The 54764-nt window shown below is 60.7% G+C and carries 58 protein-coding genes, 4 tRNA genes and 1 riboswitch (2 of these 63 cut by a window edge); of the genes, 27 read left to right on the forward strand and 35 right to left on the reverse strand.

The genetic code is table 11. The features are described 5' to 3' along the window. Both HB675_RS04570 and HB675_RS04575 read left to right on the forward strand, forming a co-directional pair. Positions 1–154, forward strand: partial view of a flagellar protein FlgN gene (locus HB675_RS04570; protein ID WP_213876111.1) — the final stretch only. Its footprint begins 314 nt before the window's first position; the window shows 154 of its 468 coding nt (coding positions 315–468); its start codon lies off the left edge, out of view; its stop codon occupies positions 152–154. A gap of 70 nt (positions 155–224) precedes the next feature. Then, positions 225–968 carry a flagellar brake protein gene (locus HB675_RS04575; RefSeq protein WP_213876113.1) on the forward strand — a complete coding sequence of 248 codons (744 nt, stop codon included), beginning with the start codon at positions 225–227 and terminating at the stop codon, positions 966–968. Between the two features lie 93 nt (positions 969–1061). Here HB675_RS04575 and HB675_RS04580 read toward each other — a convergent pair whose 3' ends face one another. The 4 genes from HB675_RS04580 to tam all read right to left on the reverse strand — a co-directional run bounded on the left by HB675_RS04580 (position 1062) and on the right by tam (position 5925). Then, positions 1062–2357, reverse strand: a complete 1296-nt coding sequence (locus HB675_RS04580) for an MFS transporter (protein WP_213876115.1) — start codon at positions 2355–2357, stop codon at positions 1062–1064. A 78-nt stretch (positions 2358–2435) separates the two neighbouring features. Next, positions 2436–3779, reverse strand: coding sequence for a glutamine synthetase family protein (locus HB675_RS04585; RefSeq protein ID WP_213876117.1), 1344 nt, complete (start codon positions 3777–3779; stop codon positions 2436–2438). A gap of 83 nt (positions 3780–3862) precedes the next feature. Continuing rightward, positions 3863–5074 carry a multidrug effflux MFS transporter gene (locus HB675_RS04590; RefSeq protein ID WP_213876119.1) on the reverse strand — a complete coding sequence of 404 codons (1212 nt, stop codon included), beginning with the start codon at positions 5072–5074 and terminating at the stop codon, positions 3863–3865. 86 nt (positions 5075–5160) lie between these two features. Continuing rightward, positions 5161–5925 (reverse strand): trans-aconitate 2-methyltransferase, encoded by a 765-nt coding sequence (tam, locus tag HB675_RS04595; protein WP_213876121.1) that lies wholly within the window; start codon positions 5923–5925, stop codon positions 5161–5163. A gap of 129 nt (positions 5926–6054) precedes the next feature. On the opposite strand from tam, the gene HB675_RS04600 reads away from it, so the two are divergent. Then, the gene (locus HB675_RS04600) at positions 6055–6549 is read left to right on the forward strand and encodes a cell division protein (RefSeq protein ID WP_213876123.1); all 495 of its coding nucleotides are present in this window, start codon (positions 6055–6057) and stop codon (positions 6547–6549) included. A gap of 9 nt (positions 6550–6558) precedes the next feature. Here the strand turns inward: HB675_RS04600 and HB675_RS04605 are convergent, their stop codons facing one another. Together HB675_RS04605 and HB675_RS04610 are read right to left on the reverse strand one after the other, a co-directional pair. Next, positions 6559–7833, reverse strand: a complete 1275-nt coding sequence (locus HB675_RS04605) for an MFS transporter (protein WP_213876125.1) — start codon at positions 7831–7833, stop codon at positions 6559–6561. A gap of 37 nt (positions 7834–7870) precedes the next feature. Further along, a complete protein-coding gene (locus HB675_RS04610; protein ID WP_213876127.1) occupies positions 7871–9010 on the reverse strand; it encodes a mandelate racemase/muconate lactonizing enzyme family protein in 1140 nt (379 codons plus the stop codon). 531 nt (positions 9011–9541) lie between these two features. Here HB675_RS04610 and HB675_RS04615 point away from each other — a divergent pair. Continuing rightward, a complete protein-coding gene (locus HB675_RS04615; protein WP_213876129.1) occupies positions 9542–10753 on the forward strand; it encodes a tyrosine-type recombinase/integrase in 1212 nt (403 codons plus the stop codon). 11 nt (positions 10754–10764) lie between these two features. Here HB675_RS04615 and HB675_RS04620 read toward each other — a convergent pair whose 3' ends face one another. Then, positions 10765–11238, reverse strand: a complete 474-nt coding sequence (locus tag HB675_RS04620) for a hypothetical protein (RefSeq protein WP_213876131.1) — start codon at positions 11236–11238, stop codon at positions 10765–10767. A gap of 180 nt (positions 11239–11418) precedes the next feature. Between HB675_RS04620 and HB675_RS04625 the strand changes: the two genes are divergently transcribed. Together HB675_RS04625 and HB675_RS04630 are read left to right on the forward strand one after the other, a co-directional pair. Continuing rightward, positions 11419–11619: a helix-turn-helix domain-containing protein gene (locus HB675_RS04625; RefSeq protein ID WP_213876133.1), complete on the forward strand. Its 201-nt coding sequence runs from the start codon at positions 11419–11421 to the stop codon at positions 11617–11619. Positions 11620–11864: 245 nt separating this feature from the next. Beyond that, the gene (locus HB675_RS04630; RefSeq protein WP_213876135.1) at positions 11865–12101 is read left to right on the forward strand and encodes a helix-turn-helix domain-containing protein; all 237 of its coding nucleotides are present in this window, start codon (positions 11865–11867) and stop codon (positions 12099–12101) included. 1140 nt (positions 12102–13241) lie between these two features. Here the strand turns inward: HB675_RS04630 and HB675_RS04635 are convergent. From HB675_RS04635 to HB675_RS04655, 5 genes are read right to left on the reverse strand one after another with little or no spacing between them, the layout of a single operon-like run. Beyond that, positions 13242–13628 carry a hypothetical protein gene (locus HB675_RS04635; protein ID WP_213876137.1) on the reverse strand — a complete coding sequence of 129 codons (387 nt, stop codon included), beginning with the start codon at positions 13626–13628 and terminating at the stop codon, positions 13242–13244. Beyond that, positions 13625–13933, reverse strand: a complete 309-nt coding sequence (locus tag HB675_RS04640; RefSeq protein ID WP_213876139.1) for a hypothetical protein — start codon at positions 13931–13933, stop codon at positions 13625–13627. The genes HB675_RS04635 and HB675_RS04640 overlap by 4 nt, the downstream gene beginning before the upstream one ends. Next, positions 13930–14169: a hypothetical protein gene (locus HB675_RS04645; protein ID WP_213876141.1), complete on the reverse strand. Its 240-nt coding sequence runs from the start codon at positions 14167–14169 to the stop codon at positions 13930–13932. The genes HB675_RS04640 and HB675_RS04645 overlap by 4 nt, the downstream gene beginning before the upstream one ends. Continuing rightward, positions 14166–14438: a hypothetical protein gene (locus HB675_RS04650; protein WP_213876143.1), complete on the reverse strand. Its 273-nt coding sequence runs from the start codon at positions 14436–14438 to the stop codon at positions 14166–14168. The genes HB675_RS04645 and HB675_RS04650 overlap by 4 nt, the downstream gene beginning before the upstream one ends. After that, positions 14435–14659, reverse strand: coding sequence for a hypothetical protein (locus HB675_RS04655; protein WP_213876145.1), 225 nt, complete (start codon positions 14657–14659; stop codon positions 14435–14437). Before HB675_RS04655 ends, HB675_RS04650 begins: the two co-directional genes overlap by 4 nt. A gap of 542 nt (positions 14660–15201) precedes the next feature. Between HB675_RS04655 and HB675_RS04660 the strand changes: the two genes are divergently transcribed. From HB675_RS04660 to HB675_RS04705, 10 genes are all read left to right on the forward strand, one after another. Beyond that, positions 15202–15516 (forward strand): type II toxin-antitoxin system RelB/DinJ family antitoxin, encoded by a 315-nt coding sequence (locus tag HB675_RS04660; RefSeq protein ID WP_213876147.1) that lies wholly within the window; start codon positions 15202–15204, stop codon positions 15514–15516. Then, positions 15458–15784: a type II toxin-antitoxin system YafQ family toxin gene (locus tag HB675_RS04665; RefSeq protein WP_213876149.1), complete on the forward strand. Its 327-nt coding sequence runs from the start codon at positions 15458–15460 to the stop codon at positions 15782–15784. The genes HB675_RS04660 and HB675_RS04665 overlap by 59 nt, the downstream gene beginning before the upstream one ends. 370 nt (positions 15785–16154) lie before the next feature. Then, on the forward strand, positions 16155–16373 hold the full coding sequence (locus tag HB675_RS04670; RefSeq protein WP_213876151.1) for a hypothetical protein: 219 nt from the start codon (positions 16155–16157) through the stop codon (positions 16371–16373). Between the two features lie 300 nt (positions 16374–16673). Continuing rightward, positions 16674–16850: a hypothetical protein gene (locus HB675_RS04675; protein ID WP_213876153.1), complete on the forward strand. Its 177-nt coding sequence runs from the start codon at positions 16674–16676 to the stop codon at positions 16848–16850. Next, a complete protein-coding gene (locus HB675_RS04680; protein WP_213876155.1) occupies positions 16847–17263 on the forward strand; it encodes a DUF5681 domain-containing protein in 417 nt (138 codons plus the stop codon). Before HB675_RS04675 ends, HB675_RS04680 begins: the two co-directional genes overlap by 4 nt. Continuing rightward, positions 17260–17697 carry a hypothetical protein gene (locus HB675_RS04685; protein ID WP_213876157.1) on the forward strand — a complete coding sequence of 146 codons (438 nt, stop codon included), beginning with the start codon at positions 17260–17262 and terminating at the stop codon, positions 17695–17697. Before HB675_RS04680 ends, HB675_RS04685 begins: the two co-directional genes overlap by 4 nt. After that, positions 17694–17909, forward strand: coding sequence for a hypothetical protein (locus tag HB675_RS04690; protein ID WP_213876158.1), 216 nt, complete (start codon positions 17694–17696; stop codon positions 17907–17909). Before HB675_RS04685 ends, HB675_RS04690 begins: the two co-directional genes overlap by 4 nt. Further along, entirely contained in the window at positions 17902–18702 is an 801-nt protein-coding gene (locus HB675_RS04695; protein WP_213876160.1) for a hypothetical protein, read from the forward strand. Before HB675_RS04690 ends, HB675_RS04695 begins: the two co-directional genes overlap by 8 nt. A 6-nt stretch (positions 18703–18708) precedes the next feature. After that, positions 18709–20967, forward strand: coding sequence for a hypothetical protein (locus HB675_RS04700; RefSeq protein ID WP_213876162.1), 2259 nt, complete (start codon positions 18709–18711; stop codon positions 20965–20967). Between the two features lie 169 nt (positions 20968–21136). Further along, entirely contained in the window at positions 21137–21754 is a 618-nt protein-coding gene (locus tag HB675_RS04705; RefSeq protein ID WP_213876164.1) for a recombinase family protein, read from the forward strand. Here the strand turns inward: HB675_RS04705 and HB675_RS04710 are convergent. Continuing rightward, positions 21751–22686 carry a hypothetical protein gene (locus tag HB675_RS04710; RefSeq protein ID WP_213876165.1) on the reverse strand — a complete coding sequence of 312 codons (936 nt, stop codon included), beginning with the start codon at positions 22684–22686 and terminating at the stop codon, positions 21751–21753. The genes HB675_RS04705 and HB675_RS04710 overlap by 4 nt on opposite strands. A 137-nt stretch (positions 22687–22823) precedes the next feature. After that, positions 22824–22900: transfer RNA gene (locus HB675_RS04715), tRNA-Arg, on the reverse strand. Positions 22901–23255: 355 nt separating this feature from the next. Between HB675_RS04715 and HB675_RS04720 the strand changes: the two genes are divergently transcribed. Further along, positions 23256–23492 (forward strand): hypothetical protein, encoded by a 237-nt coding sequence (locus HB675_RS04720; protein WP_213876166.1) that lies wholly within the window; start codon positions 23256–23258, stop codon positions 23490–23492. A 10-nt stretch (positions 23493–23502) separates the two neighbouring features. Then, complete coding sequence (locus HB675_RS04725; RefSeq protein ID WP_213876167.1) at positions 23503–23688, forward strand: PA3371 family protein; 186 nt, start codon at positions 23503–23505, stop codon at positions 23686–23688. Here HB675_RS04725 and phnN read toward each other — a convergent pair. Beyond that, positions 23685–24251, reverse strand: coding sequence for a phosphonate metabolism protein/1,5-bisphosphokinase (PRPP-forming) PhnN (phnN, locus tag HB675_RS04730; RefSeq protein ID WP_213876168.1), 567 nt, complete (start codon positions 24249–24251; stop codon positions 23685–23687). The genes HB675_RS04725 and phnN overlap by 4 nt on opposite strands. A 383-nt stretch (positions 24252–24634) precedes the next feature. Between phnN and HB675_RS04735 the strand changes: the two genes are divergently transcribed. Then, a complete protein-coding gene (locus tag HB675_RS04735; protein ID WP_213876169.1) occupies positions 24635–24961 on the forward strand; it encodes an Arc family DNA-binding protein in 327 nt (108 codons plus the stop codon). A 113-nt stretch (positions 24962–25074) separates the two neighbouring features. On the opposite strand, the gene mgtE is transcribed toward HB675_RS04735, so the two are convergent. Continuing rightward, the gene (mgtE, locus tag HB675_RS04740; RefSeq protein ID WP_213876170.1) at positions 25075–26517 is read right to left on the reverse strand and encodes a magnesium transporter; all 1443 of its coding nucleotides are present in this window, start codon (positions 26515–26517) and stop codon (positions 25075–25077) included. 315 nt (positions 26518–26832) lie between these two features. Here mgtE and HB675_RS04745 point away from each other — a divergent pair, with 315 nt between their 5' ends. Further along, positions 26833–27189 (forward strand): hypothetical protein, encoded by a 357-nt coding sequence (locus HB675_RS04745; RefSeq protein WP_213876171.1) that lies wholly within the window; start codon positions 26833–26835, stop codon positions 27187–27189. Positions 27190–27239: 50 nt separating this feature from the next. On the opposite strand, the gene HB675_RS04750 is transcribed toward HB675_RS04745, so the two are convergent. From HB675_RS04750 to ltaE, 7 genes are all read right to left on the reverse strand, one after another. Then, a tRNA-Arg gene (locus tag HB675_RS04750) sits at positions 27240–27316 on the reverse strand. Positions 27317–27390: 74 nt separating this feature from the next. Then, a tRNA-Arg gene (locus tag HB675_RS04755) sits at positions 27391–27467 on the reverse strand. A 106-nt stretch (positions 27468–27573) separates the two neighbouring features. Beyond that, positions 27574–27664, reverse strand: a tRNA-Ser gene (locus HB675_RS04760). Positions 27665–27726: 62 nt separating this feature from the next. Next, positions 27727–27915, reverse strand: coding sequence for a carbon storage regulator CsrA (csrA, locus tag HB675_RS04765; RefSeq protein ID WP_213876172.1), 189 nt, complete (start codon positions 27913–27915; stop codon positions 27727–27729). Positions 27916–28025: 110 nt separating this feature from the next. Next, positions 28026–29258, reverse strand: a complete 1233-nt coding sequence (locus HB675_RS04770; protein ID WP_213876174.1) for an aspartate kinase — start codon at positions 29256–29258, stop codon at positions 28026–28028. Positions 29259–29345: 87 nt separating this feature from the next. After that, positions 29346–31970 carry an alanine--tRNA ligase gene (gene alaS, locus HB675_RS04775; protein WP_213876176.1) on the reverse strand — a complete coding sequence of 875 codons (2625 nt, stop codon included), beginning with the start codon at positions 31968–31970 and terminating at the stop codon, positions 29346–29348. A gap of 96 nt (positions 31971–32066) precedes the next feature. Next, positions 32067–33104 carry a low-specificity L-threonine aldolase gene (gene ltaE / locus HB675_RS04780; RefSeq protein ID WP_213876178.1) on the reverse strand — a complete coding sequence of 346 codons (1038 nt, stop codon included), beginning with the start codon at positions 33102–33104 and terminating at the stop codon, positions 32067–32069. Between the two features lie 143 nt (positions 33105–33247). Further along, positions 33248–33407, forward strand: a riboswitch (FMN riboswitch). A 100-nt stretch (positions 33408–33507) separates the two neighbouring features. Here ltaE and HB675_RS04785 point away from each other — a divergent pair. Next, positions 33508–34014, forward strand: a complete 507-nt coding sequence (locus tag HB675_RS04785) for a 6,7-dimethyl-8-ribityllumazine synthase (RefSeq protein WP_213876180.1) — start codon at positions 33508–33510, stop codon at positions 34012–34014. Positions 34015–34080: 66 nt separating this feature from the next. Here HB675_RS04785 and mtnA read toward each other — a convergent pair whose 3' ends face one another. Further along, complete coding sequence (mtnA, locus tag HB675_RS04790) at positions 34081–35157, reverse strand: S-methyl-5-thioribose-1-phosphate isomerase (RefSeq protein ID WP_213876182.1); 1077 nt, start codon at positions 35155–35157, stop codon at positions 34081–34083. Between the two features lie 118 nt (positions 35158–35275). Between mtnA and HB675_RS04795 the strand changes: the two genes are divergently transcribed. The 4 genes from HB675_RS04795 to HB675_RS04810 are packed head-to-tail and all read left to right on the forward strand — an operon-like array spanning position 35276 to position 38809. Then, positions 35276–36610: a TRZ/ATZ family hydrolase gene (locus tag HB675_RS04795; RefSeq protein ID WP_213876184.1), complete on the forward strand. Its 1335-nt coding sequence runs from the start codon at positions 35276–35278 to the stop codon at positions 36608–36610. A 30-nt stretch (positions 36611–36640) separates the two neighbouring features. Continuing rightward, complete coding sequence (ubiG, locus tag HB675_RS04800) at positions 36641–37339, forward strand: bifunctional 2-polyprenyl-6-hydroxyphenol methylase/3-demethylubiquinol 3-O-methyltransferase UbiG (protein WP_213876186.1); 699 nt, start codon at positions 36641–36643, stop codon at positions 37337–37339. A gap of 2 nt (positions 37340–37341) precedes the next feature. Beyond that, entirely contained in the window at positions 37342–38013 is a 672-nt protein-coding gene (mupP, locus tag HB675_RS04805) for an N-acetylmuramic acid 6-phosphate phosphatase MupP (RefSeq protein WP_213876188.1), read from the forward strand. A gap of 58 nt (positions 38014–38071) precedes the next feature. Then, positions 38072–38809, forward strand: coding sequence for a YciK family oxidoreductase (locus tag HB675_RS04810; protein ID WP_213876190.1), 738 nt, complete (start codon positions 38072–38074; stop codon positions 38807–38809). An 8-nt stretch (positions 38810–38817) separates the two neighbouring features. On the opposite strand, the gene HB675_RS04815 is transcribed toward HB675_RS04810, so the two are convergent. The 6 genes from HB675_RS04815 to HB675_RS04840 form a co-directional block, all read right to left on the reverse strand. Next, complete coding sequence (locus HB675_RS04815; protein WP_213876192.1) at positions 38818–39576, reverse strand: iron-containing redox enzyme family protein; 759 nt, start codon at positions 39574–39576, stop codon at positions 38818–38820. Positions 39577–39649: 73 nt separating this feature from the next. Then, a complete protein-coding gene (locus tag HB675_RS04820; RefSeq protein ID WP_213876194.1) occupies positions 39650–42112 on the reverse strand; it encodes an EAL domain-containing protein in 2463 nt (820 codons plus the stop codon). Positions 42113–42447: 335 nt separating this feature from the next. Then, positions 42448–43086, reverse strand: coding sequence for a DsbA family protein (locus tag HB675_RS04825; protein ID WP_213876196.1), 639 nt, complete (start codon positions 43084–43086; stop codon positions 42448–42450). A 1-nt stretch (position 43087) separates the two neighbouring features. Next, positions 43088–44026: a rhodanese-related sulfurtransferase gene (locus HB675_RS04830; RefSeq protein WP_213876198.1), complete on the reverse strand. Its 939-nt coding sequence runs from the start codon at positions 44024–44026 to the stop codon at positions 43088–43090. A gap of 131 nt (positions 44027–44157) precedes the next feature. Then, entirely contained in the window at positions 44158–44460 is a 303-nt protein-coding gene (locus HB675_RS04835) for a BolA family protein (protein WP_213876199.1), read from the reverse strand. 5 nt (positions 44461–44465) lie between these two features. Next, positions 44466–44999 carry a DUF2059 domain-containing protein gene (locus tag HB675_RS04840; RefSeq protein ID WP_213876201.1) on the reverse strand — a complete coding sequence of 178 codons (534 nt, stop codon included), beginning with the start codon at positions 44997–44999 and terminating at the stop codon, positions 44466–44468. A 168-nt stretch (positions 45000–45167) separates the two neighbouring features. Here HB675_RS04840 and HB675_RS04845 point away from each other — a divergent pair, with 168 nt between their 5' ends. Both HB675_RS04845 and HB675_RS04850 read left to right on the forward strand, forming a co-directional pair. After that, positions 45168–46562: a class II fumarate hydratase gene (locus HB675_RS04845; RefSeq protein WP_213876203.1), complete on the forward strand. Its 1395-nt coding sequence runs from the start codon at positions 45168–45170 to the stop codon at positions 46560–46562. Between the two features lie 158 nt (positions 46563–46720). Further along, complete coding sequence (locus tag HB675_RS04850) at positions 46721–46921, forward strand: DUF6316 family protein (RefSeq protein ID WP_213876205.1); 201 nt, start codon at positions 46721–46723, stop codon at positions 46919–46921. A 44-nt stretch (positions 46922–46965) separates the two neighbouring features. On the opposite strand, the gene HB675_RS04855 is transcribed toward HB675_RS04850, so the two are convergent. From HB675_RS04855 to pepN, 5 genes are all read right to left on the reverse strand, one after another. Beyond that, positions 46966–49356: an MMPL family transporter gene (locus tag HB675_RS04855; RefSeq protein WP_213876207.1), complete on the reverse strand. Its 2391-nt coding sequence runs from the start codon at positions 49354–49356 to the stop codon at positions 46966–46968. Next, positions 49353–50351 carry a YCF48-related protein gene (locus tag HB675_RS04860; RefSeq protein WP_213876209.1) on the reverse strand — a complete coding sequence of 333 codons (999 nt, stop codon included), beginning with the start codon at positions 50349–50351 and terminating at the stop codon, positions 49353–49355. Before HB675_RS04860 ends, HB675_RS04855 begins: the two co-directional genes overlap by 4 nt. Before the next feature lie 54 nt (positions 50352–50405). Further along, positions 50406–51791, reverse strand: a complete 1386-nt coding sequence (locus HB675_RS04865; RefSeq protein WP_213876211.1) for a DUF1329 domain-containing protein — start codon at positions 51789–51791, stop codon at positions 50406–50408. 9 nt (positions 51792–51800) lie between these two features. Continuing rightward, on the reverse strand, positions 51801–53774 hold the full coding sequence (locus HB675_RS04870) for a DUF1302 domain-containing protein (protein WP_213876213.1): 1974 nt from the start codon (positions 53772–53774) through the stop codon (positions 51801–51803). 321 nt (positions 53775–54095) lie between these two features. After that, positions 54096–54764, reverse strand: partial view of an aminopeptidase N gene (gene pepN, locus HB675_RS04875; RefSeq protein ID WP_213876215.1) — the final stretch only. 1989 nt of this gene lie beyond the right edge of the window; the window shows 669 of its 2658 coding nt (coding positions 1990–2658); its start codon lies beyond the right edge, outside the window; the stop codon is at positions 54096–54098.

Below are 54764 nucleotides of genomic sequence, written 5' to 3' on the forward strand. Positions count from 1 at the left end.
CGTCAACGCCGGCAATGGCAAGGCCATTCAGTTGCAGCAGATGGCCACCGCGAACCAGGTGCGCATTCTCACTGGCGGTGAGGCACCCTCGCTGTACAACAGCCGCGGATCGACCTCGCGCATGGCCAAACAGCGTCCGTTGAGCCAGGCTTGACGGGCTGCAGTCAGCCGTAGAACATGCTGGCAAATAGCTACACTTCTTTCAGGTCTGGAGATAGATCAGCGTGTTCAATGCCTCTGCGGAAGATGCACCTCAGCCTCCCAAAGTGCTCACCACTCCCCTGGAAGTGGCCGCCAACCTGCGCCTGTTGCTGGAGGGACATGACCCACTGATCATTACCTTTCACGAACGCAGCCAACGCTTTCAGAGCTTTTTGATCAGTGTTGATCGCGAAGCCAACGCCTTGGTCCTGGACGAGATGATCCCCCGTGACGGCGAGCGCTTCATGAGTGCTGGCGAGCCCTTCCGGGTCGAGGGGTTCCATGACGGGGTGCGCGTTGCCTGGGAGTCAACCGACGACTGGCGCATCGTCGACCGCGACGGCGAGCGCAGCTATCACGGCCCCTTGCCCAGCGAGGTGATCTATCACCAGCGCCGCAACGCCTTTCGCGCCGCCCTCAAGCTGTCCCAGCTGATTGACGTGGAAGTGGCGGGCGACAAGATCAAGTACCCGGTGCGCGGCAAGCTGCTGGACATCTCAGCCACCGGTTGCAAGCTGCGTTTTGATGGTAACGTCGCCGAACGCCTGCAACTGGGCCAAATCTACGAGCGTTTCAGTGCCGCCCTGCCCTACGGCACCATGGTCGCGCCGGTGGAGTTGCGCCATCTGCACTTCGAAGAGCGCATCGACACCACGTTCGCCGGTGTGCGCTTTCATAACGTCAGCGGCCTGGTGCAGCGTCAGGTCGAGCGTTTTGTGTATCAATTGCAGCGTGAAGCGCGGCAGTTCGATAAAGACGATTTCTGATCGCTCTACATCCCTGCTTGCGGCAGGAACGCATGAAGCTCGCGATGAATGCCACGCCGACCCTTTGGCTGGCGTCATCGGCTTCGCGCTCTCCTACGGTTTGACCTCTTGCGGCTCCTCGAACGCCGGTTCGCCCGTGTGCATCTGGTCGTGCACCACCTGCTCGTCCACCCGAGGGTCCAGCGCCGCGGCCAAGGGCGAGTTGGCTGCCGGCATGGCGATGTGATGCAGCGGTGCATCCTCGACCTGGTGCAAGTTAGTGACTGCTTTGGGCCGGATACGCCAGACCAGCACCGCCGCCCAGAACACCACGAAGGCATAGAGCATCTGGCTACCGAACAGCTTCATCAACACGCCGGCCGCCAGCGGGCCGATACAGGCACCCACGCCATAGGTCACCAGTAGCATCGCGGTCAACGACACCCGACGCTCGCTTTCGACGTGGTCGTTGGAAAACGCTACCGCCAGCGGGTACAGACAGAACTGCAGCATCGACACCAGAAAGCCCGCCGCGAACAGCAGCTGCAACGGCACCTGGGGCAGGATCGCCAAGGGCAACGCCATCACCCCCAGGCCGATGGCCGAGCAGCGGATCAACAGCGCCCGGTCATAGCGGTCCGACAGCCAGCCCAGCGGCCACTGCACCACCAGCCCGGCAAAGATGCAGGAGCCCATGAACAGGCCGATCATTTCGGTGCTGAGCCCCTGTTGCGCGGCATACAGTGGCGCCAGGCCATAGAACGATCCGAGCATCAGACCGGAACCGAGCACCGTGCTCAGCGATTGCGGCACGCGCTTGATGAAAAACCTCGGCTCCATAGGCGCCGGGCGCATGGGTGCCGGGTGAATCCGTCGGGTCAGCGCCACCGGTACCAGACACAAGGCGAAACAGAGCGCTACCAGCATCAGCAATTCCGGCCCCAGGCCTGGGTGCAGCACCAGAATCAGCTGCCCCAGCACCAGCCCCAGGTAGGAGGCGATCATGTACCCGCTGAACACCTTGCCACGCTGGCTGGCCTCGGCCTGCTCATTGAGCCAGCTCTCGATCACCATGTATTGGCACATCATGCCGAGACCGACGATCATCCGCAGAATGATCCAGGCCGGGAGGTAGTTGACCAGCCCATGGCCCAGCACCGCAGCGCCGACGATACCGGCGCAGGTGGCGTAGGCACGGATGTGCCCGACCCGGGCAATCAGGCGGTGACCAATCTTGCCGCCCAGGGCCAGGCCGAAATAGTTGGCCGCCATCAACGCGCCGACCCACAGACTGTCCACGTGCTCGGCATCCAGGCGCAGGGCCAGGTAGGTGCTCAGCAGGCCCGAGCCGATCAACATCATCAGCGACGCGAAATACAACGCTCGAAAATTTTTCCAGATCTGGCGCATCGGCGTTCCGAGCGGCTCCTTGTGGGATGGCTTGCTGAGTAAGTGCTATGTCTTGAGGGGTGAACCGAGCGACCATCGCTACGCTTGAGCGGCCAGAACGCGCCGTTCCCACGGGGTGATTTCATCCAGGAAGCTGGCCAATTCCAGCGACTTGGAAGCAATGTAGCCTTCGACGAATTCGGCCCCGAACAGTTCCTTGGCTAAATCACTGCGCTTGAGACGTTCAAGGGCCGCGTGCAAGGTACAGGGTAGCGACAATTTTTCTTCTACCTGGAAATCGCCGCTGACCGGTGGCGTCGGTTGCAGTTCGTGCTCCAGGCCATATAGACCCGCCGCCAGGCTGGCGGCAATGGCCAGGTAAGGGTTGGCATCGGCGCCGGGCAGGCGGTTTTCCACTCGCCGGGCCACGGGGGCACTGGCCGGGATGCGCAGGCCAACGCCACGATTGTCCTCGGACCAGCAGACGTTATTGGGGGACGCAATGGGATCGCTCAAGCGCTGGTAGGAATTGACGTTAGGCGCAAACAGCGCGGTGAACTGCGGCAGCGCCGCTTGCTGACCGCCGATGAAATGGCGAAAGGCCGCCGTTGCTTGCCCGGCCTCGTCGCTGAAGAGGGTGCGACCGCTGCCCTGCTCCACCACGCTTTGGTGCAGGTGCATGGAGCTGCCCGGGGTCCCGGCCAGCGGCTTGGCCATGCAGACCACGTTCAGGCCGTGCTTGAGACCGACCTCCTTGAGCAGGTGCTTGAACAGGAAAGTCTGGTCGGCGATCAGCAGGGGGTCGCCGTGCAGCAGGTTGATCTCGAACTGGCTCACGCCCATTTCATGCATGAAGGTATCGCGGGGCAGGCCCAGCGCGGCCATGCACTGATAGACCTCACGCCAGAACGGGCGCAAGCCGTTGTTGGAACTGACGCTGAAGGCCGAATGGCCGTCTTCGCGGCGCCCGTCCAGGCCCACCGGCGGCAGGAAGACCTGTGCGGGATCGCTGTGGTGGGCGAAGACAAAGAACTCCAGTTCCGTGGCCACCACCGGCGCCAACCCCCGTTCGGCATACCGCGCCAACACCGCCTTGAGTTGGCTGCGGGTCGACAGCGCCGAACGGCGCCCGTCCAGCTCGTCGGCGTCGCAAATGACCAGGGCGCGAGGCTCTTCGCTCCAAGGCAAGCGGTGAAGCTGGCCGGGAACGGCGACCAAGGTCAAATCGCCATCCTCGCCACCGTAGAAACGGGCCGGCGGGTAACCGCCCATGATGCATTGCAACAACACACCCCGGGCCAGTTGCAAGCGACGGCCTTCGAGAAAGCCCGCGACGGTCATGACCTTGCCCCGCGGTACCCCGTTGAGGTCCGGGGTCACGCATTCGATTTCATCCACGCCTGCCAGAAAGTCGGCGAGGGCAACGGGGCTGGCGGTCGTCATGACTCGGTCCTTGATGATCCAACCGCTGGGCGGCGAAGCGAACAAAATACGCAACCGCCGCCCACAAGATCAAGCCCGACGGCTCAGGTCGCGTCGGCCACCGAGACGGCCTCGGCCGGCCGGTCGTAGCGCAGCGCCATGAGGAAACTGGCGCTGCCGATCAAGGTCGCCCCGCACAACACCGCACTGGCCCCTAGCGCCGGGTCGGCGAAACGGCCCACCAGTAAGGTGCACAGGGCCCCGGCGGCCATCTGCGCAAATCCGTACAGGCCCGCCGCCGAGCCCACCAGCCCGGCGTCCACGCCCAGGGCGCGTGTCAGCGCTGCCGGGCTGCACAGGCCGGCGCCCAGGGTAAAGGTAAACATCAGGCCCAACATGCCCGGGAGGTTCAAATGGCCCGACAGCACCAGCGCCAGCAAGGCCGTGGCGCTGACGGTGCTGATGAGGCAACCGCACAGCAGCAGACGATCCATCTTGACCGTGCGCACCAGACGCCGGGTCAGGGCGTTACCCACCGACATGCCGACGATCAACAGGCCCAAGTACAGCCCCACCTCATGGGCCGGGCGATGCAATTCGCCAGCAATAATGAAGGGCGCGGCGGCAATGAACGCATAAATGGACGTGGTGGCCAGCCCTCCTCCGGCCGCGAAGCCGAGAAAGGTAGGCGAGCGCAGCAAGGTGGCGTAGTCGCGCTTGAGTGCCAGGAGGCTGATCTTGCCGCTGGGGTGGCTGGTCTCGGGCAGCAGGCGCCAGCTGCACAGCAGGGTGGTCACGCCCAGCGCCGTCAGCACCAGGAAGATCGCTCGCCAGCCGAAGCTGGCCGCCACCAGTGAGCCGAACAATGGCGCCAGACCGGGGCCGACCATCATCATCAGATTGAGTAGCGCCAGGTCGCGCACGGCGTCGTCGGCCTGGCTGGTGTCGCGGACCATGGCCCGACCCAGCGCCAGGCCGGCACAACCGCCCAGGGCCTGGAACAGCCGGGCGATGATCAAGGTATGGACGTCGGGGGCCAGCAGCGCAGCGAGGCCGCCCAAGGTATACAGCGACAGGCCGAACAGCAGCATCGGGCGCCGGCCCAGGCCATCGGACAGCGGCCCGTAGAGCAACTGGCCGAATGCCAGGCCAAGAATGTAGACGGTGATGGTCAGCTGCATCGCCGCCCGGCTGACGCCCAGCGAAGCCGCTGCGTCGGGGAGCGCGGGGACGAACATGTGCATAGCCAGGGTACCGCTGATGGTGACCATCACCAGCAGCCAGACCGGCGCCTTTATTGTTGTGGGAGCGGGCATCGATACTCCTGAAGCGCAGGAATCTTGTTAGGCAGGCAATTATAAGCACAACAAGTATCTGGGCGGGAGCTCCGATGCCCCGGAAATTATCGGGTCGCCAGCAGAAATAATCGGGGAAATGGCAACAACACCGTTCCATCTTCCAACGCCGGGTAAGCCACCTCCATCGCCTCCCGGTAGGCCGCCAGAAACCCCGCCTGCTCGTCCGCGTCCAGCACGGCCAGGTACGGGCCCAGCGCCGAGCCCTTGAACCACTCCACCACCGCCCGGGCGCCGCCGCTCAACGGGTGGAAATAGGTGGTACGCCAAACATCAAGCTGACTGCAATGGCCTTTGAGCAAGGCGTAATAGTGCTCGGCGCTGTGCCGTGGCGGGTGACGAACGGCCGATGTCTTCATCGCCCACGGACCCTGAGCGGCGATTTCCCGAGCCTTGCGGTGGGCCGGTTCTTCGAGGTTGTCCGGGGTCTGCACCGCCAGGGTGCCGGCGGGGGCGAGAAAGCTCACCAGGCGCGGGTACAACGAGTCATGGTCGGGCACCCATTGCAGCGACGCATTGGCCAGAATCACGTCATAGTGCTCGGCGGGCAACCAGCGGCCGATGTCGGCGAGGTCGAAGTGCACGCCGGGCAGGCGCTTGCGGGCGGCGACGAGCATGTCATCGGAACTGTCGAGCCCGCTGATCAACGCATCGGGATAACGGCTGGCAAGCACCTCGGTGGAGTTGCCGGGGCCGCAGCCCAGGTCCACCGCCGTGGCAATTCGCTCTTGGCCAAGCGCCGCAACCAGATCGCGGACCGGTCGGGTGCGCTCTTTTTCGAAGGTGGAGTATTGCGTGGCAGACCAGTTCATGGGGCGTCTCCGTGGATCGGCAATGCGGGGGGTCGATAAGACGCTCATGCGTAGATTTTCTCAACCCCTGCAGAAACCCTCGACCTGATCACGTATCCTGCGGCGAGGACACTCGATCAAGGACACGGTATGTTACGCACCGCCCTCAAGCCGCTGTTCAGCAGCCCCGACCGCACTCGTCAGACGTTGATCGCCTGGCTCTACGTCGCGGCAATCGGGCATCTGGCCGGCGGCCTTGCCTTGAGTTGGCTCGGGCCACGCGGCAGCCTCGACAGCTACCTGCATCTGGTCGAACACGCCTTCTGGAGCACCCCTGCCCCGCCCGCCGCCCAGACCCAGCAGCGCTTCTGGTTCGGCCTGTTCGGTGCGACCCTGCAGGGCTACGCCATCGGCCTGCTGGCCTTGACCCACTTGGGCCAACGGCTCAAGCGCGCGGAGGTCTGGGCCTGGATGCTGCTGGGCATCCTCGTCTGGGGCAGCCAGGACCTGTGGCTGTCGGCAGAGGCAGGGGTCTGGATCAACGTAGCGCTGGATGGGCTCGCGCTATGGCTGCTGATGCCGCCGATGCTCTGGCTGCTGCGTCATGACCACCAGCAGGTACGCCCCTCGCACCCGGCGCCGTGAGCCCCGCGCTCAGACCGTACTCGGCACATGCCGCGCCTGCTGGCCACGCACGGCGACAATCACCACCACCATGCCCAGGGCGCAGACCGCTGCCGTGACCATGAACGCCACGTTGTAGCCACCGCCGAACTGCACCAGCAAGCCGGTCAGGGACGGCGCAATAATCCCGGCCAGGTTGGCCAACAGGTGCACGAAGCCGCCGGTACCGCCAACGCGATTGCGCGGCACGATGTCCTGGATCAGCGACCAGCAGATTTGCGGGGTGACGAACAGGAACACGCTGGACACGGTGATGCAGGTCACGGCCAGGCCCAGGGTCGAGACGCGGGTGGTCAACAGCACGCAGGCCGCTGCAATACCGAGGCCGACCACCAGCATGAGCTTGCGAGCGGCGATCACACTGCCGAGTTTCTTGCCCAGCGCATCCGTGGCGATGCCGCCGCCAAGAAAACCGACCGCCGCCCCCAGCCACGGGATCACGCCGACGATGCTCATGCTTTTCACGTCCAGGTGCTGGAAATCCATGAGGTAGCTGGGCAGCCAGGTCAGGAAAAAATACAGCACGTAGTTGAAACAGAAGAACGCCGTAGCCACCGCCAGCACCGGGGCGGAGAAAATGCAGCTGGCCAGGCTGCGGTGTTCCTGCACGCCCTCGATCACTGGCTCTTCGCGGCTGCGTTGGATCATGTCGCGCTCGGCAGCGCCGACCTTGGGGTGCTGCGCCGGGGTGTCCTTGAAGATCAGCAGCCAAGCCGCCAGCCAGGTAAGGCCCAGCAGGGCGATGACCACAAAGGAAATCCGCCAGCCGAAATTCAGCGCTACCAGACCCACGATCGGCCCCGCCAACGCAGCACCCAAAGGCTGCCCGCAGTTGGTCAGGCCCAGGGCGCGGCCGGCTTCTTCGCGGGGGAACCAGTTGGTAATGGCCTTGTTGGTGGTGGTGCCCATGGGGCCTTCGCCCATGCCGAACAGCACGCGGAACACCAGCAATTGCACGTAGCCGGTAATCACGGCGGTCAGGCCGCAGAAGATCGACCAGCCGCCCGCCGCCCAGGCGAATACGCGTTTGGGACCGAAGCGATCGGCCGCCCAGCCGCCGACGAAGCACAGCGCGCAGTAGCCGATGAAAAAGCTGCTGAAGATGAATCCCATCTGCGCGTCATCTATGTGTAACTCGCCCTTGAGCATGGGCGCCACCACGGACAGCGCGGCACGGTCCAGATAGTTGAGCATGCCGGCGAAGAACAACAGCGCGGCGATCCGCCAACGGTATTTGCCTATCATTTTTTTATGGCCTTTATTGTTGTATGGGCAGCGAGGGTCAAGCGATCAGGGCGCGTTCCATGCAGTAGCGCTCGATGACGGTTTCGTCGGGGCGAAAACCCAGGCCGGGGACGTCGTCAAGCAGCAGTTGCGGTTTGAAATCCAGCGCAGGAAACAGCAGCTGCTCGAATTCGATAAAGGGTACTTCCACGGCCACATCGGCCGGCAACAGCGTGCACAAATGCGCCACTGCCAACAGGCCGGGGCCGAAGTAGAAACAGTGCGGGACCACTTTGACGTCATAACGGCGAGCCAGACGGAACACCTCGAGCATGGCGCCGATGCCGCCGACCTTGGCCACACTGGGTTGAGCGACGTCGATGGCGTTTTGCTCGAACAGCGCGCGCAGGCCGTTGACCCCGGCGGCGTTTTCCCCGGCGGACAGCGGCACACCGTGGCGGCGCACGGCCGCCAGCCCGTGGGCATCGTCCGGCGGCCAGACCGGCTCTTCGAGCCAGGTCAATTGCAGTTTACTCAGACGATCAGCCATGCGAGCGGCTTCATCCACGGTCCAGGGGCAGTTGACGTCGACCATCAGTTGGCCTTCGGCAATCGGCAAGGCTTCACGGGCGGCGGCGATGGCCTCGAAACGTGTCTCGTGCAGTTTGATCTTGCGAAAGCCCTGCACCCTCGCCCGGCTCACCTGACGATAGACTTCTTCAGGATCGCCGCCGTAGCTGACCAGGCTGGCATACAGTTCCAGTGGCCGCGCGGTGCCGCCCAGAAACTGATAGAGGGGTTGGCCGGCAACCTGCGCGGCCAGGTCCCACAGGGCAATATCGATGCCCGACAAGGCATAGACCACCGGCCCGGTGCTGCCGAAGCCGTGCAAGGCGCGGCGGGCCACTTCCAGCGTGTGCAGATGGTCGGCCAAGGCCGTGCCAATAAAGAGTGGCGCCACCATGGCGGTCAGAGCCGTGAGGGTGGCCGGGTTGCTGCCATGACCAAACGCCTCGCCCCAACCGACCCGGCCCGTGTCGGTGGTAACCTTGAGCATCAGGCTTTCCATGCGCCGGTGACGCGGGGAAGCGGCGTTGAAGGCGTCGTCGTCCTGGACCTGGCCGACGTTCTTGCGCTCGGCCGTACCGGCGGTGAAGGGAATGCCGATGCGGATGACTTCGATACTGCGAATCTTCACAGGCGTGTCTCTTGAGTGGTCTTGTCGATTGTTATGCCACGAAACATTTCGACATACGTTATCGTACAACGATCCAAGGAGCCAGACACATTGCATTCACCTGCACATCGTTTGAAGGGTCAGGCATCCGCCCGTCGCGCCGCGTTGTCGTCATGCTGTGGTTGCCGGCACCCGCAACGGTAGTCGTGGGTTCAGCTTACAAATGTTGGGGGGACCTGCATGTACAGAGAGGATAAAGACGGTAACCGAAGGTCAAGACGGGGCCGTTGCACGGCGAAGAGGATGTTTCAGAAAGTTGTTCTACCTGGATTCAGTCCGCGGGCTGCAGCGCATGTGGTCGCGCCCGTGTCGAAAAAAAAAATGGTGTCCCAGGCGGGGTTCGAACCTGCAACCTTCCCCTTAGGAGGGCGTTTTTCGCTTCAGCGCATACGGCCACAACCCCATTAATATTGGGGCATTCAGTCCGGTAGCGTCCGCTGAAACAGATCGGTATAGTTCTTTTTGCACCCACCCTGCACCCATGGGAACAAAGTGAAAGAGAAGCTAACCGCCAAGCTACTGGCCGGCCTACAGGTCACTGGCCGGGAATACGAGATTCACGACACCAGCATTACTGGGCTTTTTGTGAGGGTGACCGCGGCCGGGTCTAAAGCCTATGTGGTGACCTGGGCGCGGGGCAAGAAAAAGACTCTAGGCAGAGTCGGAATCATCACGCTCGATAAAGCTCGCCAACTGGCCGCCCAGTACCTTGCGGACGCCCTCTTGCTCGGGGAGCCATTGGCGGTGACTCAGGGTAGGCGTGGTGCTGCCCTGCCCTCCCTGCGTGAATTCATCGATGACACCTACCTGCCGTGGTTCAAAGCGCATCACCGCGGCTACGAGAAGACCAAGCACACGCTGGATAACAATTTCGACGCGCTCATGACTCAGCGAATCGATGCAATCACCACTCGCGACCTTGAACAAATCCGCACGACCTGGCTGCAGGCCGGCAACAAGCCATCGACGGTCAATCGCAAGATGGGCAGCATCAGCGGAGTTTTCAGCCGGGCCAAGGAATGGGAGGTCATCACAGAGCACCCCATGGGCAAGCTCAAGGCGCTCAAGGTCGATTCAAAGGGAAAGGTTCGCTACCTGGCTGACGACGAGTCAAAGCGCCTCAGGGAGGCACTGGATGCACGTCAAGCGGAAGCCCGGGGAGAGCGTGACAGCGCGAACGCTTGGCGCGCTGCCCGGCTGAAAGCCCAGCTCAGCGATCTACGCGCAGTCGAGTTCACCGACCACCTCAAACCTATGGTGCTTCTGTCACTCAACACAGGGATGCGGCGTGGCGAGCTTTTTGACCTGAAGTGGCCGGCGGTCAACGTCTCGAACAAGACGATCACCATAGTCGGCGACCTTTCGAAGACCCTGGAAACTCGTCACATCCCGATGAACAAGGAGGCCTTAGCCACTCTGGAGGCATGGAAGCGGCAATCCACCGGCACCGGGTACGTGTTCCCGGGCCAAGACGGTGACCGCCTAGACGATGTGAAAACGGCCTGGCTGAACCTGCTGGAGCGCGCCCAAATAGAGGGTTTCAGGTGGCACGATATGCGTCACGACTTCGCGTCACGCTTGGTGATGGCTGGTGTGCCGCTTAACACCGTGCGCGAACTGCTGGGCCACTCCGATATCAAGATGACGTTGAGGTATGCACACCTGGCGCCAGGTACGAAAGCGGCCGCAGTGGAACTCATCTAATTTGCGGATCCTCAGAACGGAATGTCGTCAAACGAAACCACAGATGGAGAGTTTTTGTGCTCTTCAACGTGCTCCCTGAGCGCGGTCCAGTGGTCCCGTAGCACCCCTTCCATAAAGTGCTCGCGATAAGAAGTCGCCCCGCCGGTCATCCAAAAAAACGGGCTCAGTAGGATAGTGTCCCAGATCCTCCGCTCGTCATAAGTAAGCATTGAGGGGAGCACGAAACATAGGTTCACAAAGCGCGTGCATTCGTCGGTGGACCATATTGAGTCGATAGCCTCGGATACCTTTAGGTCATTTGGAGGCTGGCCTATGGCTTGCTGGGCCAAAGCATTCGAAATCGCCCATTCAATGACTGCGGTAAGAGATCGCTTTTGCAGCCTCCCCATGATATCGAGCGCAAACTTTATTTTCGGGTCGATTCGTATCCCTACGCTGACCGTAGTACTGGTCTCGCCTGCGCGTTTGCTCGTCTTAGTCGCCATCAGATTTTCCACATCAGAAGGTAGGCTCAACCTACCTGGAGGTCATAGCTTGCGTCACACGCATTACTACGTCAATCCGATTAAGTGCGGGTACGTATAGCAATTGCTTGCACTGTAAGAAAATCAAGGTATAGACTAGCAACCACTGGCACACACCCAAACCCGCCAGAAGGAGACGCTATGTCGCAACTTGCAGCAACACCTCAGCTTTCCGTGAGCGTTGAAGAGGCAGCACGCTTGGTGGGGCACTCCCGCTCAGGTATCTACGAAGTTATTGCCTCAGGTGACCTGAAAGCCTTCAAGCTCGGCAAACGCCGCCTGATTCTGATGACCGAACTCCGCGCCTGGATCGAGCGTGCGGCCAAGGCCGGTGCCCGTTGAGCGTTCGCATCTTTGATAGCGCCGGCCTGATCCTGGGCACGATGGAATTACCCGCCAGCACTCGCCTGGTGGATCTTGAGGCAATGCGCCGGCTTGGCGCTCATCGCGTAGAGGTAATCAATGAAAAGTCGAAAGCGCGCCCGTGAGGCGCTGTGCGCAGCTTTGCGCGAAGGGAATGCAATGGCGGTGCGGGAACACCGCCAAAGCAAAAACACACTGGGTAGCACCAACGTGAGGTCGAAACTATGACACGGCACACTTCCACCGAGCAAGACCGCAAGATGATTGAGGCGCTGCGCCAAGGTCCGATCTCCACCATCGAGGCTGCGCAGAACCTGGATATTGTTCAGCCTCCAAACACCATCCGGCGCTTGCGGAATCGCGGATGGGTTATCCGCACCTATTGGACCTGGCAATCCACCGAGCCAGGCCGGCCACCCCACCGGATCGCCAAGTACGTCCTCCTACAAGAAGCGACCTAACCTGCCTCAATGCAAGGTGCGGAACCTCTGCGCCTTGCTCCTGCCTGTGAGCCCTTGAATGGCGTCCTCTAGAACAGTCCAGACCAAGAAATCCAAAACACCGCCGTTCGCGATGCTGTTTCTTGCTATGGGCCAATCTGCCAACTATAGGGCCATGGGGCCTTGGTCTAGGTGCGTCCTGAACGAGCTAATGATGCAATACCGCGGTAACAATAATGGAGACCTGTCCGCAACAAGGACAATGGCCAAAGAGTGGGGTATCGCTTCGGATAACACCCTGAGAAAGGCCCTCGCCGAACTTGAGGCGGGAGGCTGGATTATACAGACCCGTAGCAGCATATTCTCACGCCATGGAGCACGGTGCGCACTCTACGCACTGAGCTGGTTTGCCATTGACGAATGCCCAGGCAAAAGCCTCGAAGTACGTCCTACCCGCACTCCTCCCCGCACAATTCGAAGCCTCACCAGTTCGATTTCTTCCGACGCATAAAATGCGCACGTACCGGCGCAATAAATGCGCACGTAGGACATATCAATTATATCACTCTGTCCGGTTGTGTTTTCGCTGGCTTCCTACGTGCGCAGAAAGTGCGCCGTAATCGCCAGTCTACGTGCGCAGAAAGTGCGCACCCTTTTAGATATCTGCCATCCATACCGGCCAATCTAGAGCACGCCCATTGTGTTTGGCGTGCTGCCTGCGATTCGAACAAACCGGCTGTGCCGCCTCGCTTGAGGGTGTGTGCGAGTGAATGGCAAGGTATCACCAGGGAACGCACGCGCTTAGGGCCGAGCCGGAGCGGTCGGTCTTTCTCGCGGGCCTTGGCAGCGTCCCTCTGCGCGGGGAATCCTGGCCACCGTGTTGAAAACTACACACTGTGGCGTTCCCACCACTCCCGAGAAACTCGGTACAGCTCGCGATATATCCAGACCTGGATGCATCTCGACTCAGCCGAGATCTCGGCTCAGCCCAGAATGGACCGCCGAAACTACCGGGATTTCGGTAGTTGTCTCGCTGAGACTATTTGGTCTCACTCAGGGGTGGGCTGACGTAGTGCGGAATAGGGGGATGTTTGTTCGTCCTCACGCTGAGGATGGGCGCCACCCCGTTGCAGGGCGGCGCATACTACGGAAGTGTCGTATTTACTCTTCCACGAACGGTGCGGCACCGGCGGCGATGGCGCGCATCCCCAAGATTGCGAGGCCTGCGATGCCCTGCGAAAACCCGTGCTCGGCACCATAGCCAGGCTGCCAGTTCGGGGAGGCAAGAGCGCACCAGATCGCGTCGAAGCACTCCTGCTCATCTGCTGCCTGCAATGCCATTAGCTCGGCGATCATTGCCGCACCTATGCGCTTCTCGACGTTCCACTGGTTAATCTGCAGAGGGACACGCGGCGGCAGCCAATTGACGATTCGCGGATGCTTCGGATATTCAGGATCGGGTACGCGGCCCGTGAAACTTAAGTCGTCCCGATCCATCGTTGGCATCTTGGCCTTGCGTGGCCGGGATTTTCGCGCGGCCTGGCTCATTGTTCAGCCCTCGCGAGATGTGTCGCCCGCATCGCACACAGGCGTTTCATTTTGGCATAGCAGACTTCCTGTTCTTCTGGCAGATCGTCCAACTCGTTATCCATGCATTCTGCCCACTGCCAAGCCTTCTCAGACCACCCCTCAATCACGGCGATGCCGAGTTGAGCAGTCGCGTTCACAAAGCTCTCCTCGGGCACTCGCTCCTGCAGGAACACAAACAGGGCTTGGAGTTCGTTGAAGGCCTCTTGGATGGTGCAGAGGTCAGTCAGGCCGGTCGCGGCGATTTCATACGCTGAGCGAGTCATTGGGCACCCCCACTCAACCAGAATTTGCGAAAGACGTGATATCCCGCATCATTCAGCCCAGGATTGAAGCGGCCGGCCAGCATCGCGCCTGCTTGGGCCTCGATTACGGCAGTGAATGCCGCAATCTCGTCGTCGCTGGAGTACCGCAGCGCGGTTTTGAGCAGCTGGACGGCGTAATCCTTGCGCCGCTCGGGGGTGCTGCCCTGCGCAGCCGTGGGGAGGGTATGCAGGATCATTGCACACCCCCTGCGGTCATGTGGCGGAACCGCGAGCAGAAATTTCCGCTGAACACGTTGACCTGCTCCAGCCGGTTGCGCAGCTCAGCCGCGGCCGCGCCTTCCGCGCCCAGGGTCGGGATGATCACATCGAGCAGCAGGCGTTCCAGCTTGTCGAACTCGGCCCGGGCGTGGTTCATGTCGGCCACATCGCGAATGCTGAGGGTCGCCTGTGTGGGGATCAGCACTTCATGACCCAGGTCGGTAATGGCGTAAGTGAAGGCGCTCATTGTGCACCCCCTTCGATGACGTGGTGGCCGTCCTGCAGCAGAGCCGCCCAATTGATGGCGCAGTTGTGCGCCATGATGGCCAAAAGCATCGAGAGGGCCGCCGGCGTGCCTGGCAACGCGATGATGCCGAGCGCGTAGGCCAGCAGCTCGAGCACGGCCGCAGTTTCGGCGGTGATGTCTTGTGTTTCGGTGTCGATAATGGCATTTTGGTACAGTTGCATGACGTGTTCCTCAAAGTTGCGTCGTGTGGCAGCCTTCCCGGTGGTTGCACACCGGGTTGGCACCTTCAAAACGGCGGGATTCCCCACCGTTGAAGTCCAAAAATCGGACCTCTACTGCTCAGATGGTCCAGATCTGGACCATGGCTCACTTCTGAGCCTTCTCCTTGACCTCTAGCCCAGCCAGTACAAGCGCCCGCAGTGCTGCGGTCCTGTTTACTTCTATCCCTGTCTCCCTGGAGACCTTCTCTGCGTATGCGTCGATTCGTGCTATCAGTTCGGGCGGTAGCCGCATCGTTACTGTTGGTGTGTTTGCCATGAGAGCCTCATTCCGTATTGATGGGCCCAATGTAAGACATTGTCTTACACATAGCAATAGGGCGATGCAAAATAATTTGACCTCCCGCGTTTCCCTGCTGATTTGGGATGAATGGCAGTGATCCGGGATGATCAAAAATGATGAACGGACCTTGAATAAGTGTACCAAGTACGTCAATATGGCGTGGCGACAATGTAGCTACAAAATTTGTTTGGAGAGTGATACCATGGCAGCAGTACTTAAAACGACCGACGTGCGGTGCCGCATTGAGGAAGATTTGAAGGAGCGCGCTTCAGCAGTGCTTAATGCTTGCGGCTTGAGTGTTAGCGATGCGATGCGTCTCTTTCTACGCCAGGTTGTAGAGGTTCAGGGCTTGCCCTTTCAGGTCAGGGTGCCTTCGGCTAAAACGGCCCGTGCTCTTGCTCAATCTCGTGAAATTCGCGCTCGGTTCGATTCGATAGACGAATTGTTCGAGAGTCTAGATGGCGAAGACCAGCACCCAAAAAAAGCCGCCCAATCTAAAGCGCGCACCCCTGCCTAAACGGACAGATCACACGCCTGAATTCAAAAAGTCTTGGGCGAGGTACAACCAGGCTGGCCGGCATGATATGACCGAAATGCGCAAGGTCATGGCCATACTTTGGATGGGCGATCCATTGCCACCTGAGTACAAGGACCATGAGCTCCAAGGTGACTGGATAGGTCATAGGGAATGTCATGTAGGTGGCGATTTCCTGCTGATATACCAGGTCACAGACAGAGATGTGATCTTTGTGGACCTGGGAACGCACGCTGAGCTATTCCGATGAACAAGGCCCGCCTACTGGCGGGTTTTTTGTGCTCCAGCGTTACGACTAGGTCGTAAAACCCAACCCTAACCGGCTGGGGTTTCTTCGGGCTTGGGAGGCCACGCGGGCTAAGGCAGATACCGGCAGATCTTCCGGCATCCCCCATACCAGAGTGGGGCGTCATTCAGGAAGTGAAGTGTTCACCCCCATTGGGGGAGCAGCCCCCAGTTCCGGGGGGAGTGGATTGGCTGAATTTTTAGCCGACCTGAGATGCGCTCAGATGTGAGCACATCTGCTCGCTTCGCGATTTGAAATCCAGAAGGTCACCAATGCCCTCAAAACCGAGGGGATCGCCCTGCTACGATCTGTGCTCAACTTTTGGAGATCCACGATGAGCCATACCCTGATAGCCAACTTGCTGAACCGACTGAACGAAAACCAGCTTGCCCTGGGCGCGGCCGTGGAGGAATTGACGGTCTGGGTCGAGCAGCGCGGATCTGCTGAGGTGGCCGGCAACGTCCGTGGCGCCCTGGAGACGCTGGACGAGAACTTTGCGGCCATCAGGCAGGGTATCGCCGAGCTGACAACGTCCGGGGCATTAGGAGCCTGACAGCAGGAAGGATCAGGCTGGGCTCAAAGGCAGCTTTCCGCGCCACGAAAACGACACCTGCCATTTCGTGGCGCGCCTGCTTAGGGAAAGCGCCTCAAGGCCTACCTCGGCAAGGCGTACCAATATGGGTAGCAATGACTTATTGATACGAAATAACCAGTTTATCCCTCCCTACTCCCGTCTGGTTCAGTCCCGTTTCGTGTATCACCTAAGGTGCACCTATAAACTACTGGATATAAGTACAAATCCCGCCTAATTTGCCATCTGTGAGCTTCTTCAACCTCCCTCCGAGGATCACTTATGAGCACCCCCACCAAACCCCGCGGCCCCCAGGCTAAACCGACTCGCGCCGAACTCACCGCGGCGTGGAATCAACTTCGTGTTGCCGCCGGTCAAGGCGACATTCAAGCGTCCGCGTTGCTGATCGCCCTGGCTGAGAACAAGCCTGTCATTGCCATGGGCGCCCTCACTGCATGACTGAGCGAGTCAAAACCGGCCAATGGGCCAAGGGCCACTCTGGTAACCCGGGCGGGCGCTCGGGCCAGACCCAGGCTATCCGCGCAAAACTCGCCAAGGGAGCTGACGCTGTGGCCAAGAAAGTTCTCGAAGCTGCAAAGGGCGGCGATATGCAGGCCTGCCGACTGGTGATGGAGCGGCTGATTCCCGCGCTCAAGCCAACCTCAGACCCAGTGCGGTTTGAGCTGGATGAATCAGACCTCCCCAATGCCGCCAGATCGATCCTCAGGGCCGTGGCCGCCGGCGAGCTGCCCCCTGACCAGGGCAAGGCACTCATCGATGCTCTAGCAGCCGTTTCGCGCGTTATCGAAGTGGAGGAGCTGCAGAAGGCCCTTGATCAACTGCGCGACCAGATAGAGGAATTGAAGCGATGAGCCTCAGATGCATGCGGGCCGAGTTGAAGCGAATCGCTGAACGAATCGGCGCGGACGATGAAGACGTGGTTTTGATCTTGCTGGCAGTGGTCAATGGCCGCAAAGAAGACTTGTCCGCGCAGATGGGCTATCCGGCCACGGCTGGTCACTCGCTCTCCTACCCAGTCCAGGGAATGCCGGAAGCGTTTTACTTCCCACTGCACCTGATGAGCAGCGATGAGGCTGCCAGGCTGGCAGAGGCATTCATTCTTCACGTTCGGAAAGTTGAAAGGCTGCGCCGGCCAATGCCGATTGGGGTCATGGATATGGCGCCGCTCCCGTATGCCAGGGCCACGCTCTTTCCGCCACTCCAAGACGGGGCCGACATTGAGGCTCACGTTGCCGAGCAATACCAAGAAATCATCCATTCGCGGGCTTCGGAGCTGCCGGTATGACGCTCAAAGCAAACGTCCGCGCGCTGCAAAAACACCTGGCCACGACGAGCACAGATGACGACGTACGGGCCATCAGCGAGCTCATGGACGAGCTGGGCGCCGCTGCCGGTTCAAGGCATTCAGGCTCAACCCCAGCACAAATAAACCCATCCACCATTGCCGAGCTATTTGAAAGCTTGGTAGCAGATACGGAGTCACCTCAGCATGACTGAAAAAGGAATCCTCGATCAGAGTCGAGAAAGCGAACACGGCGTGGTGCACATGATTGCCGGCCGCCCGGTTCACTTGCCCAAATTGGACGCACTGGACCTTGCATCTGAGCCGGTCGTTCGGTTTGGTGCTGCACTCGACATCATCAACGAAACGCATGAAGCCATAACCAAAATCAAGAGCGACAAGGTGCTCTCCGATTTCGGGAAGGATCAGAAGCTCGAGCCCCTCCGGGAGGCGTTGATCGGCCGGGTGGCGAGCCAGATCGAAGAAATTGACAAGTTCGCGGAGGCGGTGGACAGGCGAGAAGCAGCTTTGCTCGCCGTTCCGAAAATCGAGCCTCAGAACGCAGCCGAGGCGCTGGTTGATCGTGAGCTACGCGACTGGTGGAAAGAGCAGTCTTCCGGCGTGCGAATGGACCTATTGCAGAAAATGAACGAAGAGCCAGGCCATGAGCGCCTGGAAATTGCCCTGCTGAGATCCCCGTATGCCCAGGTTGACCGGGAGGTCGCCCTGGCCCGTGAGGCCTGGAACAACGCAAAGCGCCTTGAGAACCCTGCTGAAGCGCAGGCCATCGCAATGTGGCGAAACCAGAACGAGTGGGCGACCCGGGCATTTGCACACTTTCCACCTATCACTACGATTTTAAGTGAGCTGCCGCGCGACCGAGTTCTGGGCGTGCTGCTCAGTCATGGCAAATCCAATAAAACAATCCAGGCTTTTGGCTTCGACTCGCACACTATCGAGCGATCCAAGCTTCTGGCCAAGCAGCGCGCGAGCTCTGTAGGGAGGTAGAAAGCCATGGCGTTTGACGCATATTCAGTCGCAGTCCGGATCACTCTCGCGAATCAGGTCAGCGGCGGCCTGAAGATCGTCCGCGACGAACTGCAATCCACCGGTTTCGAAGTGGGTCGCCTCAATACCAAGCTTGAGTTTCTCGCCAAGAATGCACGAAATGCTTGGTCTGCGCTGCGCAGCGGTCGCGATATTGCGAGCGTGTTTCGCGGGCCGGCGAATGATGCCGCGAAGTATCAGCGCGAGCTCGACAAGCTACACCAGACGCTGGCCAAGCCATTTGCTCCAGTCATGATGCCAGCCTTTCATCTCGGGGCAATGCCAAGGGCGGCGGGCGGCGGTATGCCTCCAGCACTTCCGCCGACCATCCCTACGCCCGCGCCCGCTCACGGCAATGCCGGCGGCGGATTCGGCGCCGGGTACCATATTGCCGCCGCAGGGTTTATGTCCGGCGGGATGATGGCCATGGGCGGCCTCGCAATTGCCGGGGCTATGAAAGCACCAGTAGAAAATGCCATGGAGTACCAGCGTGAGCTGGCCAAGCTCCAGCAGTACGGCCTCGGCACTGCCCAGATCGCAGACGCACAGAAATTCGTCCAGGCAAACGCGATCATCGGCACGTCCATTCAGGATCGAATGAGGCTATTTGCGGACGCGCAGGGTTCGTTTCGTGAATCTGGCTTGGGCGGCCAGCAGGCCCTTGAGGCGGCAAGAATGATGTCCCCGGTGCTGGCTAACTACCAGGTTGCGAACAGCCTTCTTTCGGGCGGCCACCAGGAAATGGCCCATGCCCAGTTCATGAACTTGAATAAAACAGTAGAGCTAATGGGCGGGCTCACCGATCCGGCCAAGGCAGCAGCGATTGCAGACGGCGTATTCAAAGCCTCCCAATCCAGCGGGAAAATGGTTTCAGAGCGAGATCTAAAGCAGTTCATGGCCTACGGCGGTGTTGCAGTATCGTCGCTGACTCCAAAGACAGTTTTCGCGGGTCTTGAGCCAATCATTGGGGCGCTCGGCGGGTCTGCTGTCGCAACCGGGCTCATGACAGCTTACAGCCGCACTCACGGCATGATGGCGATGACGCCGAGCCTCATGACTAACGAGGCGCTGCGGCTAGGCATATGGGAAGCCGACAAGGTGACGCGCACGAAAGGCGGGGGAGCGCGGTTCGAGCACGGTAGTCCCATGAATCTCGAACTCGCGAATCTCATGAACACCAACACGAACGCCTTTTCTATGAAGCTGATGGACATTTATCGAAGCAAGGGCATTACTTCGGTGGACGACATTGGGCGTGAAAACGCCATCTTGTTTGGGCGAACTGGCGGAAAGATTTACAGCCAAATCATGTCGCAGATGCCGGTGCTTCTTAATTCGGAATTGGCGTATGACAAGGCCCTCGGGATAAGCCAGACCATTGAAGCAACTAAGGGCTCGCCGATGATGAAAATGCTTGAATACCACAAGGCCCTGGAAGACCTTGGCCTAGCAGTCGGTAACGCGGTGATGCCGGTGCTGATGCCGATGATCGCTGGGCTTACTCACCTTGCACAGGCGATGAGCAAGCACCCTACGCTGGTGGCGGGACTTACCTACGCATTCATGGGGCTTGGAGCATATCTGGTGACCGGGGGGCTGATCACAGCAATCGTAGCGGCTGGTCGCGGATTTATGATCCTCGGGCCCGCACTGAAAGGCGCTTTTAGTATTGCCCTGCCTGCTTTGCGATTGCTTGGCACTGGGATAATGGTCGTCGGGAGAGCTCTCCTGATGAACCCGATTGGGCTGGCTATCACTGCCATTGCCGGGGCCGCATACCTGCTTTGGAACAACTGGGCGGAGATCAAAACGAACCTGTTTGAGGTATGGGGAGGCATCAAAACAGGGATTGTTCAGCTCTTCCATGGCGACATTGGCGGCGCCTTCTTGACCTTCAAGCACGTGTTCTTACTGGGGTGGCAGACGCTTTTCAACACGTTGATCGCAGGCGTGAACAAGGTACTCCCGGCGTCAATGGCAATCTCGAAAATGACGTTTGCAGATACGCCGGTGCGTCAGGCGATGGCCGCGCCCGTCCCGGGCAAATCTTCAATGTTGGTCCAACTCACGAGCATTACCCACCTCGACGGAAGAAAACTATCTGAGACAGTCAGCTATCACCAGGCCCGCGAACTGGCCAGACCTCAAACCACACCGCAAGGCTTCGACCTTCTACGCAGCCCGGTAATGCCAGGCACCTCGAGCACCGCATACCCAAGAGGATAATTCTGGCGCCAACCATGACGGGCCTTACGGCCCGTTTTTCGTCCTGTCGTTTGGGTATGCCTTGGCTGATACGGGCAAAAACAGCCTTTTACGATCTTTTCGCTTGATAGGTGACACCCAAAGTGCAACAGTATTAGTAGGACACCTTTACTGATACGGGAAGCACATCATGTTTATCCGCGCATACCTCCGAGCCTCCACCGACGAACAAGACGCCAGTCGTGCCCAGGCCTCCCTGGAGAAATTCGTGAGCGAGCACAACCGGGTGATCGCCAGTGTGTACCTGGAGAACGCCAGTGGGGCGAGCGCAGACCGGCCAGAGCTGCTGCGCCTGCTCAAGGATGCCCGCAAGGGTGACGTGCTGCTGGTGGAATCCATCGACCGGCTCTCCCGGCTCCCGGTAGAGGATTGGCAGACCCTCAAGGGTGTGATCGACTCGAAGGGCCTGCGCATCGTCGCGCTGGATCTGCCGACCAGCCACCAGGGTATGCGCGACACCAAGGGTGACGAGTTCACCGACCGGATGCTCGGTGCGATCAACTCAATGCTGGTGGAAATGATGGCCGCCATTGCCCGCAAAGATTACGAGCAGCGTCGGGAGCGCCAGGCGCAGGGTATCGAGAAGGCCAAGGCGGCCGGCAAGTACCAGGGCCGCCCTGTTGACGCCAATCTGCACAAGCGTGTGCGGGAACTGCTGGGCGCCGGCTTGGGCATACGCGCCACGGCGCGGCACGCTGACTGCTCGACAACTACGGTCCTGAGAATCAAATCTAGCGACTGTGCCTAGAGAATGGCCGCTTCAGCGCTAGCAAGAAACACCAAGCAAGCTCCAGTCATATGCAGCATATAGGCAACAAGGTAATCAGGGACAGTAGTTGCTACCTCTCCCTGACCATGCCCAGCTAGCTTGTTCCTACCGGTGGGCACAGACGCCTCTAACAAGCTTTTGAGAGAGTTGAATTGCGTTTGCCAAAAAACAGGAATGAGTTCTTTTTCGAGGCAGATCTTGATCAAGCTGCTAGCGGTTTCGTTACCGGCTAGCACCCAGCCGCGCTTTGCGCAGATGATTTTCATCATGCTTTCAAACGCCTTGAGGCACTCGTTCAACGACTCCTTACCATGACCGTGTCTATAATGCTCATGGGCCTTGAGGAATTCGTCTTGAGCGCCCGCATATGCCTTGTCGGCTAGCAACTGCAGCGCAGGCTTGACGACTTCAGAGTGGAGAAACTGAGAATCAACGCGGATGATTTCTTGGCTTTCATACTGGAAACCCACGCCATGCTCTTTGAAACGGGTATTCAGCTCCAGAATCGCCTCGTCTGCTTTGTCGCTAGGGTTAGAAACATTCATGTAGTCGAACCTGCGGGTCGATGAGTCAATGACCTTGAAAGTCAACTCAATCACATCAAGCGCTTGCTCCACATCCTTTACCTGAAGAAAAAAATTCACTACTTCGCCTACAGAATCCTTCCTGGATGACTGTCGAGCGCCGCCTGATAGGCTAAATACCCCGTATTCCCGGCATAGAATTTTACAGATCATAGGCCAAGCCTCGGCGGCCCCACCGCCCCATTGCTGCGGCGTACCAAGAGTTTCCATCCAGATGTGGACAATCTGATTACGCAGCTTGTCAGGGATTTCTTCGTATTGGTAAACGTCAGGGACCTCGCCTCGAGCACGGCGCTGACGTTTAGAAAATAAATCAAATAGTCCCATAACCTGCCTTCCTTAGCTGAATGATTCTGAGGCTAGATCGGATCACCTAGCAAACGCCTCGGATCTGCGCGCGCACCCACAGGGCACCCACGGACAGAGAATACAATTACGTGATACTGCGGAGATCCAGCAAAATATGGTGTCCCAGGCGGGGTTCGAACCTGCAACCTTCCCCTTAGGAGGGGGATGCTCTATCCAATTGAGCTACTGAGACACGGCGACACGAGCCTGGGCCGCGATGGCCCCTGGCTCGGACGGCGAGCATGGTAACCACGACGTCAGCGTTTGTCATGCCCTGAGTTGATACCGGGAAAGCGCTGGCCGGAAACCGGGCGGCCGCAGGCGGTGCCCCCTCGCGAAAAGACCATGCTCAGGCGCGCCTTGCGCCATCATGCAAATTGCAATGCCGCTGTGTGTCAAGCATTGCAAGTTGCACGCCACAGGGGTGCAAAATACATACTAACCAATTGATTTAAAAGGAAAAAACAAAATAGCACGAATTGGCATGAGGCCTGCTCCATTAATCTCCAAGATGATGGCTCGCCGGCCACGACCTATGGAGATTGCACATGAACAGCGCCCTCTACCTGCTCAACGCGTTAGCGCTCGTGGCCCTTGTATCTTTCCATTACAACTCTGACTCCAAAGACCCCGCAGAAATTCACCTGCAGACTTCACAATTTGTTCATCATCCCGTGGCTCAGTTGGCAGTGATGCATGCGCAGGCCGGTGAAGGGCACTTTACCCAGGCGCAAGAGGGGGCTGACTTCAACGTGGGCCCGCGTACTGAACGTTTCACTTTCTAAGGGCCGAGCCATGTCGAAATCTGCTGTTGTCTTCCTGCTGGCATCACTGGCCAGCTTTGTCGGTGCCTTGTTGCTACCCCTGCGCGCGGCGTCGGCAAGTATGGCGTTGGGCGTAGCCTGTGGCGTCTTTGCGGTGATGTTTTTAGCGGCATTGTTTGTGGGGCGGCGCATCAAGTTCGATCCCCTGCTGCGCTAGATCACCACGCCATAGTGCTGGAGTATCTGCAACAAACTTTGCACCGCCGATTGCAGGTCGGCAGAGTTGTCCACCCGCTCGACCTTTACGCCCGCCACCGTGTACTGCATGGGTATCGCCATGCTACGCGCCAGGCGCTTCTCTATATCTTCCAATGTTTCGCGGCCACGGCGCATCAAGCGCTCGCGAAGTATCGCGGAGTCGACGGTCACCAGAATAGGCAACACGTGCGGATAGCGCTCGAGCGCCTCTTCCAGATAAGCGCGGGAGCCATTGACGAGCACCGACCTGCCAGCACCCAGCGGCTGATTTATGTCAACCGAGATACCATAATCCAGCCCATTGGCGCGCCAGTCGAGCGCGAACTCTCCAGCCTTCAGCCGCTGCTGAAAATCGGCATGCGACACCCCCAGAGCCTGCTCGCCCACCGACTCGGCAGACCGGGTAATGACCCGCCGTGCCACCTGCACCCCGGCATTGGCCAGTGCCGGACGCGCGGCATCGATCAGGCTGTCTTTGCCCGCCCCGGAAGGACCCATGATATAGACCAGCAAACCCGGCATTTTCAAGCTCTCGCCACGTGGAATGCATAGGGTACTAGCAATAGGCCCAATTGCCTCTATGCTCTGTGAAGAGTATGGCGCCAAGGACTGCAAGATACGCCATACTGACGGCCGCGCCAGGGCCGGCACACGACGACAGGAGGTTGGCAATGCTCATCACGAAGTTTTTTCACGAGTGGTTCACAATTCCGATGATTGGGCTGGCAAAATGCCTTCATCCCGTTCAATATTTGTCACAGATTTGACGCCAAGGATCTGGCAAAAATAAGGCATGATGGATGCCTCTTTCAACGATTCAGGAACATTTGTCCAAACGGCCTGTCCTAGACAAGTCGTGCGGCCAAACCTCGAAAACCGCTTCCCTGAACTAACCGGTCAAAATTATGCGCCCAATGAAACAGGCTATTTACTCCAGCCGTACGGCTGACAAATTCGTCGTACGTCTTCCTGACGGAATGCGCGAACGTATTGCAGAAGTAGCTCGTAATCATCACCGCAGCATGAATTCCGAGATCATCGCCCGCCTGGAGCAGAGCCTTATTCAGGAAGGCGCTCTCGGCGAAGAGCTGAGCATGCGCCTGGACAGCCCGGAGCTGTCATTGCATGAGCGAGAGTTATTGCAACGTTTCCGCCAGCTGTCTCATCGACAGCAAAATGCATTGGTGTCGTTGATTGCGCACGACGCCGAACTGGCCGCAGACGCGAATTGAAATAAGTAAGTCCAGTACCGGTAGTTTATCAGCCCCACAAAAAAGCCAGCGCAAGCTGGCTTTTTTGTGTCTGAAAAAAAGTATTCGCTTTGGTGGTCAGCGGCACCAGAAACTTACATCAAGAACAGGGTCGCCAAGCCCAGGAAGATGAAAAAGCCACCACTGTCGGTCACGGCAGTAATCATGACACTGGACCCCATGGCAGGGTCCCGACCAAAGCGCACCAGGGTCATGGGTATCATCACCCCCATCAGCGCTGCCAGCAGCAGGTTGAGTGTCATGGCAGCCGTCATCACCACGCCCAGCGACCAGCTGTCATAGAGCAGGTAGGCGACCACGCCGATGACCCCGCCCCACACCACACCGTTGATCAGCGAAACCGTCAGCTCCTTGCGCAGCAGTCGCCGAGTGTTGCCCGGGCTGACCTGATCCAGCGCCATGGCCCGTACGATCATGGTGATCGTCTGGTTACCGGAGTTGCCCCCGATGCCCGCCACAATGGGCATCAAGGCTGCCAACGCCACCAGCTTCTCGATGGAACCGTCAAATAACCCGATGACCCGGGACGAGATGAAGGCCGTGATCAGATTAATCGCCAGCCATGACCAGCGGTTGCGAAACGAGCGCCACACCGAGGCGAAGATATCTTCTTCGTCGCGCAGACCGGCCATGTTGAGTACTTCGGTTTCGCTCTCTTCACGGATCAGGTCGACCATCTCATCGATGGTCAGACGGCCGATCAGTTTGCCGTGCTTGTCGACCACCGGTGCCGACACCAGGTCATAGCGCTCGAACGCCTGAGCAGCATCGTAGCCGTCCTCATCAGGGTGGAAGCTCACAGGGTCGCTGGCCATCACTTCGCCTACCTGCTTGTCCGGGTCGTTCACCAACAAGCGCTTGATGGGCAAGACACCCCTCAAGACGCCGTCGTAATCGACCACGAACAACTTGTCGGTGTGACCCGGCAGTTCCTTGAGGCGGCGCAGGTAGCGCAACACCACTTCCAGGCTGACATCTTCGCGGATGGTAACCATCTCGAAGTCCATCAGCGCGCCGACCTGATCGTCTTCATAGCTGAGGGCAGACCGCACGCGTTCACGCTGCTGGGCGTCGAGGGTTTCCATCAATTCGTGAACGACATCACGGGGCAACTCGGGCGCAAGGTCGGCCAGCTCGTCGGCGTCCATTTCCTTGGCCGCCGCGAGCAGCTCATGATCTTCCATGTCGGCGATCAGTGTTTCACGAACCGAATCGGATACTTCCAGGAGGATGTCGCCGTCACGCTCGACATTGACCAGCTGCCAGACCGTGAGTCGATCCTGCAGGGGCAATGCCTCGAGGATGTGTGCCACGTCCGCGGAGTGCAGCTCATCGAGCTTGCGCTGCAGCAGCGAGAGATTTTCCTGGGATACCGGACCTGTAGCACGGGTCTGGTCTTGCTCGCTCTGACGCTGAACGGGGTCATCGAACACGCGCTGGCGCTGAAGCAGGTCGACAACCTGGGCCAGACGATCCTGAAGGCTTTGCTGCGTTTTGTTCGGTTCTACTTCAGACATGTGCGCGCTCCACTCCCAGCCATGGAGCGCGCCGGGGGTTCAATCAGTGAATTCTTGATTGGTGACAAAAACCGTTAAGTAACGACTGGGTAAGTCCATTGAAAATAGTCCAGAGCCCCGGCGAGGCTGACGGGCGCAATCATACACTGCCGGAAATAATTTGCCGTGTTAAATCCGCTGCTAACAATGGCTTGCAACACAAATCTCCACTCATTCTGCCCCCGCTCCCCACCTCACATTTGGCAAGAAAATCAGACTGGCTGTCAGCGGAATTCGTCCACAAGATGGGGCCCGCACTGTCACGGAGGATGCTGCATGCCGACCTGCCCCTTTCCCAGCCACCTGGCCAGGGTAACCGCGACGTTCCTGCTCTGCCTTCCTGCCCATGCCGCGCTGGTGAATCGTTGCGAAGCCCCTGACGGTGCCATCACCTACACCGATCAGAGTTGCAGCGAGGACGAGAGGTTCAGCCAGCAGCAGGCTTATCACCCGCCCCTGGGCAGCAGTAACCATTTGTTGCCTGGGCGGGAGCCAGCCCCGGAGCGACAAAGGTCGGCCGGCGTGCCAGTGGTCGTGGTGAAAGATTCGGGCCAGAGTGCGCCGAAAAAAAACCCCGAACCGGCAGTGAAAAAAACGGCAAGCCAACCGAAGCGCTATAACGCCAACGAATAGCCAGAGTGCAGAAAGCAAAAAGCCCGCACTAGGCGGGCTTTTCACTTGTATGGTGCACTCGACAGGATTCGAACCTGTGACCGCTCGGTTCGTAGCCGAGTACTCTATCCAGCTGAGCTACGAGTGCAGGTGGCATTTGATAAACCAGACTACCACTGGTTGAAGCAGAAGCTGCAGTCACGAAAACCACATCTTCTTAAATGGTGCACTCGACAGGATTCGAACCTGTGACCGCTCGGTTCGTAGCCGAGTACTCTATCCAGCTGAGCTACGAGTGCATTTGTTGCCGCGCATTATAGGGCGCTGTATTCTTTTGTAAAGCACTTTTTCTAGTAATTTCAAACACTTACAGATAAAGCCAGATTACAACGTCCTGCTAAATAATGGCGGAGAACGGGGGATTCGAACCCCCGACACCCTTTTGAGGTGTACTCCCTTAGCAGGGGAGCGCCTTCGGCCACTCGGCCAGCTCTCCGCAACACGGGGCGTATATTAACCACCTTTTTCCGTCTTTGCAAACCTAAAAATCGATAAAAATTAAAGGCTTGGTTCTTCGTCCTTGTCGTTCTGTATCCGCAGGTAGATTTCCTCGCGGTGAACGGTCACATCCTTGGGTGCATTGACCCCCAGTCGCACCTGATTGCCCTTGATGCCGAGCACGGTCACGGTGATCTCTCCATCGCCTATGACCAGGCTTTCGGCGTTGCGGCGCGTCAGAATCAGCATACTTCTTCTCCTGCTGTTGAACGGGACCCTGTGGCAACGCGCGCAGCTCGTGATAGCGATCAACACCTACGCAAGCCTCGCACGCCCCCACAGGGCCTGTAGAGCGCGGCTTACTCGCCCTGACGGGGAGCATCCAGTTCGAAAGCCGTGTGCAGCGCGCGCACGGCCAGTTCGAGGTACTTCTCGCTGATCACCACCGACACCTTGATCTCCGAGGTGGAGATCATCTGGATATTGATCATCTCCTTGGCCAACGCTTCGAACATGCGGCTGGCGACGCCGGCGTGGGAGCGCATGCCCACACCCACGATGGAGACCTTGGCGATCTTGGTGTCACCGATGACTTCACGAGCGCCGATCTCGCTGGCGGTCTGTTGCAGCACCGCCATGGCCGACTGATAGTCATTGCGGTGAATGGTGAAGGTAAAATCGGTGGTGTTATCGTGCGAAACGTTCTGCACGATCATGTCCACTTCGATGTTGGACGCGCTGATCGGCCCAAGAATCTTGAACGCCACGCCGGGGGTGTCTGGCACGCCACGGATGGTCAGCTTGGCTTCATCGCGGTTGAAAGCGATGCCGGAAATGATCGGCTGTTCCATGGATTCCTCTTCATCAATGGTAATGAGGGTGCCCGGACCCTCCTGAAAGCTGTGCAGCACGCGCAGCGGGACATTGTATTTACCGGCGAACTCGACCGCGCGGATCTGCAGCACCTTGGACCCCAGGCTGGCCATTTCGAGCATTTCCTCGAAGGTGATCTTGTCCAGACGCTGGGCCTGGGCCACCACACGCGGGTCGGTGGTGTACACCCCATCCACGTCGGTGTAGATCTGGCACTCGTCGGCTTTCAAGGCTGCCGCCAGGGCAACGCCCGTGGTGTCCGAACCGCCGCGCCCGAGGGTGGTGATGTTGCCTTCCTCGTCGACACCCTGGAAACCAGCCACCACGACAACCCGCCCGGCCTTGAGGTCAGAGCGAATTTTCTGGTCGTCAATCTGCAGGATGCGCGCCTTGTTGTGCGCACTGTCGGTGAGGATGCGCACCTGGTTGCCGGTGTAGGACACCGCCGGCACGCCGCGCTTGATCAGGGCCATGGCCAACAGCGCGATGGTCACCTGTTCGCCTGTGGAAACGATCACATCCAGTTCGCGGGGAACCGGCTGATCACTGATCTGCTTGGCCAGCTCGATCAGGCGGTTGGTCTCGCCACTCATAGCCGACAATACAACCACCAGGTCGTCACCGGCTTCGCGGAATTTCTTGACCTTGTCAGCCACCTGCTCGATACGCTCGACGGAGCCGACGGAGGTTCCGCCGAATTTTTGTACGATCAAAGCCATTTCAAAGCAGCCTCAGCCCGAGAAGGGCACCCATTAAACGTTAAAACATCCTCGGACCCGGCGACTAGACCGCCGGGTCCGGCTGACTCACAGACCTTGTTCGACGAACGGCACAGTGAGCGCCAACGCTGCGTCCAGCGCGCCGGCATCGACGCCGCCACCCTGGGCCATGTCCGGCCGACCGCCGCCCTTGCCGCCCACCGCTGCCGCCGCCTTTTTCATCAGGTCGCCGGCCTTGAGGCGCGCCGTCAGTTCCTTGGTCACACCTGCGACCAGGACGACTTTGTCTTCATGCACGCCGCCGAGCAGGATGACGCCATTGCCCAGCTTGTTCTTCAACTGGTCGACCAGTGCCAGCAGGCCCTTGCCATCCACGCCGTCCAGGCGCGACGCGAGCACCTTGACGCCCTTGACCTCGACTGCCGCACCGCTGAGGTCGTCGCCCGCTGCACTGGCGGCCTTGGCCTGCAGTTGTTCGAGCTGCTTCTCCAGCAGACGGTTGCGTTCCAGCACGGCCGAAAGCTTGTCGATAAGGTTGTCACGGCTGCCCTTGACCAGCTGCGCCGCTTCCTTGAGCTGTTCTTCGCCAGCGTTCAAGTAAGCCAGGGCATTGGCACCTGTGACCGCCTCGATGCGGCGTACGCCGGAGGCCACGCCGCCCTCGCTGGTGATCTTGAGCAGACCGATGTCGCCGGTGCGCTTGGCATGGATGCCGCCGCACAGCTCGACGGAGAAATCACCGCCCATGGTCAGCACGCGCACCTGGTCGCCGTACTTCTCGCCGAACAGGGCCATGGCGCCTTTCTGGCGTGCTTCGTCGATGGCCATCTCTTCGGTCTGCACCGGGGTGTTCTTGCGAATCTCGTCGTTGACGATGTCTTCCAGTGCCTTGATCTGCTCGGGCTTGATCGACTCGAAATGACTGAAGTCGAAGCGCAGGCGCTGACTGTCCACCAGCGAGCCTTTCTGCTGAACGTGGTCGCCCAGCACCTGACGCAGCGCCGCATGCAGCAAGTGCGTAGCGGAGTGGTTCAGGGCGGTGGCTTTCTGCTTGCTGGCGTCGACATGAGCAGTCACGTCGTTGCCGACGTGCAGGTCGCTCAAAGCGGCGACGCCGTGATGCAGGAAAGCGCCGGCGGTCTTGGTGGTGTCGCGCACGTCAAAGCGCGAACCACCGGCCAGCAAGTAGCCACGGTCGCCGACCTGGCCACCGGATTCACCATAGAAAGGCGTCTGGTCGAGAATGACTACGCCCTCCTCGCCTTCCTTCAGCACCTGAACAGCGGCGCCTTCTTTATAAAGTGCGATCACCTTGGCGTTGCCATGGGTGTTTTCGTAACCGCTGAACACGGTGGGCTCATCGACCTTGATCAGGCTGTTGTAGTCCAGGCCGAAGGAGCTGGCCGAACGTGCGCGTTCGCGCTGGGCGTCCATCTCGCGTTCGAAGCCAACCTCGTCGAGGGTCAGGCCGCGCTCACGGGCGATGTCGCCGGTCAGATCCATGGGGAAGCCGTAAGTGTCGTAGAGCTTGAACACCACGTCGCCCGGCACGACCGTACCCTTGAGCTCAGCCAGATCCTGCTCGAGAATTTTCAGGCCTTGCTCCAGGGTCTTGGCAAACTGCTCTTCTTCGGCCTTGAGTACGCGCTCGATGTGCGTCTGCTGGCTCTTGAGCTCGGGGAAGGCTTCACCCATCTCGACCACCAGCGCGGCGACAATCTGGTAGAAGAAGCTGCCCTTGGCGCCCAGCTTGTTGCCGTGACGGCAGGCGCGGCGAATGATCCGGCGCAGCACGTAACCACGGCCCTCGTTGGAGGGCAGCACACCGTCGGCGATCAGGAAACCGGTAGAGCGGATGTGGTCGGCGACCACTTTGAGCGACGGCTGCTCTTCGTTTACACAACCGATAGCGGCGGCCGAAGCGCTCAGCAGACTTTGGAACAGGTCGATTTCATAGTTCGAGTGCACGTGCTGCAGCACGGCGCTGACCCGCTCCAGGCCCATGCCGGTGTCCACCGAAGGCGCAGGCAGCGGGTGCAACACGCCGTCGGCGGTGCGGTTGAACTGCATGAAAACATTGTTCCAGATCTCGATGTAACGGTCCCCGTCTTCTTCCGGCGAGCCGGGCGGGCCTCCCCAGATGTCAGCGCCGTGGTCGTAGAAGATCTCGGTGCAGGGGCCGCACGGGCCGGTATCGCCCATGGTCCAGAAGTTGTCAGAAGCGTACGGCGCGCCCTTGTTGTCACCGATGCGGACCATGCGCTCGGCCGGCACGCCGATTTCCTTGGTCCAGAGGTCGTAGGCTTCGTCGTCGGAGGCGTAAACCGTGACCCAGAGCTTTTCCTTGGGCAGGTTCAGCCATTTGTCCGAAGTCAGAAAGGTCCAGGCGTAGGTGATGGCGTCGCGCTTGAAGTAGTCGCCAAAACTGAAGTTGCCCAGCATTTCGAAAAAGGTGTGGTGGCGCGCGGTGTAGCCGACGTTTTCCAGGTCGTTGTGCTTGCCGCCGGCGCGGACGCATTTCTGGCTGCTGACTGCACGGGTATAGGCGCGCTTTTCCTGGCCGAGGAAGCAGTCCTTGAACTGGTTCATCCCGGCGTTGGTGAACAGCAGGGTCGGGTCGTTGCCCGGGATCAGAGAGCTGGAGGCGACACGGGTGTGGCCCTGCTCTTCGAAGAAGCGAAGGAACGCTTCACGGATTTCTGCGCTTTTCATTAGGTTCTTCCACGGAAACTGCGGCCGGACGCAAGTGCAAAAGCAACTCGCAAAGGGCCGCATTATATAGGCCCTGAGGCCATGGGTGCAGTCTGTTTATGGGTTCTCGTCGTGCATTGACCGGCGAAAGCCGGCGAAAACCGCCACGGCCTGTTCTATCTGAGACCGCGAGACATCCAGATGGGTCACCAGGCGCAGGCGCGAGGACGCGGTGACCAGAACGCCCTGCTCGGCCGCAAACAGTCTGAACGCCTCGCTCTGGCTACCCATATCCACATAAACCATATTGGTTTGCACCGGTTCGACCCGGTAGCCCAGCTCGGCCAGGCCGCTGGCCAATTGCTGGGCATTGGCATGGTCTTCGGCCAGGCGTTCGACCTGATGATCCAGCGCATACAGACCCGCTGCCGCCAGGATACCGGCCTGGCGCATGCCCCCGCCCACCATTTTGCGCAGGCGCCGCGCGCGCCCGATCAGATCGGCGCTGCCACACAACACCGAGCCGACGGGCGCACCCAACCCCTTGGACAGACAGACCGACACCGAGTCGAAGTGCCGGGTGATTTCCCGCGCCTCAACCCCCAGCTTGACAGCCGCGTTGTACAACCGCGCGCCGTCCAGATGCAGGCTCAGGCCATGAGCTTGAGTGAGCCGGCGCGCCTCGGCCAGATAGCCCAACGGCAGCACCTTGCCTTGCATGGTGTTTTCCAGCGCCAGCAGGCGGGTACGGGCAAAGTGGAAGTCATCGGGCTTGATCGCTGCGACGACCTGGGCCAGGTCCAGCGAGCCGTCGGCCTGCACTTCCAGCGGCTGGGGCTGGATCGAGCCGAGCACAGCTGCGCCGCCCCCCTCGTATTTATAGGTGTGGGCCTGCTGACCGACGATGTATTCCTCGCCCCGGTCGCAATGGGCCATCAAACCCAGCAGGTTGCTCATGGTGCCGCTGGGCACGAACAGACCCTGGGCAAAACCCAGTCGCCCGGCCAGGCTCTGCTCCAGGCGGTTCACGGTCGGGTCTTCGCCATACACGTCATCGCCGACCGGGGCACGAGCCATGGCGTCCAGCATGGCAGGCACCGGTCGGGTTACGGTATCACTGCGCAGATCAATGCTTTTAACGGAAAAAGAGCTCATCAAGGGGCCTCCAGCGTATGAATATGTTCCCTGCCCCTTCACCTTAATCAAGCCCGCGCCGCTTGCAAATGGTGAATGCCGAGCAACGGGGATGCACGCAGTAAAAAAATGTGGTAAAAAATCTGCGCCGTCACCTTTGATGGCAACGTTCTCAGGGCGGGGTGCGATTCCCCACCGGCGGTAATGACGCAAACAACGCGTCTAGCCCGCGAGCGCTTGCAGGCCTTTGAAGGTCAGCAAGGTCAGCAGACCTGGTGTGATTCCAGGGCCGACGGTCATAGTCCGGATGAAGAGAGAACGGGGTTGGCACACAAGGGCCGTCCAGTCAGCAGGCTGAGCTGCGTACCCTTGAATCCCATTCGATCCACAGCCCTGTTTTTCACACAAACAGGAGTCAACGTAGATGCAACCCACCGCAATCGATAGCAAGAGCCACTCCGGCGAACGTGTCGCTTTCGTCCAGGCCAGCTGGCACAAAGACATCGTGGACCAGAGCCGCAAGGGCTTTACCGAAGAAATGGCGCGCCTGGGCTACCAGGAAAGCGACATCGACTTTTTCGAAGTCGGCGGCGCCTTTGAAATTCCGCTGCACGCCAAGCTGCTGGCCCAATCGGGTCGCTATGCCGGCATTGTCGGCGCAGCATTGGTGGTCGATGGCGGTATCTACCGTCACGAGTTCGTCGCCCAATCGGTGGTCAGCGCCTTGATGCAAGTGCAGCTGGAGACGCTGGTACCGGTGTTTTCGGTGGTCCTGACCCCGCACCACTTCCATGATGGCGAGCAGCACCACGACTACTTCTTCAAGCACTTCGTCCATAAAGGTGCAGAAGCGGCTAAGACCTGCGTCGACACCCTGCACAAGGTGCGTTCGCTGCGTCGCCTGCAGGCCCAGCATAAAGTCGCGGTGTAATCACTGCCGCCTCGCAGGCGCGCGCGACAACCCTCACCCATCGCGGGTTTCGCGCGCTCTTGCGAATCAATGCAACCGCTTGCGGCACATCAATTGCGCCAGCTTGGACGCATCCGGTCGCTCGACAATGCCCTTCTCCGTGACGATCACATCGATCAGGTCCGCCGGCGTGAGGTCGGACACCGGATTGTAGGCATCGAACTGCCCTTCCGTGCGTCGCCCATCGATGGCCAGCAACTGCCGGGCATCGCGCTCTTCGATGACAACCTCTTCGCCAGTGGCCAGCCCCATGTCGATGATCGAACTGGGGGCCACCACCATGAAACGCACCCCATGGTGCATGGCGGTGACCGCCAACTGGTAAGTGCCGATCTCGCCGATGACATCGCCATTGGCCGTGATCTGTTGCGCGCCCACCACCAGCCAGGTGATGCCTTTGGTCTTCATGATGTGGGCCGCCGCGCCATCGATCGTCAGGCTCACGGGAATGCCGTCTTTGGCCAGCTCCCAGGTGCCTAGCCGCGCGCCTTGCAACCCGGGGCGGGTTTCACTGACATAGGCGCGCTCCACCATGCCTTCCAGGAAGGCGCCGCGGATCACCCCCAGGGCCGTGCCGAAGCCACCCGTGGCCAAGGCACCGGTGTTGCCATGGGTGAGGATGGTCTGGGCGTTGCCCTGCTGACGACGGATCAGGTCGACCCCCGACTGCGCCATGGTCAGGTTGGCTTCGCGATCACTCTCGTGAATGGCCCGCGCCTCGGCTTCCAGCGCCGGCACCGGGTCATCACCGCGCTTGACCCGCCCGACCCGCTCGCGCATGCGCTCCAGCACCCAGAACAGGCTGGCCGAGTTCGGGCTGGACTGGGCCAGCACCGTAAAGTCGGCTTCCAGCGCCGCGCGCCAATCAAGGCCGCTGGCAATATGCCGGCGAACGCTAAGGACAGCCCCGTAGGCCGCGCAGATACCGATCAACGACGCGCCGCCCACGGCCAGATTGGCGATGGCATCGGCCACATCGAGTGCCGTGGCGCAGACCAACCAGGATTCTTCGAAGGGCAGCAAGCGCTGGTCAAGCAGATACAAGGCATCTTCCCGCCAATCGATGGCTTTCACGTTCTCTGCAGCCAGTAGCCGATCGCGCATGGAACACCCCGTACTCACAGATCAAAAGCGGCCGATTATAGCGATCCCCAGGCGGGGACGCTCGGGTATACTTCGCCACTATCTATTGATTGCTCGAAAAAAGCACTGGATTGCCACTATGCCCGATCTGACCGCTGCGCTGGACTTGTTGCTGCTGCCCACCTGGCTGGTGCCGGTCGAGCCGGCAGGGGTGGTGCTCAAGGACCATGGTCTCGGCGTGCGTGAGGGTCGTATCGTGTTCATCGGCCCCCGCGAACAGGCACTGCGGCTCCAGGCCCTGGAAACCCGCGAGCTGCCCGGAATGCTGTTGAGTCCGGGGCTGATCAACAGCCACGGTCACGCGGCCATGACCCTGTTCCGCGGCCTGGCCGACGACCTGCCGTTGATGACCTGGCTGGAGAAACACATCTGGCCCGCCGAGAGTCGCTGGGTCGACGAAGCTTTCGTCCGTGATGGCACAGACCTGGCCATCGCCGAACAATTGCAGAGCGGCATCACCTGTTTTTCGGACATGTATTTTTTCCCGCGGGTCGCCAGCGAACGCATCCACGAAAGCGGCATCCGTGCCCAAGTGACCATTCCCGTGCTGGATTTCGCCATCCCTGGCGCCCGCGACACCGATGATGCCCTTAATCAGGGAGTCGAACTGTACAGCGACCTCAAGCACCACCCGCGAATCAGCGTCGCCTTCGGCCCTCACGCGCCCTATACGGTGAGCGACGCCAACCTGGAAAAGATCCGCGTACTGGTGGACGAACTCGATGCGGCGGTCCACATGCATGTGCATGAAACCGCCCATGAGGTGCAGCAGGCTGTGCAACACTTTGGTGAACGGCCACTGGCGCGGCTGTACCGGCTCGGCCTCTTGGGCCCCGGCTTCCAGGCCGTGCACATGACCCAGATCGATGATGCCGACCTGGAAATGCTGGTGGAGACCAACACCAGCGTGATCCACTGCCCCGAATCGAACCTCAAATTGGCCAGCGGCTTCTGCCCGGTCGAGCGGCTGTGGCAGGCCGGCATCAACGTGGCCATCGGCACCGATGGCGCCGCCAGCAACAATGATCTCGACCTGCTGGGCGAGACGCGCACCGCCGCCCTGCTGGCCAAGGCCGTCGCCGGTTCCGCCAGCGCCCTGGATGCCCATCGCGCCTTGCGCATGGCCACCCTCAACGGTGCTCGCGCGCTGGGGCTGGAGAAAAATATCGGCTCGCTGGAAGTGGGCAAGGCCGCCGACCTGGTGGCCTTCGACCTTTCCAGCCTGGCCCAGCAACCCATCTACGACCCTGTTTCACAATTGATCTACGCCAGCGGCCGGCAATGCGTGCGCCATGTCTGGGTCGCTGGCAAGGCCCTGCTCGAAGACCGCCGCCTGACGCGCATGGACGAGGCGCAACTGCATGCGACCGCCTGCGCCTGGGGCGAGAAGATCGCGGCCACGCCGACACACTAATTTTCGTTTCAAAGATTCCGAGGAGTTTCCATGAGTAACGTCGACCACGCTGAAATCGCCAAATTCGAAGCCTTGGCGCATCGCTGGTGGGACCGTGAAAGCGAGTTCAAGCCGCTGCACGACATCAACCCGCTGCGGGTCAACTGGATCGACGAGCGCGTCTCGCTGTCCGGCAAGAAGGTCCTCGACGTCGGTTGCGGCGGCGGCATTCTCAGCGAGGCGATGGCCTTGCGCGGCGCCACCGTGACCGGTATCGACATGGGCGAAGCGCCGCTGTCGGTGGCGCGCCTGCATCAGCTGGAGTCGGGCGTGCAGGTGGAATACCGCCAGGTCACTGCCGAAGCCCTGGCCGAAGAAATGCCCGCGCAATTCGACGTGGTCACGTGCCTGGAGATGCTCGAACACGTGCCCGACCCGTCGTCGGTCATTCGTGCCTGCCAGCGCATGGTGAAGCCGGGCGGCCAAGTGTTCTTTTCCACCATCAACCGCAATCCCAAGGCCTACCTGTTTGCCATCGTTGGCGCCGAATACATCATGAAGCTGCTGCCCCGCGGCACCCATGACTTCAAGAAATTCATCCGCCCGTCCGAGCTTGGTGTCTGGAGCCGCAATGCGGGGCTGTCGGTCAAGGACATCATCGGCCTGACCTACAACCCGCTGACCAAGCATTACAAGTTGTCCGCCGACGTTGACGTCAACTACATGATCCAGACTCTGCGCGGAGAGTAAGCATGCGATTGCGCGCCGTATTATTCGACATGGACGGCACCCTGCTCGACACCGCGCCGGACTTCATCGCCATCTGCCAGGCCATGCTTGCCGAGCGCGGGCTGCCGGCGGTGGATGAGCAACTGATTCGTGACGTGGTTTCAGGAGGCGCGCGGGCGATGGTCTCGGCGACCTTTGCCCTGTCCCCTGAAGCCGCGGAGTTTGAAGACCTGCGCCTGGAGTTTCTCGAGCGCTACCAGGTCGGCTGCGCCGTGCACAGCCGGCTCTACGACGGAATGGCCGAGTTGCTGGCAGACATCGAAAAAGCCCATCTGGTCTGGGGCGTGGTCACCAACAAGCCGGTACGCTTCGCCGAGCCGATCATGCAGCAACTGGGCCTGGCCGAGCGCTCGGCCGTACTGATCTGCCCGGACCACGTGACCCACAGCAAGCCGCACCCCGAGCCGTTGATCCTGGCGTGCAAAATGCTCGATCTGGACCCGGCGAGCGTATTGTTCGTGGGCGACGACCTGCGCGACATCGAGTCCGGGCGCGATGCCGGCACCCGCACGGCGGCGGTTCGCTATGGTTATATCCATCCCCACGACAACCCCAGTCACTGGGGCGCGGACGTAGTGGTGGACCATCCACTGGATTTGCGGCGGGTGTTGGATCAGGCGATGTGCGGTTGCTGAGGATCGCCGGTTGCAACTGCCCGCGATAAGACCGAGACAGGCAAGGGAATCATCAAGCATGTTCGACTACACCGCCCCACCCCATCTCCTCGCCGGCCGCACCATCCTGGTCACCGGTGCCGGCCGCGGTATCGGCGCGGCGGCGGCGAAGACTTATGCGGCCTACGGTGCCACGGTCATCCTGCTGGGCAAGACCGAGACTCATCTGCGGGCTGTCAGCGAGCAGATCCAGGCCGCTGGCCATCCTGCGCCCCACGTCATTGCCTTCGACCTGGAAACCGCACAGCCCGACCACTACACCGCACTGGCCGCCACCGTGCGCCAGTCGTTCAGTCATCTGGACGGCCTGCTGCACAACGCCTCGATCATCGGCCCGCGTACAGCGCTGGAGCAGATCAGCGGCGAAGCCTTCATCCAGGTGATGCAGGTCAACGTCAACGCGACATTCATGCTCACCGCCGCCCTCCTGCCCCTGCTCAAGCAGGCAGCCGATGGATCGGTGGTGTTCACGTCCAGCAGCGTCGGGCGAAAGGGCCGTGGCGAGTGGGGGGCGTATGGGGTGTCGAAGTTTGCCACCGAAGGCCTGATGCAGACCCTGGCCGACGAACTGCAAGGCCAGTCGCTGCGCAGCAACAGCATCAACCCGGGTGGCACTCGCACCGACATGCGCGCCCAGGCGTACCCCGCGGAAGACCCGGCGCGCACCCCCCCGCCGGAGGCGATCATGCCGGTCTACCTCTACCTGATGGGCCCTGACAGCCAAGGCATCAATGGCCAGGCCCTCAACGCCCAATAACGGCTGACCTAGCTGGCCACCGCCAGTTGCTGCTGCATGCAACGCTCAAGAAACAGGTGCATGTAGTCGTAGCTCTTGCAGATGGCCGTGCGCAACTCGTCCACCAGGCTCTGGTGCGGATTGTTGCCGGCCAGGGTGCAGATGATTTCCAGCGCTTCCCAGGGATGGGCATCATCATACTGGGCATGCATCCGCAGCCATTTCATGGCCCGCTTGCGCCCCTCCTCCGGGAAGGCCGACGCATAGATGTCGCTGGAGCAGACAATCGCCGCCCACTCGCCCGTGACCCCTTCGATGGCGTAATTGGTGGCCGCCATCGCCACGATAAGCGAGTCCGATGTACAGGTCTGCCAGCACCAATGGCTCAAGGCGTGCAACTCGGCAGGCACTTTCTGCGCCTGCAGGTCATCCAGCGTGCAGCCATGGGCCGAGGCCCAGTTGACCCAATAATCGGCATGGTTGAGTTCGACGCGGATATTGCGCATCAACCAACGACGCGCCATGTCTTCGCCCGGATGACGAGCAAAGCGGGTCTTGGTCAGATTCTGAGCCATGTACAGCGCGAACTGCTCGACCACAGGCCAGCCCCCCACCAGGAATGGGTGCATGACAGCGGCATCCAACTGATTGTCGCGCATCAGCCGATACAACTCGTGCTGCACGACATTCTGCTTGCTCGCCTGACAATCCTTGAGCAACTGCTGGGCCCAGGCGGGATAGCTGCCGGCTTCCATGAGTGGGCCGGTACGGGTAAACGCGTCGATCACTGGCTAACCTCCGTTTCAGTAAGTGTGCCGGGCACGGGTGCCGCGCAAGGTACGAGTGCCTATCTGAATTTTTCTATCTAAAAGTACCGGGCGCCCGGAACAGCAAGGGTGCAGGTCGCACTCGGCGGCGCTGCAGACTCTCGCTGGTGAACGGCTGCGGCCGTTCGATCAGGTAGCCTTGGGCGTAATCCACACCGATCTCCAGCAGTGCCTGCTCGATCAATGGGGTTTCGACGAATTCGGCGATGGTCCGTTTGCCCATCACGTGGCCGATGTGATTGATCACCTCCACCATCGCCCGGTTGACGGGGTCGTCGAGCATGTCCTTGACGAAGCTGCCGTCGATCTTCAAATAGTCCACCGGCAAATGCTTGAGGTAGGCGAAGGACGACATCCCGGCGCAGAAATCGTCCAGGGAAAAGTGGCAGCCCAGCCCCTTGAGTTCGTTGATGAAGCGAATGGCACTGCCCAGGTTGGCAATGGCAATGGTTTCGGTGATTTCGAAGCAGATCAACTCGGGGGGGATGGCGTAGCGGGCAAACTGCTCGTGCAGGTATTCGAGGAATTCCTCGTCACCGATGCTGATGCCCGACAGGTTGATCGCACACATGGCCAATGGCCCCTGCGCGCCGTCGCGGATGCACTGCTGGATGACCTTGAACACGTTCTGGACCACCCAGCGGTCCAGCGCCGTCATCAAGCCGTAGCGCTCGGCTGCGGGAATGAACGCTTCGGGCAGAATCACCCGGCCAGACTCGTCGTGCAGGCGCAACAGGATCTCGATATGCCCGCCCGTGCGCTCGTCGACATGGCGCAGCGCCGCAATCTCCTGAGCGTACAGGCAGAATCGGTTTTCCTCCAGGGCCATGTGCAACCGCTGTACCCAGGCCATTTCGCCGAATCGTACCGACAGCTCGGTGTCGTCGGCGTGGTATACCTGGACGCGGTTGCGCCCCTTTTCCTTGGCCATGTAGCAGGCCATGTCGGCGGCGCGCAGGGACGACTCCAGGGTCATCGGTACCTGTGCGATGTGCACCAGGCCAATGCTGATCGTGGTCACGAATGGCCGGCCGCGCCAGACAAAATGCAGATTCTGCACGGTCTGGCGCAAGGTCTCGGCGATCTTCTCGACCGCGTCACCCGAGCGGTTGTCCAGCAGAATGCCGAATTCGTCGCCACCCAACCGCGCCAGCGTGTCCGCTTCGCTCAAGCACGACTGCAGCAAGGCGCAGATATGACGCAATAGCTCATCGCCCGCCGCGTGACCACAGGTGTCGTTGACCAGTTTGAACTGATCGAGGTCGAGAAACATCAGCGAGCAACGGCCCTGCTGGCGGGCCACCGCTTCCAGCGACTGCTCCAGACGAAGCTCGAATTCCCGGCGGTTGGCCAGGCCCGTGAGCGCATCGTGGGTTGCCTGCCAGGACAGATTGGCGATGTACTGACGCTCCTGGGTCATGTCGTGCAACACCAGTACCGCTCCGCTGATGCGCCCATCGCTGCGAATCGGCGACCCCACCAGGGTCACCGACACTGTGCTGCCATCCAGGCGCTGCAGCAGCTTGGAGTGCTCGCTGGCGGCTGTGAGATCGCCGCTGAGAATCTGATCGATCAGCACGAAATCGTCTTTCTCGGCATTCTCGTCGAGCAGGTTGAAAAGCGAGGCCAGCGGCAGACCATGAGCCTGATCGGCAATCCAGTGGGTCAGTTGCTCGGCCGCCGGGTTCATGTAGGCGACGGAACCGTCCGAGTCGGTGGCAATCACCCCGTCGCCAATGGCAGCCAAGGTCACGTGAGCCCGCTCTTTCTCCAGCTGCAGGGCGTTGGCGAACTCCTGGCGCTGGCCCAGCAACTTGCCAGTGCGCCACAGCGCCAGGGCAATGAGCACCAGCGCCGTGAACAGATTGACGAATACCAGCAGATGCAGGAGGAAGCGCGACCCTTCACTCAGGGCATCGCTGAACTCGATGGCGGCTGGTGTCACGCCATCGTTGATGGCCATGATCTGCTTCTTCCAGTTGTCGATGTCGTCACTCGACGCCTGGCCGGCAGCGATCCGAGCGTGCATGGCCCGTGCGACCTGATCGAGTTTGACCAGGTATTCATCGCCGACCGTCCAGCGGTCGATGGCCCGTGCCATGTAGCTGACGTTGTGAAAATTGGTGTACAGCCAGATGATGTTGGACACGTCATCGGGGTGATTGCCGCCTTGCAAAATGCCGGCCCGGGCCGCCCGCAGGTCGGGATCGCTCTGAGCCAGTGCCAGGCGCAAGGCATGGCCGCCCTGAGGAATGGCGATGGCTTGCTGGTATTTGCGGTAGATGGCCTCGTCGCGGCTGTCCGCGTAGAGATTGAGGTAATAGATGGCGTCTTTCTGGCCCTTGGACCACAGGCTTTCGCCGGCAACGTAGCTGCGCACCGCCGATAGCGCATAGAGGCTGACACAGCCCAGAAGTGCCAGAAAAATGACCACAGCGATGAAGGGCCAGACGATCCCCAGCAAGCGCGGCGTTTCAAGCGTCCGTTTGTGTTTCATGAGGTCCTTTGCATCAGCTGGGCGAGACAACTACAAGGTCAATGGCGATTTTCCCTTGCACAGACTAGCTAAAACCGACGGTAACTATACGATGTTTTTTTGGCGCGCAGCCGCAACGAACCCTGCCGCCGACAAATGGCCATCGATTTTGGCGTAATCGTCACTGCATAGGCACCGCACAGATCGGCACGTGGTGACAGAAAAATGCTGCACGCGCGCCGTCGGGACGGGTGGAGCAAGAAGTGGGCCAGCCCCATCAAGGCGTTAACCGCGCGACGTCCACGGTGAGATGTGCAGACGCCACCGGGTGCCGCCATCGCAAGCTTCGGCGGCGCCTAAGAGGCGGGTCTGGCGGCCAGCCAGCGCCCCAACAACGGTGCCAGGGCCTCCAACGGCTGATAGCCATTGGTCAAGAGTGCCAGCTGGCCACTGCGCTGGGCCAGCAGTGTCGGGAATCCGGCGATACCCAAGTCCTGCACCCAGGCAAAATCCTTGCGGGTCTGCTCATGGCTATGCAGGCTGTCGAAGGCTTCGGCAAACTCGATACGCGGCACGCCCACGGCCTCGGCCAGTTCCACCAGCAGTGGCGTGCGCGTCACGTCCAGGCCGTCGACATAGAAGGCTTGCTGAATGCGCTGGGTCATGGCCAGCGCCAGCGCCTCGTCCAGCTGCCGCACCGCCACCACTGCGCGGCAGGCCGGCTCGGTGTCGTAGACAAAATCCTCGGGCAGTGCATTCTCGAAGCGAAAGACCTGCCCGGTCATGTCGGCCACGGCCTGCCAATGCTTGAGAATGTACGCCCGCTTGGTCTCGTCCAACGCTGCGCCCGCACCGGTGCGCAAGCCACCCAGCACCACATGGGTGGGCACGCCCGCCTGCGCCGCCTGGTCGATCAGCACCGCCGCCACCGGGGCAAAACCCCAGCACCAGGAACACATCGGGTCCATCACGTACACCAGGCGGCTGTCAGGCATGTCAGACCTCGGAGGCTTTGCGGTAGTTGTGTCCGATAGGATGGGGCTGGTTGCGCTGCCTGGCCAGTTCGATCTGCTTCTGGCGGTCGGTGGCGCTCTTGCGGGTCTTCTCGCTCAGGCTGTCCCAGCAATGGGGGCAACTGATACCCGGCGAATAGTGCGGCGACTGGCGGTCCTCGACGCTGATCGGCGTGCGGCAGGCATGACACTGATCATAGTCGCCTTCACTGAGGTCATGACGCACCGTCACCCGGTTGTCGAACACGAAGCAGTCCCCCTCCCAGCGGCTCTCGGGTTGCGGCACCTGCTCGAGGTATTTGAGGATGCCGCCCTTGAGGTGATAGACCTCCTCGAAGCCCTCGCCAAGCATGTAGCTGGAGGCTTTTTCGCAGCGAATGCCACCGGTGCAGAACATCGCCACCTTCTTGTGCACCGCGGGGTCGAAATGGCTTTTGATGTAGTCGGGAAAATCGCGGAAGGATGCGGTCTTGGGGTCGATAGCGCCCTTGAAGGTGCCAATGGCCACTTCATAGTCGTTGCGAGTATCGATCAGCAGCACCGAAGGGTCATCGATCAAGGCGTTCCAGTCGGCAGCCTCCACGTAGGTGCCGACCTGGCGATTGGGGTCGACGCCGGCCACGCCCAAGGTGACGATCTCTTTCTTGAGCTTGACCTTGGTCCGGTAGAACGGCTGCTCGTCGCAGTACGACTCCTTGTGATCGATGTCGATCATACGTGGGTCGTTGCGCAGCCACGCCATCAGGCCGTCAACGCCTTCGCGGGTGCCGGACACCGTGCCGTTGATGCCTTCTTCGGCAATCAGCAGGGTCCCCTTGATGCCGTTGTCCAGCATGGCCTGGAGCAACGGTTCGCGCAGTTGATGAAAATCGCTGAGGGTGACGAATTTATACAGCGCCGCGACGACGATGGGCTGACTCATGACAGTACCTATATTCCGGGTGGTCACCCTCGCAAAGGGGAACCGGGCTTGAAAAACAGACGCGCCGGCAGGGAGGCCCTGTCGGCGCGTCGGCATTCTAGCAAAACCGGCTTGTCATGGCATGCGGCGGATCAATGCCCGCGGTCGCCACCGGCACAGGTCGGCGAGTCCGGCGCAGCGCCGGTCGCCAGCCATTCGGCAGGGGTGTAGGTGTGCAACGCCAGGGCGTGAAACTGCCCCATGAGTTCGCCCAGCAAGGCATAGACCTTCTGGTGGCGCTTGACGCTGCCAAGGCCTTCGAACTGCTCGCTGACCACCACGGCCTTGTAATGGGTCTGCTGGCCACGGCTGTGCATGTGGCTCTCGTCGAGCACTTGCAGGTGTTGCGGCTGCAACAGGCCCAGGGCCGATTCGATCCGTCGCTGCATGGTCATGGGCGTTACGGCTTCTTGGCAGGCGCGGCGGCTGGAGCAGCCTTGTCGGCCGGGGTCAGCTCGTTGGTCATGTCAGCCAGCAGCTTGTTGACCACCGGTACTGCACTTTCCAGCTTCTGCTGAGTCATCTGTGCAGAGAGCTGAGTGACGGTCGGCATTTTTTCCTGGACTTTCTTGCCCAGCGGCGACTGGTAGAACTTCACCAGGTCCTTCAGGTCCTGCTCGGTGAAAGCGTCGGTGTAGATCTTGACCATGTCGGGCTTGATCTTGTCCCAGCCGATGGCCTGGTCCAGAGCGGCGTTGGCCTTGGCCTGGTAGGTTTCCAGCAGGGCCTGCTTGGAAGCGGGCGCCTTGGACTGTTCGAAACGCTGAGCGAACATCTGCTGAACCTGCATGTACACCGGGGTCCCGGCTTTGTCAGCGTGAGCCATCATCAGGAAGTTTTCGGCAGCGGCATTGTGGCTGGCAGTATCAGCAAGCACCTGGCCGCTGGCACATACCAGAATGGCCGCGGTACAGATGGCACGAAGACGGGTCATCGATTTTCCTTCTTTGACGGACGAGGTAGATCCCCGGAATCGCCCATTCTGCGCCCAAGCGGGTGGATCGCTCAACCCCGAGCTGGCATCGGCGGTATTTTTCACGAGGGAACCGAAACGGTTCTCAACAACCTAAACTGCTGATTCAATCGTCTATGGAGTGGAGTAATGAGCCGGATCGAAACAGACAGCCTGGGCCCCGTTGACGTACCTGAAGACGCGTATTGGGGCGCCCAGACACAACGCTCGCTGGTCAACTTCGCCATTGGTGACCAGCGCATGCCGTTGGCGGTGTTGCACGGTTTGGCCCTGATCAAGAAAGCCGCCGCGCGGGTCAATGACCGCAATGGCGACCTCCCCGCCGACATCGCCCGGTTGATCGAGCAGGCGGCCGACGAAGTCCTCGCCGGCACCCACGACGACCAGTTTCCGCTGGTGGTCTGGCAGACCGGCAGTGGCACGCAAAGCAACATGAACGCCAACGAAGTCATTGCCGGACGCGCCAACGAGCTGGCCGGAAAGGGCCGTGGCGGCAAGTCGCCCGTACACCCAAACGACCACGTCAACCGCTCGCAAAGCTCCAACGACTGCTTCCCCACTGCCATGCACATTGCCGCCGTTCAGGCCGTGACTCATCAGTTGCTGCCGGCGATCGCCGAGCTATCGGCAGGCCTGGCCGAGCAATCCGCGCGCCATCAGCACCTGGTCAAGACCGGCCGCACCCATATGATGGACGCGACCCCCATCACCTTCGGCCAGGAGCTGTCGGCCTACGTTGCTCAGCTGGACTACGCCCAACGGGCCATCCGCGCCGCCCTCCCCGCCGTCTGCGAACTGGCCCAGGGTGGCACGGCGGTGGGCACCGGGCTCAATGCGCCCCACGGTTTTTCCGAAGCCATCGCGGCGGAACTGGCGGCGCTTTCCGGCCTGCCCTTCGTCACCGCGCCCAACAAGTTTGCCGCACTGGCCGGTCACGAGCCGCTGACGGCGCTGTCCGGTGCCCTCAAGACCCTCGCCGTGGCCCTGATGAAAATCGCTAACGACCTGCGCCTGTTGGGTTCCGGCCCACGGGCGGGGCTGGCCGAAGTGAAGCTGCCGGCGAACGAACCGGGCAGTTCGATCATGCCCGGCAAGGTCAACCCGACCCAGTGCGAAGCCCTGTCGATGTTGGCTTGCCAGGTTCTGGGCAACGACGTGACCATCGGTTTCGCCGCCAGCCAAGGTCACCTGCAGCTCAATGTCTACAAACCGGTGATCATTCACAACCTGCTGCAATCGATTCGCCTTTTGGCCGATGGCTGCAGCAACTTCCAGCAGCACTGCATCGCCGGTCTGGAGCCGGACGCCGAGCAGATGGCCGCGCACCTGGAGCGGGGCTTGATGCTGGTCACCGCACTCAACCCGCACATCGGATACGACAAGTCCGCCGAAATTGCCAAGAAGGCTTACAGCGAAGGGCTGACCTTGCGTGAATCGGCGCTGCAGCTGGGGTACCTGACCGATGCACAATTCGACGAGTGGGTGCGCCCCGAAAACATGCTGGAATCGGGCAAACAGGGCTGAAAGCCCCGTGCGTGCAGGGCTTTCGATTAAATGATAGCTTTTTGCCGTTGGTCTGATTGAAACTAATCGGTCATCGGCAAGGACTAAACTTTGACCGCCAAAACTTGAACAACCCCCAACGCCTTGTTTGCGGGGGCATTCATCGAGGAGACCCGACTATGTATGGCAAGCGCGAGCAAGATCCTGTCCCGTCGACCTATTTCCGGGCCAACCGGTTCAGCCTGATCAACGGCGCCTACTATTTCAGCACCCGCGAGAATACCCTTGAGGGTCCGTTTTCCAGCCGCGCGGAAGCCGAGCGCGGCAGCATGGAATACGTGGAAAAAGTGGCGCAGCAACGTCGCCAGACCCAGCATTGACCTGACCGGGTGCTCGACCGAAGTCGGGCACCCGCGCTGCTACGTCACACGCCCCCCTTCACCCGCCACGTCGCGCTCTCCTGCGGCCGCCTGACCAGAAAGCGCACCAGCGCCGGCAGCAACCACAGCGCCCCGACCATGTTCCACAGGAACATGAAGGTCAGCATCAAGCCCATGTCCGCCTGAAACTTGATCGCCGAGAAGATCCAGGTGCACACGCCGATCGCCAGGCACAGCCCGGTGAACAGCACCGCTTTGCCAGTGGAGCGCAAGGTCTGGTAATACGCCTCCTGCAACGGCAGACCGGCGCGCAGAAAGTGGGCCAGGCGGCTGTAGATATAAATGCCGTAATCCACCCCGATGCCCACCCCCAGGGCCACCACCGGCAGGGTGGCAACCTTGACGCCGATCCCGAGAAACGCCATCAGCGCATTCCCCAGCACCGACGTGAGCACCAGCGGCAAGACAATGCACAGCGTCGCGGCCAGCGAGCGAAACGTGACCCAGCACATCACCGCCACGCACAGGTAGACCAGTAGCAGGATGCTCAGCTCGGCGTGCCTGATCACCTCGTTGGTGGCCGCCTCGATCCCGGCATTGCCCGCCGCCAGTTGAAATTCGAGGCCATCGCGGTGGTTGGCGGCAGCGAAGGTCTGCACCGTTGCCACCACGCGGTCGAGGGTTTCGGCCTTGTGGTCGTTGAGGAATACCAGCAGCGGAGCCAGCGAGCAATCACCGTTGTACAGGCCATCCGCCCGGGCGATAGAGCTGTCGAGTACCTGCGGGTTGCGCGACAAGGTCTGCCACTTGAGGTTGCCCTCGTTCATACCCTTGATCATTTGTTTCGAGACACTGACCAGCGAGATCGTCGACTGCACGCCCCGCGTGTTTTCCAGGGTCCACATCAACGCATCCATGGGCGCCAGCGTGCTGTACGCCGAGCATCCTTCCGGGGGAGTCTTGACCATGACCACCAGCACGTCAGAGCGGGTGGCGTAGTGGTCGATGATGAACTGGTTATCGCGGTTGTAGCGCGAATCCGCCCGCAGCTCCGGTGCGCCCTGGTCGAGGTCGCCGATCTCCAGGTTCTGGCCATACCACAGGCCGCCCGCCAGCACGATCATTGCCAGCACCACCGAGACCCGCGCCACTCGCGGGCTGGCGACCTTCGCCAAGAGGCGCCAGAACGGCTGCTCGCCGACCGCGTCCTGCTGGCTGCGCTCGACCGCACGACGGCTGATGCCTACATAGGAAATCGCCACCGGCAGCAGGATCAGGTTGGTGAAAATGATCACCGCCACGCCCATGGACGCTGCAATGGCCAACTCGCGGATCACACCGATGTCGATGATCCACAGGGTCATGAAACCCACTGCGTCGGCCAGAATAGCGATCACGCCCGGCACGAACAATTGCCGGAAAGTGCGGCGTGCGGCGGTGAGCGCCGAGTCAGCGTCGCTGGACTGCAAAGCAATGCCGTTGATTTTCTGTACGCCATGGGAAATACCGATGGCGAAGATCAGAAACGGCACCAGCATCGAATAGGGGTCCAGGCCAAACCCCACGGCGTGCATCAGCCCCAACTGCCAGATGACCGCCACCAGAGTGGTGCCAAGCACTGCCAGGGTGCTGCGCAGGCAACGGGTGAACAGCAGCAGTAGTACCAGGGTGATGATCACCCCCACGGCAAAGAACATCGCCACCCTCTGGAGGCCGTCGATCAGATCGCCGACTTTCTTCGCAAAACCGACGATGTGGATCTGCACATCCGGGTTGCGCGCCTGGAAAGGCTCGCGGATCTTGTCTTCGAGCAGGTGGGAAAACTGTCGATAGTCGAGGGTGAGCAGTCGTCCCTGATCCTGCGGGTCGGGGTAATGTTCCAGCAGCGGAATATCGATGATGCTGGATTTGAAATCGTTGGCCACCAGCCGCCCTACCTGGCCGGACTTGAGCACATTGTTGCGCAGCAATTCCAGGCTGGCGTCCGAGCCGTCATAGCTTTGCGGGATCACCTCACCGCCGGCAAAGCCCTCTTCGGTCACCTCGGTCCAGCGCACGCTGGGGCTCCACAACGACTTCAGGGCCGAACGGTCGACGCCGGGCAGGTAGAACACTTCGTCGCTGATCTGGCGCAAGGTTTCCATGTAGCGACGGCTGAAGATGTCGCCGTCCGTGGCCTGCACCGAGAGACGCACGGTATTGCCCAGATTGGCCAGGTCGTTGCGGTGCTCCAGCATCTTTTCGATGAAGGGGTGCTGCAACGGGATCATTTTTTCGAAACTGGTGGACGGGCGAATCAACGTGGCCTGCCAGAACAAGCACAGACTGACCAACAGGCACAGGCCGATGACCCAGGGCCGGTGATCGAAGATCAAGCGCTCCAACCCGGTCGCCTGATCCAGCCGTGCACGGGGCAGGGTTTCATGACCGGTCATGGCTGCGCCACCGTGGCAGCGGGCCCTGCGCCATTGTCCGCTGTGCGCTCGACGCCGCTCTGCCCGGCCAGCACCAGATGCCCGAGGTCGGCGCCGGTCACCGCCGCCAAGGCCTGGCGGTCAGGACGGCTGTAGAGACTGAAGGTCTGGCCGTCGTCATGACTGCGCAGCACCGTGCCACCGTTGCCGACCACCACCAGAGAGCCGTCGGCCAGCAGGCTGGCGCCTGCCAGGCCAAATTCCAGGGCCCCGTGGTTGCCTGCCAGCGGGATGCGTTGCCAGGTTGCACCGAAATCCGTCGAGCGCAGCAGATTGCCACGCAGGCCATAGGCCAACAGCGTCTCGGGACGGGCGGTGGCGATCACGCCGAACAGCGATCCGGCATAGGGGCTGTGCATCGTCTCCCACGTCTGACCGCCGTTGGCGGAGCGGAACATGCTGCCCTGCTCGCCGACAATGAACAGGCCGGCGTCCTTGACCGCCGTGATCGCGTTGAGGTGCAGTTGCTCGCTGTTGTCCAGCCGCTCGCCGATATCCTCCCAGTGCTGGCCACCGTCGTCGGTGCTCAAGAGGGCACCGTAGGCCCCCACTGCAAAGCCCTGCTGCCTGTCCTTGAACCAGAGGTCGAGCAAGGGTGCCTGGCGCTTGAGGTCCTCGTATTGTCGGGTCCAGGTCACCCCGCCGTCCTCACTGGCGAGAATCTGCGCATCGTGGCCCACCGCCCAACCGTACTGCGCATCGACGAAGAACACGGCGGTGAGCATCTGCCGGGTCGGCACCCGGGCCTGGGTCCATGTGCGGCCCTGGTCGTCCGAGTAGAGGATGTGGCCACGGTCACCGACCACCACCAGCCGTGGCCCGGCATGCGCCACGCCCAGCAACAGCGAATGCACCGCCTTGGCCGACACAATGGCGTCGTCGGCGCCAGCCACCGGCGCGCAAGCGACCCATAGCCCCAGAGCGCCAGCCCGCAGGCAGGTGAACAGGTCCTTCATCAAGCGTTTACCCCTGTAGTTGTTGTTTTTGAGCCTGCATGAACCGCACCGGCCCTAGCGTGTACCCTGACGGCGCAAGGCCGCTGGGGTGAACACCCCTAATTCCGGCAATGGCTGGCTGAAGTCCCGGCTGCCCGCTTCCTCGTTATCCAGGTTCTGCACGTGGTAGCGACGGGCCTGAAGGTCGTGATAAACGTCCAGGGCCGACCAGATAGTCGGCAGCTCGTAGTAATTCTTCAGGTAGGCCATCGACACCCGCCACAACTCACCACGGCCGTCGTACTGATCGACCACGGCGGCTTGCCAGCTGTCCTCGTCCAGATACAGACGCCGTTTGGAGTAGACATGCCGCATGCCCTTCTTCAGCGTGCCTTCCACCACCCAGACCCGGTGCAGTTCATAGCGGGTGTATTGCGGGTTCAGGTGGCCGGGCTTGAGCAACTGCGCATAGCTGACCTGCGGGCTGCCGACCCGGTAATTGTTGTAGGGAATGTAGAGCTCCTGCTTGCCCAGCAGCTGCCACTCGTAGCGGTCCGGGGAGCCGTTGTACATGTCGCTGTCATCTGCGGTACGCAGCCCGTCGGCAGCGGCCATCGGCGTGTCGTAGGCCAGGCTCGGCGCCCGGCGCACACGGCGCTGGCCGGCGCTGTAGGCCCATGCCTGGCGGGGGTCGCGCAGCTGGTCAAGGGTTTCGTGGATCAACACCGCACCTCCCGCCAGACGCGCCGGGCTGCGGGTCTGGGACAGGTAGTAGAACAGCATGTTACCCAGCGTGGCCGCGCTGACACGCGGATCGTAATAACGAAACAGCACTTCCTGTTGCGAGACGATCGGCACAAAACTGCCATTGCGATGCACGGCCGCTTCGACCGTGCGCTGCACGCCATAGATGCCGCGGTAGCGGGCAATGTGGTTCCACACCGCCTCGACGCCGCTTTTGGGCAGCGGAAACGGGATACCGCCGTAGGCGCCGACAAAGCCGTTGCCATCTTCTTGCAGCTGTGCGCTCTGAGCGTTGATACGGGTGTGCTGATACACCGACTCTGGCGCGGCTGCCGTGCGCCGGGTCACGTAGACCGGCATGCTGAAGGTCTCGGGGTAGGCAGCAAACAAGGCCAACTGGCCAGGGCTGAGCTGCTCGCGATATTGCTCCAGGTTGCTGGCCTTGATGGTAAACAGTGGCTCGTCACTGGCAAAGGGGTCGACATGATGACTGCCCGGCCCGCCGTAGCCGGCCGGAGCCATGGTCAGGCCGCCCTGCCAGGGCGGGATGGTGCCGGCGGCATTGCCTTGCGTCTCGCCTCCCAAGGGCGTCAAGCGGGTGCCCAGTTGTTCGAATGCCTCGTCGGTGATGGCGTGAAGATCGCTGGCGAACACACCCAACGCAAAGGCCAGCGCGACAGTGGCCGCATGCTTTGTGGAAAAGGTGGCTTGGGTCATGGGGTGCTCCTAGAACGAATACTTGACGTTGAGGCCGACGTTGTCGCGGTCGCGTACGGCGTTACGCTGTCCGGCACCGTAAAATCGGCTGTATTGCAGCTCGGCTTCCAGGCACTGCTGGTAACTGGCGCGCACGCCCAGCGACACGGCCTTGCGCCCTTCGATGAAGTTGCCGGTCTGGTGGGAGTTGCCCTTGAAGTCGTCCTTGTAGACGGCAAAGGGCGACACGTTGGCCCCGCCCAGCAGGTTATTCCAGGTGCCGATGAGCATCACGGTGCCGCCGTAGGCATTGCGGCTGATCTGCGCGTCATCACCAAAGCCGTCGAAATAGCCGCTGTTGGAACGGCTGGCGTAATACCGACGCGAGCCGTCATGGGCGATGTAAAACAGACGACTGCCGCGCACGTGCTCGCTGGCCACCTCGGCCACCGCCGTCAGGCCGTCGAAACCCAGGCGCGGGCCAAAGTCGTACAAAGTGCCCAACGACAGGTTGAACAGGCGTACCCGGTCGGCGTTGCTGATTTCGTCGCCCAGGCGCGCCTGCTGGCCTCCGATATTGACGGTCCCGCCCCCAGCCAGCGTTGGCGCCTGGATCAACAGGTCGCTGAGCATGTCACTGGTGGAGGCCACGCCGATGGGCATGTTCGGGCGGTAGGTGAGTTCACCGAATACCGAGGCCTTGCCCAGGCGCGTATTGAAGCTGGTGCCGAACATGCGGATGTCTTCGACAAACTCTCGGCGTCCACGCACCTGATTGGCCACGTCCATGATGGCCATGCCGCCCACTGCCTGGCTGACGCCACTGCGCACCGCCTGCGCGAGCGGGCCATTGGGGTTGGCGGCCAAAGCAGCCTGCAACTGCAACAGGGTCAGGCCGGCCTGGGCCGCCACCTGCTGCTGGACGATGGGCGTGGTCGCCGCCGTCACCTGCGCCAGATCCAGGCCCTGATAGGCTCCCAGGTCGGCGTGAACAGTCGGTTCCTTGGCGTGGTAATTGACGAAATAAAAACCAAACTCGGTGCCGTTCAACTGCTCGGCCACGTACCGAAACGCCATACCGAACTGGCCGTCGTCACGGGCGTTGATGTCGGGCCCGATGCTGGCCGCTTTCAGGTTGCCGCCCGTCCCGACGCCGCTCCCGCCCTGCAGGCCGCCCACTCCTCGCGCGCTCAGGCCTTGGTATAGCCCGTTGAGCGGGCTGAGCTCCGGCAGCCAGGCATAAGCAGTGTTACCGCCTTCGGCAAACAGGTCCGTCTCTGAAAAGAAGGTGCCCACCGGGTCGATCTTCGATTCCTTCCAGTTGAATTGATAGAAGGCTTCCAGAGACAGGGTGTCGCTGAGCCCAAGGTTGAGGTTGAGCGCCTCCACCGGCATCAGCACTTCCTTGAGCTCGGCGCCGGGCAGGCGAAATTGCGTCACGTTGATGGGGTTGGTGGTGTTGACCCCACCGCGATAGAACATCCCCTCCCCCCAGTTGAACACCTGCCGCCCGAACCGCGCCCCGACCGGAAAACCGCCCAGATCCCAGTTGCCATGAGCGTAGGCATCCAGAATTTCCGCATGATGGCCCGCACTGCTGCGAGTGTCGGCCGTAAATTGACGATCATCGGGAAAGTTCTGGCCGGGTTGCACAGGCGAGTTGTTGTCAGCGTAGTGGGTACGCTTGTCCATGATCCGTGAATCGTAGAAACCGGAACCTCGGAGAAATATCCCATAGTTGTTGTAGGACATTTCCAGATCACTGGTTATTTTATAAACTTCCGAGACAATTCCAGGACTAAAGTTACGATTACCATCATTCACATTAATGTCATCGTTGGTTTTGTCGCGCCCCTGGACTCGCCACAATTGGCCGTAGGAGACCGTGGTGTCCAGCGAGCCACGCAGCTCGTCCTCCAGCAGGCTGAACTCCAAAGCGCCCGCAGGCGCGCAGGCCAGCAACGGCAATAGACCTGCCAGTTTTCTGGCCGGGTGGATAGGCATGGTTTCGATCTCCCTGACTCTGGTTATTAGATGAGTGGGGAGTGAGTTTGCAAAGGAGGTGCCAGCGAATGGCGTTTTGTGCGAAAGGGCTTTATTCGCGTACAAATATTTGTAACTTGTCAAACAATCTAACACGTTCTGAGCCGTTCGCGGAGAGGCCTACCTTATTAGTTACCGTGGCGACAAGCGAGCATCTGTTGCAAGATGATTTCAAACTAAAGACCCAGTAACAAAAAAGGTGTTACCTATAATTACAGGTAACACCTTAGTCATGTTGGAGACAAAGGGCTGACCGTGTTGTGGCCGCCCTCTCCACCCCAATCAGGCCAGGCTCTTGCTTACGACCTCATATACATCACTGGACAACTCACCCGAGCCACGAATCCGCTCCAGTTCCGCCTTGAGCAACGCCTGCCGGGCGCTGTCGTACTTGCGCCAGCGGGTCAGTGGTGCCAACTGCCGCGAGGCAATCTGCGGGTTGGTGGCGTTGAGCTGGATCACCAGATCGGCGATGAAGCGATAGCCCGAGCCGTCGGCCGCGTGGAAGTTGATCAGGTTCTGGCCGGCAAAGCTGCCAATCAAGGCACGAACCTTGTTAGGGTTCTTCAAGGTGAACGCCGGGTGTTTCATCAGCGCTTGCACCCGTGCCAGACCGCCCGGCAAAGGGCTGGCCGCCTGCACGCTGAACCACTGGTCCATGACCAGCGGGTTGTCCTTGAACTGCTCGGCGAAACTGGCCAGCGCCGCGTTACGTTCAGCTTCAAACGGCGAGTTGACCAGCACCGCCAGCGCGCTCAGGCGTTCCGTCATGTTGTCGGCGTGGTCGAACTGCTCCTGAGCGGCGGCCAACACTTCCGGGCGCCCGCTGAGCATCAGGTACGACAAGGCGATGTTCTGTAGCGCACGGCGGGCGAAATGCTCGGCTTCGGCGACGTACTCGGTGGTCTTCGACACTGCACGGTTGGCCTGATAGCGCTGCCAGAGCGTGTC

The sequence above is a fragment of the Pseudomonas sp. dw_358 genome, from assembly GCF_018449655.1.
In the GTDB taxonomy this organism is placed as follows: Bacteria; Pseudomonadota; Gammaproteobacteria; order Pseudomonadales; family Pseudomonadaceae; genus Aquipseudomonas.

Coding starts and splice junctions, on each gene's coding strand:
- HB675_RS04675 (WP_213876153.1), top strand. CDS start 16,674: ATGAGCACCCCCACCAAACCCCGCGGCCCCCAGGCTAAACCGACTCGC.
- HB675_RS04720 (WP_213876166.1), top strand. CDS start 23,256: ATGAACAGCGCCCTCTACCTGCTCAACGCGTTAGCGCTCGTGGCCCTT.
- HB675_RS04680 (WP_213876155.1), top strand. CDS start 16,847: ATGACTGAGCGAGTCAAAACCGGCCAATGGGCCAAGGGCCACTCTGGT.
- HB675_RS04840 (WP_213876201.1), bottom strand. CDS start 44,999: ATGACCCGTCTTCGTGCCATCTGTACCGCGGCCATTCTGGTATGTGCC.
- HB675_RS04745 (WP_213876171.1), top strand. CDS start 26,833: ATGCCGACCTGCCCCTTTCCCAGCCACCTGGCCAGGGTAACCGCGACG.
- HB675_RS04685 (WP_213876157.1), top strand. CDS start 17,260: ATGAGCCTCAGATGCATGCGGGCCGAGTTGAAGCGAATCGCTGAACGA.
- HB675_RS04690 (WP_213876158.1), top strand. CDS start 17,694: ATGACGCTCAAAGCAAACGTCCGCGCGCTGCAAAAACACCTGGCCACG.
- tam (WP_213876121.1), bottom strand. CDS start 5,925: ATGAACTGGTCTGCCACGCAATACTCCACCTTCGAAAAAGAGCGCACC.
- HB675_RS04705 (WP_213876164.1), top strand. CDS start 21,137: ATGTTTATCCGCGCATACCTCCGAGCCTCCACCGACGAACAAGACGCC.
- mupP (WP_213876188.1), top strand. CDS start 37,342: ATGCGATTGCGCGCCGTATTATTCGACATGGACGGCACCCTGCTCGAC.
- HB675_RS04710 (WP_213876165.1), bottom strand. CDS start 22,686: ATGGGACTATTTGATTTATTTTCTAAACGTCAGCGCCGTGCTCGAGGC.
- HB675_RS04845 (WP_213876203.1), top strand. CDS start 45,168: ATGAGCCGGATCGAAACAGACAGCCTGGGCCCCGTTGACGTACCTGAA.
- mtnA (WP_213876182.1), bottom strand. CDS start 35,157: ATGCGCGATCGGCTACTGGCTGCAGAGAACGTGAAAGCCATCGATTGG.
- mgtE (WP_213876170.1), bottom strand. CDS start 26,517: ATGTCTGAAGTAGAACCGAACAAAACGCAGCAAAGCCTTCAGGATCGT.
- HB675_RS04665 (WP_213876149.1), top strand. CDS start 15,458: ATGGCGAAGACCAGCACCCAAAAAAAGCCGCCCAATCTAAAGCGCGCA.
- HB675_RS04670 (WP_213876151.1), top strand. CDS start 16,155: ATGAGCCATACCCTGATAGCCAACTTGCTGAACCGACTGAACGAAAAC.
- ltaE (WP_213876178.1), bottom strand. CDS start 33,104: ATGAGCTCTTTTTCCGTTAAAAGCATTGATCTGCGCAGTGATACCGTA.
- HB675_RS04635 (WP_213876137.1), bottom strand. CDS start 13,628: ATGAGCCAGGCCGCGCGAAAATCCCGGCCACGCAAGGCCAAGATGCCA.
- HB675_RS04770 (WP_213876174.1), bottom strand. CDS start 29,258: ATGGCTTTGATCGTACAAAAATTCGGCGGAACCTCCGTCGGCTCCGTC.
- HB675_RS04620 (WP_213876131.1), bottom strand. CDS start 11,238: ATGGCGACTAAGACGAGCAAACGCGCAGGCGAGACCAGTACTACGGTC.
- HB675_RS04735 (WP_213876169.1), top strand. CDS start 24,635: ATGCGCCCAATGAAACAGGCTATTTACTCCAGCCGTACGGCTGACAAA.
- HB675_RS04590 (WP_213876119.1), bottom strand. CDS start 5,074: ATGCCCGCTCCCACAACAATAAAGGCGCCGGTCTGGCTGCTGGTGATG.
- HB675_RS04865 (WP_213876211.1), bottom strand. CDS start 51,791: ATGACCCAAGCCACCTTTTCCACAAAGCATGCGGCCACTGTCGCGCTG.
- HB675_RS04625 (WP_213876133.1), top strand. CDS start 11,419: ATGTCGCAACTTGCAGCAACACCTCAGCTTTCCGTGAGCGTTGAAGAG.
- HB675_RS04700 (WP_213876162.1), top strand. CDS start 18,709: ATGGCGTTTGACGCATATTCAGTCGCAGTCCGGATCACTCTCGCGAAT.
- HB675_RS04785 (WP_213876180.1), top strand. CDS start 33,508: ATGCAACCCACCGCAATCGATAGCAAGAGCCACTCCGGCGAACGTGTC.
- HB675_RS04660 (WP_213876147.1), top strand. CDS start 15,202: ATGGCAGCAGTACTTAAAACGACCGACGTGCGGTGCCGCATTGAGGAA.
- HB675_RS04725 (WP_213876167.1), top strand. CDS start 23,503: ATGTCGAAATCTGCTGTTGTCTTCCTGCTGGCATCACTGGCCAGCTTT.
- HB675_RS04650 (WP_213876143.1), bottom strand. CDS start 14,438: ATGAGCGCCTTCACTTACGCCATTACCGACCTGGGTCATGAAGTGCTG.
- HB675_RS04830 (WP_213876198.1), bottom strand. CDS start 44,026: ATGAGTCAGCCCATCGTCGTCGCGGCGCTGTATAAATTCGTCACCCTC.
- csrA (WP_213876172.1), bottom strand. CDS start 27,915: ATGCTGATTCTGACGCGCCGCAACGCCGAAAGCCTGGTCATAGGCGAT.
- alaS (WP_213876176.1), bottom strand. CDS start 31,970: ATGAAAAGCGCAGAAATCCGTGAAGCGTTCCTTCGCTTCTTCGAAGAG.
- ubiG (WP_213876186.1), top strand. CDS start 36,641: ATGAGTAACGTCGACCACGCTGAAATCGCCAAATTCGAAGCCTTGGCG.
- HB675_RS04855 (WP_213876207.1), bottom strand. CDS start 49,356: ATGACCGGTCATGAAACCCTGCCCCGTGCACGGCTGGATCAGGCGACC.
- HB675_RS04630 (WP_213876135.1), top strand. CDS start 11,865: ATGACACGGCACACTTCCACCGAGCAAGACCGCAAGATGATTGAGGCG.
- HB675_RS04825 (WP_213876196.1), bottom strand. CDS start 43,086: ATGCCTGACAGCCGCCTGGTGTACGTGATGGACCCGATGTGTTCCTGG.
- HB675_RS04810 (WP_213876190.1), top strand. CDS start 38,072: ATGTTCGACTACACCGCCCCACCCCATCTCCTCGCCGGCCGCACCATC.
- HB675_RS04655 (WP_213876145.1), bottom strand. CDS start 14,659: ATGCAACTGTACCAAAATGCCATTATCGACACCGAAACACAAGACATC.
- HB675_RS04585 (WP_213876117.1), bottom strand. CDS start 3,779: ATGACGACCGCCAGCCCCGTTGCCCTCGCCGACTTTCTGGCAGGCGTG.
- HB675_RS04580 (WP_213876115.1), bottom strand. CDS start 2,357: ATGCGCCAGATCTGGAAAAATTTTCGAGCGTTGTATTTCGCGTCGCTG.
- HB675_RS04860 (WP_213876209.1), bottom strand. CDS start 50,351: ATGAAGGACCTGTTCACCTGCCTGCGGGCTGGCGCTCTGGGGCTATGG.
- HB675_RS04795 (WP_213876184.1), top strand. CDS start 35,276: ATGCCCGATCTGACCGCTGCGCTGGACTTGTTGCTGCTGCCCACCTGG.
- HB675_RS04850 (WP_213876205.1), top strand. CDS start 46,721: ATGTATGGCAAGCGCGAGCAAGATCCTGTCCCGTCGACCTATTTCCGG.
- HB675_RS04600 (WP_213876123.1), top strand. CDS start 6,055: ATGTTACGCACCGCCCTCAAGCCGCTGTTCAGCAGCCCCGACCGCACT.
- HB675_RS04870 (WP_213876213.1), bottom strand. CDS start 53,774: ATGCCTATCCACCCGGCCAGAAAACTGGCAGGTCTATTGCCGTTGCTG.
- HB675_RS04605 (WP_213876125.1), bottom strand. CDS start 7,833: ATGATAGGCAAATACCGTTGGCGGATCGCCGCGCTGTTGTTCTTCGCC.
- HB675_RS04645 (WP_213876141.1), bottom strand. CDS start 14,169: ATGATCCTGCATACCCTCCCCACGGCTGCGCAGGGCAGCACCCCCGAG.
- HB675_RS04820 (WP_213876194.1), bottom strand. CDS start 42,112: ATGAAACACAAACGGACGCTTGAAACGCCGCGCTTGCTGGGGATCGTC.
- HB675_RS04835 (WP_213876199.1), bottom strand. CDS start 44,460: ATGACCATGCAGCGACGGATCGAATCGGCCCTGGGCCTGTTGCAGCCG.
- HB675_RS04695 (WP_213876160.1), top strand. CDS start 17,902: ATGACTGAAAAAGGAATCCTCGATCAGAGTCGAGAAAGCGAACACGGC.
- phnN (WP_213876168.1), bottom strand. CDS start 24,251: ATGCCGGGTTTGCTGGTCTATATCATGGGTCCTTCCGGGGCGGGCAAA.
- HB675_RS04640 (WP_213876139.1), bottom strand. CDS start 13,933: ATGACTCGCTCAGCGTATGAAATCGCCGCGACCGGCCTGACTGACCTC.